Source organism: Colwellia polaris (assembly GCF_002104515.1).
Classification (GTDB): Bacteria; Pseudomonadota; Gammaproteobacteria; order Enterobacterales; family Alteromonadaceae; genus Cognaticolwellia; species Cognaticolwellia polaris.
The window spans coordinates 57,672-115,342 of the sequence record NZ_NBOE01000009.1 but is presented as its reverse complement, the minus strand read 5'-3'; the positions used below and the strand labels follow the sequence as shown (position 1 = coordinate 115,342).

Annotated in this window: 53 protein-coding genes and 5 tRNA genes (2 of these 58 cut by a window edge); 35 read left to right on the top strand and 23 right to left on the bottom strand. The window is 37.2% G+C overall.

The genetic code is table 11. The annotated features are described in order from the left end of the window. The 6 genes from rnd to rnm all read right to left on the bottom strand — a co-directional run. Positions 1-321, bottom strand: partial view of a ribonuclease D gene (gene rnd, locus B6A32_RS14165; RefSeq protein WP_233131428.1) — the start only. Its footprint begins 831 nt before the window's first position; only the first 321 of its 1,152 coding nucleotides appear in the window; it begins with the start codon at positions 319-321; its stop codon lies off the left edge, out of view. Positions 322-555: 234 nt separating this feature from the next. Further along, positions 556-1,419, bottom strand: a complete 864-nt coding sequence (gene rluB, locus B6A32_RS14160; protein WP_101685965.1) for a 23S rRNA pseudouridine(2605) synthase RluB — start codon at positions 1,417-1,419, stop codon at positions 556-558. Between the two features lie 150 nt (positions 1,420-1,569). Further along, a complete protein-coding gene (gene scpB, locus B6A32_RS14155) occupies positions 1,570-2,133 on the bottom strand; it encodes an SMC-Scp complex subunit ScpB (protein WP_085305192.1) in 564 nt (187 codons plus the stop codon). A 79-nt stretch (positions 2,134-2,212) separates the two neighbouring features. After that, a complete protein-coding gene (locus B6A32_RS14150) occupies positions 2,213-3,013 on the bottom strand; it encodes a segregation and condensation protein A (protein ID WP_233131429.1) in 801 nt (266 codons plus the stop codon). A 152-nt stretch (positions 3,014-3,165) separates the two neighbouring features. Next, complete coding sequence (locus B6A32_RS14145) at positions 3,166-3,786, bottom strand: L-threonylcarbamoyladenylate synthase (RefSeq protein ID WP_085305187.1); 621 nt, start codon at positions 3,784-3,786, stop codon at positions 3,166-3,168. 86 nt (positions 3,787-3,872) lie between these two features. After that, positions 3,873-4,763 carry an RNase RNM gene (gene rnm, locus B6A32_RS14140; RefSeq protein ID WP_085305185.1) on the bottom strand — a complete coding sequence of 297 codons (891 nt, stop codon included), beginning with the start codon at positions 4,761-4,763 and terminating at the stop codon, positions 3,873-3,875. Positions 4,764-5,121: 358 nt separating this feature from the next. On the opposite strand from rnm, the gene B6A32_RS14135 reads away from it, so the two are divergent. Genes B6A32_RS14135 through trpA form a run of 6 tightly spaced genes read left to right on the top strand, consistent with a single transcriptional unit; the run spans position 5,122 to position 12,146 of the window. After that, a complete protein-coding gene (locus B6A32_RS14135; protein ID WP_085305183.1) occupies positions 5,122-6,873 on the top strand; it encodes an anthranilate synthase component 1 in 1,752 nt (583 codons plus the stop codon). Next, positions 6,873-7,595: an aminodeoxychorismate/anthranilate synthase component II gene (locus B6A32_RS14130; RefSeq protein ID WP_085305181.1), complete on the top strand. Its 723-nt coding sequence runs from the start codon at positions 6,873-6,875 to the stop codon at positions 7,593-7,595. The genes B6A32_RS14135 and B6A32_RS14130 overlap by 1 nt, the downstream gene beginning before the upstream one ends. Continuing rightward, positions 7,582-8,682 carry an anthranilate phosphoribosyltransferase gene (trpD, locus tag B6A32_RS14125; RefSeq protein ID WP_085305179.1) on the top strand — a complete coding sequence of 367 codons (1,101 nt, stop codon included), beginning with the start codon at positions 7,582-7,584 and terminating at the stop codon, positions 8,680-8,682. Before B6A32_RS14130 ends, trpD begins: the two co-directional genes overlap by 14 nt. Continuing rightward, positions 8,682-10,070 (top strand): bifunctional indole-3-glycerol-phosphate synthase TrpC/phosphoribosylanthranilate isomerase TrpF, encoded by a 1,389-nt coding sequence (trpCF, locus tag B6A32_RS14120; RefSeq protein ID WP_085305176.1) that lies wholly within the window; start codon positions 8,682-8,684, stop codon positions 10,068-10,070. Before trpD ends, trpCF begins: the two co-directional genes overlap by 1 nt. A gap of 1 nt (position 10,071) precedes the next feature. After that, positions 10,072-11,319 carry a tryptophan synthase subunit beta gene (trpB, locus tag B6A32_RS14115; RefSeq protein WP_085305174.1) on the top strand — a complete coding sequence of 416 codons (1,248 nt, stop codon included), beginning with the start codon at positions 10,072-10,074 and terminating at the stop codon, positions 11,317-11,319. Further along, on the top strand, positions 11,319-12,146 hold the full coding sequence (gene trpA, locus B6A32_RS14110; protein ID WP_085305172.1) for a tryptophan synthase subunit alpha: 828 nt from the start codon (positions 11,319-11,321) through the stop codon (positions 12,144-12,146). Before trpB ends, trpA begins: the two co-directional genes overlap by 1 nt. A 563-nt stretch (positions 12,147-12,709) precedes the next feature. On the opposite strand, the gene glnS is transcribed toward trpA, so the two are convergent. After that, positions 12,710-14,392, bottom strand: a complete 1,683-nt coding sequence (glnS, locus tag B6A32_RS14105; RefSeq protein ID WP_085305169.1) for a glutamine--tRNA ligase — start codon at positions 14,390-14,392, stop codon at positions 12,710-12,712. Positions 14,393-14,669: 277 nt separating this feature from the next. Here glnS and B6A32_RS14100 point away from each other — a divergent pair, with 277 nt between their 5' ends. Both B6A32_RS14100 and B6A32_RS14095 read left to right on the top strand, forming a co-directional pair. After that, positions 14,670-15,632, top strand: coding sequence for an alpha/beta fold hydrolase (locus B6A32_RS14100; protein WP_085305167.1), 963 nt, complete (start codon positions 14,670-14,672; stop codon positions 15,630-15,632). 100 nt (positions 15,633-15,732) lie between these two features. After that, the gene (locus B6A32_RS14095) at positions 15,733-16,467 is read left to right on the top strand and encodes a substrate-binding periplasmic protein (RefSeq protein WP_158088496.1); all 735 of its coding nucleotides are present in this window, start codon (positions 15,733-15,735) and stop codon (positions 16,465-16,467) included. 123 nt (positions 16,468-16,590) lie between these two features. On the opposite strand, the gene B6A32_RS14090 is transcribed toward B6A32_RS14095, so the two are convergent. Next, on the bottom strand, positions 16,591-16,890 hold the full coding sequence (locus B6A32_RS14090; RefSeq protein ID WP_158088495.1) for a DUF3718 domain-containing protein: 300 nt from the start codon (positions 16,888-16,890) through the stop codon (positions 16,591-16,593). A gap of 223 nt (positions 16,891-17,113) precedes the next feature. Here B6A32_RS14090 and B6A32_RS14085 point away from each other — a divergent pair, with 223 nt between their 5' ends. Continuing rightward, positions 17,114-17,596 carry a VOC family protein gene (locus B6A32_RS14085; RefSeq protein WP_085305160.1) on the top strand — a complete coding sequence of 161 codons (483 nt, stop codon included), beginning with the start codon at positions 17,114-17,116 and terminating at the stop codon, positions 17,594-17,596. Between the two features lie 53 nt (positions 17,597-17,649). Here the strand turns inward: B6A32_RS14085 and B6A32_RS14080 are convergent, their stop codons facing one another. Next, positions 17,650-18,207, bottom strand: coding sequence for a DUF4136 domain-containing protein (locus B6A32_RS14080; protein WP_085305158.1), 558 nt, complete (start codon positions 18,205-18,207; stop codon positions 17,650-17,652). 464 nt (positions 18,208-18,671) lie between these two features. Between B6A32_RS14080 and B6A32_RS14075 the strand changes: the two genes are divergently transcribed. Both B6A32_RS14075 and ilvN read left to right on the top strand, forming a co-directional pair. Beyond that, entirely contained in the window at positions 18,672-20,396 is a 1,725-nt protein-coding gene (locus tag B6A32_RS14075; protein WP_085305156.1) for an acetolactate synthase 3 large subunit, read from the top strand. Then, positions 20,396-20,899, top strand: coding sequence for an acetolactate synthase small subunit (gene ilvN, locus B6A32_RS14070; RefSeq protein ID WP_085305154.1), 504 nt, complete (start codon positions 20,396-20,398; stop codon positions 20,897-20,899). Before B6A32_RS14075 ends, ilvN begins: the two co-directional genes overlap by 1 nt. 148 nt (positions 20,900-21,047) lie before the next feature. Here ilvN and B6A32_RS14065 read toward each other — a convergent pair whose 3' ends face one another. Genes B6A32_RS14065 through rlmKL form a run of 4 tightly spaced genes read right to left on the bottom strand, consistent with a single transcriptional unit; the run spans position 21,048 to position 27,121 of the window. After that, on the bottom strand, positions 21,048-22,820 hold the full coding sequence (locus B6A32_RS14065) for a DUF3466 family protein (protein ID WP_085305284.1): 1,773 nt from the start codon (positions 22,818-22,820) through the stop codon (positions 21,048-21,050). A 25-nt stretch (positions 22,821-22,845) separates the two neighbouring features. Further along, entirely contained in the window at positions 22,846-24,756 is a 1,911-nt protein-coding gene (uup, locus tag B6A32_RS14060) for an ATP-binding cassette ATPase Uup (protein ID WP_085305152.1), read from the bottom strand. Positions 24,757-24,759: 3 nt separating this feature from the next. Then, positions 24,760-24,990, bottom strand: coding sequence for a glutaredoxin family protein (locus tag B6A32_RS14055; RefSeq protein ID WP_085305150.1), 231 nt, complete (start codon positions 24,988-24,990; stop codon positions 24,760-24,762). A gap of 1 nt (position 24,991) precedes the next feature. Next, positions 24,992-27,121, bottom strand: a complete 2,130-nt coding sequence (gene rlmKL / locus B6A32_RS14050; RefSeq protein ID WP_085305148.1) for a bifunctional 23S rRNA (guanine(2069)-N(7))-methyltransferase RlmK/23S rRNA (guanine(2445)-N(2))-methyltransferase RlmL — start codon at positions 27,119-27,121, stop codon at positions 24,992-24,994. Positions 27,122-27,570: 449 nt separating this feature from the next. Here rlmKL and B6A32_RS14045 point away from each other — a divergent pair. From B6A32_RS14045 to B6A32_RS14000, 11 genes are all read left to right on the top strand, one after another. Then, positions 27,571-27,647: transfer RNA gene (locus B6A32_RS14045), tRNA-Met, on the top strand. Positions 27,648-27,854: 207 nt separating this feature from the next. Beyond that, positions 27,855-27,931, top strand: a tRNA-Met gene (locus B6A32_RS14040). A gap of 35 nt (positions 27,932-27,966) precedes the next feature. Then, a tRNA-Met gene (locus B6A32_RS14035) sits at positions 27,967-28,043 on the top strand. A 183-nt stretch (positions 28,044-28,226) separates the two neighbouring features. Beyond that, positions 28,227-28,303 (top strand) — tRNA-Met (locus tag B6A32_RS14030). 56 nt (positions 28,304-28,359) lie between these two features. Beyond that, positions 28,360-28,451 (top strand) — tRNA-OTHER (locus B6A32_RS19290). A gap of 292 nt (positions 28,452-28,743) precedes the next feature. Then, entirely contained in the window at positions 28,744-29,235 is a 492-nt protein-coding gene (gene moaC, locus B6A32_RS14025) for a cyclic pyranopterin monophosphate synthase MoaC (RefSeq protein WP_085305146.1), read from the top strand. Between the two features lie 10 nt (positions 29,236-29,245). Then, positions 29,246-29,494 carry a molybdopterin converting factor subunit 1 gene (moaD, locus tag B6A32_RS14020; protein WP_085305144.1) on the top strand — a complete coding sequence of 83 codons (249 nt, stop codon included), beginning with the start codon at positions 29,246-29,248 and terminating at the stop codon, positions 29,492-29,494. A gap of 1 nt (position 29,495) precedes the next feature. Next, on the top strand, positions 29,496-29,954 hold the full coding sequence (gene moaE, locus B6A32_RS14015; protein ID WP_085305142.1) for a molybdopterin synthase catalytic subunit MoaE: 459 nt from the start codon (positions 29,496-29,498) through the stop codon (positions 29,952-29,954). Between the two features lie 38 nt (positions 29,955-29,992). After that, on the top strand, positions 29,993-30,199 hold the full coding sequence (locus tag B6A32_RS14010; protein WP_085305140.1) for a DUF1653 domain-containing protein: 207 nt from the start codon (positions 29,993-29,995) through the stop codon (positions 30,197-30,199). A 175-nt stretch (positions 30,200-30,374) separates the two neighbouring features. Next, on the top strand, positions 30,375-30,830 hold the full coding sequence (locus tag B6A32_RS14005; protein ID WP_085305138.1) for a DUF6265 family protein: 456 nt from the start codon (positions 30,375-30,377) through the stop codon (positions 30,828-30,830). Between the two features lie 180 nt (positions 30,831-31,010). Further along, a complete protein-coding gene (locus B6A32_RS14000; RefSeq protein WP_085305136.1) occupies positions 31,011-31,943 on the top strand; it encodes a tetratricopeptide repeat protein in 933 nt (310 codons plus the stop codon). Here B6A32_RS14000 and B6A32_RS13995 read toward each other — a convergent pair. Both B6A32_RS13995 and B6A32_RS13990 read right to left on the bottom strand, forming a co-directional pair. Further along, positions 31,940-32,908 (bottom strand): NAD(P)H-quinone oxidoreductase, encoded by a 969-nt coding sequence (locus B6A32_RS13995; RefSeq protein ID WP_233131427.1) that lies wholly within the window; start codon positions 32,906-32,908, stop codon positions 31,940-31,942. The genes B6A32_RS14000 and B6A32_RS13995 overlap by 4 nt on opposite strands. 90 nt (positions 32,909-32,998) lie before the next feature. Then, the gene (locus B6A32_RS13990; protein WP_085305132.1) at positions 32,999-33,268 is read right to left on the bottom strand and encodes an acylphosphatase; all 270 of its coding nucleotides are present in this window, start codon (positions 33,266-33,268) and stop codon (positions 32,999-33,001) included. A 168-nt stretch (positions 33,269-33,436) separates the two neighbouring features. Here B6A32_RS13990 and B6A32_RS13985 point away from each other — a divergent pair, with 168 nt between their 5' ends. Beyond that, entirely contained in the window at positions 33,437-34,627 is a 1,191-nt protein-coding gene (locus B6A32_RS13985) for a class I SAM-dependent methyltransferase (protein ID WP_085305130.1), read from the top strand. Between the two features lie 65 nt (positions 34,628-34,692). On the opposite strand, the gene B6A32_RS13980 is transcribed toward B6A32_RS13985, so the two are convergent. The 4 genes from B6A32_RS13980 to B6A32_RS13965 form a co-directional block, all read right to left on the bottom strand. Next, positions 34,693-34,992 carry a PilZ domain-containing protein gene (locus B6A32_RS13980; RefSeq protein ID WP_085305128.1) on the bottom strand — a complete coding sequence of 100 codons (300 nt, stop codon included), beginning with the start codon at positions 34,990-34,992 and terminating at the stop codon, positions 34,693-34,695. A 78-nt stretch (positions 34,993-35,070) separates the two neighbouring features. Then, positions 35,071-39,030 (bottom strand): ATP-dependent RNA helicase HrpA, encoded by a 3,960-nt coding sequence (gene hrpA / locus B6A32_RS13975; RefSeq protein ID WP_085305126.1) that lies wholly within the window; start codon positions 39,028-39,030, stop codon positions 35,071-35,073. Positions 39,031-39,809: 779 nt separating this feature from the next. After that, on the bottom strand, positions 39,810-40,460 hold the full coding sequence (locus tag B6A32_RS13970) for a GNAT family N-acetyltransferase (protein WP_085305124.1): 651 nt from the start codon (positions 40,458-40,460) through the stop codon (positions 39,810-39,812). A gap of 236 nt (positions 40,461-40,696) precedes the next feature. Then, positions 40,697-41,590, bottom strand: a complete 894-nt coding sequence (locus tag B6A32_RS13965) for a choice-of-anchor H family protein (RefSeq protein ID WP_085305122.1) — start codon at positions 41,588-41,590, stop codon at positions 40,697-40,699. Between the two features lie 220 nt (positions 41,591-41,810). Here B6A32_RS13965 and B6A32_RS13960 point away from each other — a divergent pair, with 220 nt between their 5' ends. From B6A32_RS13960 to B6A32_RS13945, 4 genes are all read left to right on the top strand, one after another. After that, positions 41,811-42,122, top strand: coding sequence for a PepSY domain-containing protein (locus B6A32_RS13960; protein WP_085305120.1), 312 nt, complete (start codon positions 41,811-41,813; stop codon positions 42,120-42,122). Positions 42,123-42,125: 3 nt separating this feature from the next. Further along, a complete protein-coding gene (locus tag B6A32_RS13955) occupies positions 42,126-42,809 on the top strand; it encodes a response regulator transcription factor (protein WP_085305118.1) in 684 nt (227 codons plus the stop codon). Between the two features lie 120 nt (positions 42,810-42,929). Next, the gene (locus B6A32_RS13950; protein WP_085305282.1) at positions 42,930-44,246 is read left to right on the top strand and encodes an ATP-binding protein; all 1,317 of its coding nucleotides are present in this window, start codon (positions 42,930-42,932) and stop codon (positions 44,244-44,246) included. Between the two features lie 155 nt (positions 44,247-44,401). Continuing rightward, positions 44,402-45,853, top strand: coding sequence for a DUF3300 domain-containing protein (locus B6A32_RS13945; protein ID WP_158088494.1), 1,452 nt, complete (start codon positions 44,402-44,404; stop codon positions 45,851-45,853). Between the two features lie 84 nt (positions 45,854-45,937). Here the strand turns inward: B6A32_RS13945 and B6A32_RS13940 are convergent, their stop codons facing one another. After that, on the bottom strand, positions 45,938-46,294 hold the full coding sequence (locus tag B6A32_RS13940) for a DUF3192 domain-containing protein (protein WP_085305280.1): 357 nt from the start codon (positions 46,292-46,294) through the stop codon (positions 45,938-45,940). A gap of 171 nt (positions 46,295-46,465) precedes the next feature. Between B6A32_RS13940 and B6A32_RS13935 the strand changes: the two genes are divergently transcribed. Continuing rightward, positions 46,466-46,777, top strand: a complete 312-nt coding sequence (locus B6A32_RS13935) for a hypothetical protein (RefSeq protein ID WP_085305114.1) — start codon at positions 46,466-46,468, stop codon at positions 46,775-46,777. Positions 46,778-46,852: 75 nt separating this feature from the next. On the opposite strand, the gene syd is transcribed toward B6A32_RS13935, so the two are convergent. Continuing rightward, complete coding sequence (gene syd, locus B6A32_RS13930) at positions 46,853-47,434, bottom strand: SecY-interacting protein (RefSeq protein ID WP_085305112.1); 582 nt, start codon at positions 47,432-47,434, stop codon at positions 46,853-46,855. Between the two features lie 73 nt (positions 47,435-47,507). Here syd and queF point away from each other — a divergent pair, with 73 nt between their 5' ends. The 7 genes from queF to B6A32_RS13895 all read left to right on the top strand — a co-directional run bounded on the left by queF (position 47,508) and on the right by B6A32_RS13895 (position 56,089). Then, positions 47,508-48,359, top strand: a complete 852-nt coding sequence (queF, locus tag B6A32_RS13925; protein WP_085305110.1) for an NADPH-dependent 7-cyano-7-deazaguanine reductase QueF — start codon at positions 47,508-47,510, stop codon at positions 48,357-48,359. A gap of 433 nt (positions 48,360-48,792) precedes the next feature. Continuing rightward, positions 48,793-50,433, top strand: coding sequence for a GGDEF domain-containing protein (locus B6A32_RS13920; RefSeq protein ID WP_085305108.1), 1,641 nt, complete (start codon positions 48,793-48,795; stop codon positions 50,431-50,433). 20 nt (positions 50,434-50,453) lie between these two features. After that, positions 50,454-51,800, top strand: a complete 1,347-nt coding sequence (ppnN, locus tag B6A32_RS13915; protein WP_085305106.1) for a nucleotide 5'-monophosphate nucleosidase PpnN — start codon at positions 50,454-50,456, stop codon at positions 51,798-51,800. Positions 51,801-51,804: 4 nt separating this feature from the next. Next, positions 51,805-52,626 (top strand): flap endonuclease Xni, encoded by an 822-nt coding sequence (xni, locus tag B6A32_RS13910; protein WP_085305103.1) that lies wholly within the window; start codon positions 51,805-51,807, stop codon positions 52,624-52,626. A gap of 197 nt (positions 52,627-52,823) precedes the next feature. Continuing rightward, entirely contained in the window at positions 52,824-53,201 is a 378-nt protein-coding gene (locus B6A32_RS13905; protein ID WP_085305101.1) for a DUF3192 domain-containing protein, read from the top strand. Between the two features lie 421 nt (positions 53,202-53,622). Beyond that, positions 53,623-54,630 (top strand): isocitrate dehydrogenase, encoded by a 1,008-nt coding sequence (locus B6A32_RS13900; protein WP_085305099.1) that lies wholly within the window; start codon positions 53,623-53,625, stop codon positions 54,628-54,630. 616 nt (positions 54,631-55,246) lie between these two features. Beyond that, positions 55,247-56,089, top strand: coding sequence for a hypothetical protein (locus B6A32_RS13895; protein WP_143327911.1), 843 nt, complete (start codon positions 55,247-55,249; stop codon positions 56,087-56,089). 163 nt (positions 56,090-56,252) lie between these two features. On the opposite strand, the gene rlmM is transcribed toward B6A32_RS13895, so the two are convergent. Continuing rightward, entirely contained in the window at positions 56,253-57,338 is a 1,086-nt protein-coding gene (rlmM, locus tag B6A32_RS13890; protein ID WP_085305095.1) for a 23S rRNA (cytidine(2498)-2'-O)-methyltransferase RlmM, read from the bottom strand. Between the two features lie 5 nt (positions 57,339-57,343). Next, on the bottom strand, positions 57,344-57,671 hold the 3' portion of the coding sequence (locus tag B6A32_RS13885) for a DUF423 domain-containing protein (protein WP_085305093.1). 74 nt of this gene lie beyond the right edge of the window; only the last 328 of its 402 coding nucleotides appear in the window; its start codon lies off the right edge, out of view; the stop codon is at positions 57,344-57,346.

Here is a 57,671-nt window from a genome sequence, read left to right as displayed (position 1 = left end):
GCTATCAATAAGATTCGCAGGACGACAATTACCCGCCGTAAGAAAAACTTCTAAATCTTCAGAGCATGCATGTAACACTTTCTGAATTTTTGGGTTTTCTAATAATTGCCAAAATGGGCTTAAATTTGGTACGGCAACCGGATCAATTAACGCTAAGGTTTTACCGTCGTTTATCTGTATAAGACCTAACTTAGGGTAAAGTGTTCGCGTTCGAACAAATTCAGTATCGATAGCAAGAATACTGGCTTGGGCGTAGCGTTGACAAACTAGTTCTAATTGCTCGGGATCTTCGATATAAATTTTTTCAAGAGTTGCTTGCACGTAATGTCCTATATAAAACAAATAACTAATTTAATGGCGTTAACTAACCTAACTATTGCGACTAAACGCAGTAAAGTAATGCCTAGCTTGAAGCCGTTATAAATTCAAACTTAGGCGTAACCCTATATTATTTTTTAACCAATACCAAAATGTAATTTAAGCTTAATACAAATAAAAATGACAAGTTCGTTAAAAATAGGAACTTGTCATTACTTGTATGTAAATATTAATGGTTTATGGGCGTCTTCGTCTGGTTGCTTGTTGACTGCGATGTTGATGCTTTTTCACTGACCGACGAATTCTGCGACTTTTCGCGTTATCCATCGCTTTCTCGTCAACTTTAACCTTACTTTGTGTTTCTGGCGCTAAATCAACAAGCTTTCGATAATAGTTTACATCTTGTAAGTTTAATTCAGTCCAACCACCTAGCGGCAACTGGCGTTTCATCTCCATATCGCCGTAGCGTACACGAATTAAGCGACTTACCTGTACATCTTGGCTTTCCCACAGACGACGAACTTCGCGATTACGTCCTTCAGACAGCACCACATGGAACCAATGGTTACGACCTTCACCACCTTTGTAAGTGATTTTTTGAAACTTTGCCGGCCCATCTTCAAGCTTTACGCCATGACGCAATGTTTGCAACATAGCTTCATTAACTTCACCGAATATGCGCACGGCATACTCACGCTCAACTTGTTTAGAAGGGTGCATTAAACGATTAGCCAGTTCACCATCGGTGGTAAAAAGTAACATACCTGAGGTGTTAATATCTAAGCGCCCTACAGCAACCCAGCGACTACCTTCTAACTTAGGTAAACGATCAAAAACAGTTGGTCGGCCTTCAGGATCTTTACGTGTACACATTTCGCCTTCTGGCTTGTTGTACATCAAAACACGACATAAGTCGTCGGTTAAAGGTTTTAGCTTAATTTGGTGGCCATCAACACGAATAAGTTCGTTGCCTTCGACACGGTCGCCTAAATAAGCAGTTTTACCTTCAACGCTAACACGCCCTGCACTAATATAAGTTTCCATTTCTCGGCGTGAACCGGCACCCGCTCGTGCTAATACTTTTTGTAATTTTTCAGACATTGGTCTTAACTCTCTTACGTCAGTAACTTCACAGTGAATCCTAACTCATACTAAGTTAATAATTTGGCTTCACTTTTACGTCTCTGTCTCTTTAAGTTTAGGGTAAAATACCCTGTAGTTTTTTAGTTTAGCGTGTTTTTGCAAAAACAATTAACCGCTAAAATCTTCCATCGACATTAATGCCGGCAGTTGGTCGAGTGATGTTAGCGAAAAGTAGTCAAGAAACTCTTGCGTACTCGCATATAATACCGGTCGACCGGGCACTTCCTTTTGACCGACTGTTTTTATCCAATTTCTATCGCTTAGCGTTTTAATAATATTACTGCTAACCGCAACCCCACGTATATCTTCAATTTCACCACGGGTTATCGGTTGCTTGTAAGCAATTAACGCAAGCGTTTCTAAAATGGCACGAGAATATTTTGGTGCCTTTTCTTTGTATAAATGAGCTAAATCTTCACTAAGCTCGGCAGGTGTTTGAAAACGATAGCCAGAAGCGACTTTATTGAGTTCAACACCACGACCTTTATAGTCAGCCTGAATGGCGATAATGATATCACGAATACGCAGATTACTGACACGATATTCAATTAAAAAATCACGTTTAAGTAATTGTACCGATAACGGCTTCTCTGCAATAAATAATGCCGCTTCTACTAAACGTTTTAGTTTGGCGTCATCAATATCTTTGTGGCGTATTTTATCGGGGTTCATTGTTACAGTTTTAACCTTTTAACATGTAGTAATTTTTTATTTTTTTAACTTTTATAAACGTAAACTTATTTAAGCTTTTTTAAACCTGTTTAGGCAGACAAACCCGTATTTCGCCATAAACTTTTGTTTGCACACATTCAATTAATGACTCTTTAATAAGCTCTAATATAGCTAAAAATGTTACAACAACGCCTGACTTACCTTCTTTGATAGTAAATAAGTCACTAAAATCACAATAAGGTTGTTTTTTATCGGCATTTTTTAATTTTGCTAATATGTGCGCCATTCTTTCTCTGGTTGATAACGACTCTTTTTGAATATGATGATGCTCATACGCTTTAGTACGTTTTATTATGCCATGCAGTGCGCTAACAAGCTCAGCTAGATCTACCTGACTATTGAGAATTTTAGGGACAAAATTTTCGGCTAGCTCAACTTTTGCAATAAAATTATCGCGGTCTAATCGAGGTAATTCGTCAATGTTCTCAGCGGCTTTTTTAATCACTTCATATTCTTGCAGCTTTCTGACTAATTCCGCTCTCGGGTCGCCTTCGTCTTCTTCTACGGCTTGTTTAGGTAATAAGAGGCGCGATTTAATTTCCGCTAAAATTGATGCCATCACTAAATATTCAGCCGCTAACTCTAATTTAATATCTTTCATTAAATCAACATAAGCCATGTATTGCGTGGTAATAGGCGAAATAGGTAGGTCTAAAATATCAAATTTTTGTTTGCGAATTAAATACAATAAAAGATCGAGAGGCCCTTCGAACATTTCCAAAATAACTTCTAGTGCGTCAGGCGGAATAAATAAATCTTGTGGCTTTTCCACAATAGCTTCGCCGCGCAGTAAAGCAAAGGGTAATACTTGTTGAAGCATTACCCCTGAGTCAGTGCTATTCTCTGCTAGCGTAACTTTAGAAGAATTAGCCCTGTTTTCAGACATGGGCTTTCGTCAATATTTGCATACTTAGTTTCATAAAATATAGATAAGCTATTGTAACTATTTAGTCATTCGCCAAACACAAAGGATTATTGAAAAGGTGTTGGATCACCCTCGCCTACACGTATAATTTCTACGTCGTCGTTTGAAAAATCTATAACTGTGGTTGGGCGCTCGCCTAAATGCCCGCCATTTATGATCAAATCAACCTGGTGTTCTAAAATATCGCGAATATGCTCTGGGTCAAACTCTGCAGTTTCCGCCCCAGGCATAATTAACGTTGTCGACATAATGGGCTCACCAAGCTCGGCTAATAAAGCTTGAGCAATATTGTTATCAGGGACACGAATACCGATAGTTTTACGCTTTGGATTTAATAAGCGTTTTGGTACTTCTTTAGAGCCTTTAAAAATAAAGGTGTAAGGCCCAGGCGTGTTGTTTTTTAATAAACGAAAAGCACTATTATCGACGCGCGTATATTCAGACAGCTCAGACAAGTCACTACACATAAGTGTAAAGTTATGCTCTTTTGTAATATCTCGAATATTACAAATACGCTCCAAGGCTTTTTTGTCACCAATGTGGCAACCTAACGCATAACCAGAGTCGGTTGGGTAAACTATAACACCACCTTGACTAATAATAGCAGCCGCTTGTTTCATTAAGCGACCTTGCGGGTTATCTGGGTGAACATAAAAAAACTGGCTCATAAAAAACTCCAAGTAAATGTCAAGTTTGTCATCTTAATGTAATTATTCAAGAAGACCATTTTGGCAACAAAATTAAAACTAAAAGCTTAACGAATACCGTTAGTTTGCCAAAGTTGCCAAATAGGTTTTGCTTGCTCAGGCATAACTAAATTCCTGCCTAAATCGCTCCAACGGCTGGGCTGATGAAAGTCGGAGCCCATTGAGGCATATAAATCGTATTCTGAACAATAGTTTAGCATGATTTTGCGTTGTTCGTTATTCATCTGAGGTAAAACAACTTCTAAACCATCACCTTGTGCATCTTTAAAGTCAACAATCAAACGTCTTAACCATTTTGCTGTTAAGTCGTAACGAATTGGGTGAGCCATAACGGCGACACCGCCAGCAGCATGTATTGTAGCTACGGCTTCTTCAATACTACACCAATTAGGTTTAACATAAGCACGTTTGCCTTTGCCGATATATTTATCGAAGGCTGATTGCATTTTACTAACAACGCTACGTTGTAATAGCACTTTGGCAAAATGAGCACGCGTAATAGAACCCTCGCCTGCCATTGCTTTAGCATCGCTATAAACATCTTCAAAACCGCATTTTTCGAGTTTTTCACCCATGCTAGTTGCGCGATCTTCGCGGCGTTGTTGTTGTGCCGATATTAAACTTTGTAATTGCGCATGATCGGGATCAATATTTAAGCCGACAATATGAATTTCGAACCCTTGCCACTGGGTTGATATTTCAATGCCGTTAATCAAGGTTAATGGAATGTTTTGATCTAAAATAGTTTGTTTAGCAATATCAAGACCTTTAACGCTGTCGTGATCGGTAATGGCTAATACGTCAATTTGAAAGTTAACTGCCCGTTCTATCAGCTCTTTGGGCGTTAATGCACCGTCAGAGCAATTGGTATGGCTGTGCAGATCAACCCGTAAGTTTGAAAAATCTTTATCAATAGTAAAATCAGTGGTTGACATCATTACGTGAATCGGTTCTTCTATAGGGACTTAAAACTGCCTGACACAAATGCAAGTCGCTATTTAGGCAAGTGAATAAAACAATTTTACTGAGATAAAACAGATAATGATACAAGTAAAACAAACTATTTCTATGATTTGGTGGTGGCATAACTCTACATAAGTGGGTTGTGTTGTTTACTTGTATGTAAAAACGTCGAAAACCCGCACACTATTGCGGGTTTTTTGGTTTTAAAATTTTGAATAATCGAACAAGAGAATAAATATGTTACGCATTAAAGTTAAACGTTGGTTCTTATGGTGGCTTTTGCCTATTTACGCTGGATGACCGTTTTTAAATAGAATTTATGTAGGAATACCCATGAGCAATACCCAAGAAAATAGCACTAAAAATAACACCGAAAAAAAGCAGCCAGACACTGCACTAAATACTCAACAAATAGGTGCAGTCGTTACTATCACTGATACTTTACGTTATCAAAGTGACCCGCTTGCTGTTTTTCATACCCTCTGCGCAGATAAAGAAAACACCTTGTTACTTGAATCAGCAGAAGTCGATAAAAAGCATCAACTTAAAAGTTTACTGCTTAGCGATACCGCCGTTAAAATTGTCTGTAATGCCAATACGGTTAAGTTTAGCGCGTTAACGCCAAATGGTGAGAATGCACTGGCCTTCGCCAAACAAGCGTTAGCTGCACATGCTGAAATAACTGATGACGTAACTGATACCATAGCTAGTCCAAATAAAGCGTTTACTGCTACATTCCCAGATATTGTTGAGCAATTAGATGAACGTACTCGATTACTGGCTATTAATCCTTTCCAAAGTTTACGTTTATTTAGTCAATTAACTAACACAAGCCAACATCCGTTTGCGGTATTTTTAGGCGGCGCCTTTGCATTCGATATGATGTCGATGAGTGAAACATTACCTGACGTTGCTGATGGTGAGAATACTTGCCCTGACTTTGTTTACTATCTCGCTGAAACTTTGATTATTATTGACCATGAACAACAATCTAGTGAAGTAATAACCAACCAATTTACTGGCCCAGGTTATGCTGAAGCTAAAACAGCCGCACTGGCAAAAATTAACGCCATTAAAAACCGTTTAAGCGCCGATATAACCGCTTCATTCGAACCGAAAAAAGCAAGCTCAGATACTAAGACAACTTCAGAAGAAAAGACTCTATCGACTTTAACTTCTGATATTAGCGATGAAGCATTTTGTCAGATAGTTAATGATTTAAAAGAAAACATATTGGCCGGAGATATTTTTCAAGTAGTACCATCTCGCACCTTTAGCTTAGCGTGTTCAAATAACCTTAACGCTTATAAAGCTTTAAAGCAGAGTAACCCAAGCCCTTATATGTTTTATCTGCAAGACAGTGATTTTTGCATTTTCGGTGCTTCTCCAGAGTCAGCACTAAAATATCAACAAAGTAACCGACAAGTCGAAATTTACCCCATTGCAGGAACACGGCCTCGTGGTTTTAACGCTGATGGTACCTTATCGCCTGATTTAGATAGCCGGATAGAATTAGATTTACGCTTAGACAAAAAAGAATTGGCCGAACATATTATGTTGGTTGATTTAGCGCGTAATGACATTGCTCGAGTTAGCCAACCGGGTACTCGTCATGTGGCTGACTTATTAAAAGTTGACCGATATTCTCATGTTATGCACTTGGTTTCTCGTGTATGCGGCACGTTAGAGGTAGAGTTAGATGCCCTGCACGCTTATCAAGCCTGTATGAATATGGGCACGTTATCAGGTGCACCAAAAGTAAAAGCAACAACACTTATTCGCCAAGTTGAAGGTAAACGTCGTGGCAGTTATGGCGGCGCAGTGGGTTATTTAACTGGCAATGGTGATATGGATACCTGTATTGTTATCCGCTCTGCCTTCGTACAAAACAACCGAGCACAAATTCAAGCAGGTGCAGGGGTGGTATTTGACTCTGATCCACAATCTGAAGCCAACGAAACTCGACAAAAAGCCCAAGCCGTAATCAACGCTATTAAAGAAGCTGAAGGTAAAGTATTGGTGATTGCTCATCAGGAAAGTCAAGATATTAACCCGAGTAGCGATTTAGAAAAGGAGACGAAATAATGACATCAGCTAATGCTTTATCTAAAGACTTATCTCTACAAGCGCAAAACGCATTGCCCGAAATAGTTATGTTAGATAATCTTGACTCTTTTACCTACAATTTAGTTGATGAATTTCGTTGCTTAGGCTACCAACTAACCATTTACCGTAATACGCTCAGTGCTGAGTTTGTTTATAATAAACTTCGAGAAAAACAGCAGAATAACAAGGCAGGCGTTATTTTAGTGCTTTCTCCTGGACCAGGCGACCCAACGCATGCTGGGTGTTTAATGCCATTAATTACCTTGTGCGCAGGACAATTTCCTATTTTGGGCATTTGTTTAGGTCACCAAGCATTAATTCAACATTATGGGGGGGTAATTGCTCGCGCGCCTGAAGTTGTGCATGGAAAGTCATCGAATATTACCCATAACGAGCAAGGTGCTTTCACTAATATTGCGAGTCCTTTGCCTGTTGCGCGATATCATTCGCTTGTTGCTAGCTCAATGCCACAAGCATTAACTATGACCGCTTATGTAAACTTAAACACTGATAGCGAAGAAATAACCTTGCCTATGGCCATTGAGCACAGTAGCGATGCTGCTATTGGGTTTCAGTTTCACCCTGAATCGATATTAACCACATACGGCACCAATTTATTAGCGCAAAGCCTTAAACATTTATCCGCTTTAGCTAGTCAGACTATTTATAAAGATCAAGGGCATGCTCATGAACAGCACTGAAATTAATAGCAACAGTTCACCACAAACCCAGCCAGTGAAAAATGATGACATTACTCACAGCGCACTAAATACTCTGGTTGATGGCCACTCATTAACTCAACAACAAAGCCATGATGTTTTTGAACAAGTGATCAACGGTTTTGTTGCGCCAGAGCGCTTAGCAGCAATCCTTACCGCCTTAAAAATTAAAGGTGAAACGCCAGCTGAAATTGCTGGTGCTGCCATTGCAATTCGCGCTAATGCTACAGTATTTCCAGACCAAACAACCAGTGTCGCTGATTGTGTAGGTACCGGTGGTGACGGCGCAAATACCATTAATATTTCGACCACTGCGGCTATTTTAGCAGCCGCATGTGGCTTAAAAATGGCAAAGCATGGTAATAGAAGTGTTTCTAGTATGTCTGGCTCTGCTGACTTACTTGAGGCACTTGGAGTAAATTTAACTATGTCGCCTGAAGTAGCCAGTGAATGTTTAGCAAAAGCTAACATTTGCTTCTTATACGCTCCGGCCTACCACACCGGCTTTAAACATGCCGCGCCGGTTCGAAAAGCCATGGCAATTAGAACCTTATTTAATATTTTAGGACCGTTAGTTAACCCGGCAAAACCCGACATTATGTTGTTAGGCGTTTATATACCTGAATTAATTACCCCAATAGCAGAAGCCTTAATGCTAACCGGCGTAAAGCAAGCTTGGGTAGTACATGGCAGTGGTTTAGATGAAATCGCCTTACACGGTAAAACACTAGTGACTGAAATCAATAATGGCGAATTAATTCAGAAAGAAGTAACGCCAGAAGATTTTGGCTTAGATAGTTATACCTTAGAAGATATCAAAGGCGGAACGCCAGAAGAAAATGCCGAATTTATTAAAGCTATATTAGCCGGCAAGGGCCAAGCGGCTCATAACAGCGCGGTTATTATTAATTGTGCGGCGCTGTTATATCTTCATCGCGAGCAATTAAATGGCAAAGCCGATACTTTATTATTAGCGGCACAACATGCCAAAACGGTACTTGCTTCAGGCGTGGCAAGCAAAACCTTAGCAAATTTAGTACAAGTTTCACATTCGGGAGTATCAGTATAATGGCCAACATTCTTGAGCAAATCGTTGCTAATCGACGTATTGAGATAGAACAATTAAAACTCGCATTGCCATTAGCAAGCTTTATTGATGACTTAATACCGACCAAAAAAGACATGTATCAAGCATTAACACGTACCGCTGAAAAGCCTTACGCTGGTTTTATTTTAGAATGTAAAAAAGCATCACCTTCAAAAGGGTTGATCAGAGCTGACTTTAATGTTGCAGAGATAGCCGGTATTTATGATAACTACGCGGCGGCAATATCTGTACTGACTGAACATAAGTATTTTCAAGGCGATTTTGATTACCTCAAAACCGTGAGTAATTCAGTAAAATGCCCGGTATTAAATAAAGATTTCTTTTTTGATACCTACCAAGTTTATTTGGCCAGACATTATGGTGCCGACGCCATATTACTTATGCTAAGCGTACTCAACGACAATGAGTATAACGAATTAGCGGCGGTTGCTAACTCTTTAAATTTGGCCATTTTAACCGAAGTTTCCAACGAAGAAGAACGCGACCGTGCGATCAGTTTAAATGCCAAACTTATTGGCATTAATAATCGTAATTTACGTGATCTTTCAACCGATATTTCACGTACCTTTGATTTAGCACCGACATTACCCGATGATCGCATCGTTATTTCTGAATCAGGCATTTATAATAACGCGCAAGTTAGAGAGCTTGCGCCTGCTGTTGACGGATTTTTAGTTGGTAGTTCAGTCATGGCAGAGCCAGATATCGACTTAGCGTGTCGACAATTAATATTCGGTCACAATAAAGTGTGTGGTTTAACCAAGCCAGAACATGCTGAATTTGCCATTAAAGCAGGTGCAGAGTTTGGTGGACTTATTTTTGCTGAAAAATCACCACGCTGTGTTAATAAAGCGCAAGCTCAAACGATTATAAGTGATAACCCAAGTTTAAAGTATGTTGGCGTTTTTGTTGATCATTCGCAAGACACTGTGCTTGAAATTGCCCATGATTTACAACTATCAGCAGTTCAATTGCACGGTAAAGAAAGCCAAACATACATTGATAGTTTAAGAGAAAAACTGTCGCAGCATTGTCAAATATTTAAAGCGCTACCTGTTGAAGATAAGGTATTGGCTTTACCCAGTAATGTCGACCATATAGTGCTAGATGGTAAAAATGCAGGCAGTGGCCAAGCTTTTAGTTGGCAAGCGTTAGCTGAAAGTGAGCAAGACTTATCTCGTTGCTTTTTAGCTGGTGGTTTGCAATTAGACAATATAAACCAAGCTTGCGGGCAAATGAACAACCATGAATTATTTGGCTTAGATATCAACTCTGGCGTTGAATCTAGCCCAGGCATTAAATGTCGCGAAAAACTCAATGCAGTTTTCGCCCAAATACGGAATTATTAAGATGTTAAAATCTACAACTGAAAATCAAGCTAAGAAAACTTTACCCGCCTACTTTGGTAAGTTTGGTGGTATGTATGTTGGTGAATTGTTAGTACCTGCTTTAGAGCAGCTAGAGCAAGCGTTTATTGAATCTCAAACTGATGAAGCTTTTTTAACTGAGTTTAATAAATTACTGACCAGTTATGCTGGCCGACCAACGCCATTAACATTGTGTCGAAATATCGTTAAAAACCCATTAGCCAAAATTTATTTAAAGCGTGAAGATTTACTGCACGGTGGCGCGCATAAAACCAATCAGGTTTTAGGCCAAGCTTTACTGGCTAAACGCATGGGTAAAACTGAAATAATAGCAGAAACAGGTGCTGGTCAACACGGTGTTGCTACTGCTATTGCATGTTCATTATTGGGCTTGAAGTGTAAAGTTTATATGGGCGCCGTTGATTGTCAGCGTCAGCAACCTAACGTGTTTCGTATGCAACTAATGGGCGCAGAAGTTATTCCTGTTACCGCGGGTAGCGGTACACTTAAAGATGCGGTGAACGAGGCTTTACGTGACTGGTCAGCTAATTATGATAACGCACATTATTTATTAGGTACTGCCGCAGGTCCTCATCCTTTCCCGACGATTGTTCGTGAGTTTCAAAAAATGATCGGCGAAGAAGCTAAACAACAGTTACTCGCAGAAGAAGGTCGCTTACCTGACTATGTTATTGCTTGTGTTGGTGGCGGTTCAAATGCCATTGGTATGTTTAACGACTTTATTGGCGACGAAAGTGTAAAACTTATTGGTGTTGAAGCCGGTGGTAAAGGTATTGATACCATACATCACGGCGCAACATTAGTCGCAGGTACTAAAGGAATGTTGCACGGTAATTACACCTATATAATGCAAGATAATGTTGGCCAAATTGAAGAGTCTTACTCTGTATCAGCGGGTCTTGATTACCCAGCCGTTGGTCCTCAACATGCGCAATTAAAAGATTCGGGTAGAGCGCAATATGTGCCAATTAACGACGATGAAGCATTAGAAGCGTTTCAATTACTTGCCCGTAATGAAGGGATAATTCCTGCGTTAGAGTCATCTCACGCGTTAGCACATGCGTTAAAAATGGCAGATAAAGTTACTGAAGAAACTATCTTTTTAGTGAATTTATCCGGCAGAGGAGATAAAGATTTAGCGCATGTAAACGCGATTATATCGCCAGAAACTGCAGAGAAAAGTGATGTTAAGCACAGAGGAGAAGCATAATGAGCCAAGTAACTAATATAAAAACTCGTTATGACCAGGCGTTTGAGAAATTGGCAGCAAAAAAAGAAGGGGCATTTATTCCTTTTGTGATCATCGGCGATCCAAACCCTGAGCAGTCTTTTGAAGTAATTAAAGCTTTAATTGATGCAGGTGCAGATGCCTTAGAGTTAGGCATTCCATTTTCAGATCCTAGTGCTGATGGCGTAACTATTCAAATGGCGGCACTGCGCGCACTCAAAGCCAATACTAATACTGATATTTGCTTAGATATTTTAGCTCGAATTCGTGCTTATGCTCCTGACATGCCCATTGGCTTATTACTTTACGGTAACTTAGTCTTTGCTCGCGGTATTGATAATTTTTATCGTGATGTAGCGACTGCAGGTGTTGATTCAGTGCTTATTGCAGATTTGCCTATTCGTGAGAGTGAAGCTTTTAGAAAAGCGGCAGAGGCTAATGGCGTAGCGCCTATCTTTATCGCCCCGCCTAATGCCAGTGAAACAACCTTACAAAAAGTCGCTGATTATGGTTCGGGTTATACTTATGTTTTAAGCCGCGTTGGTGTTACCGGTACTGAGACTGAAGCTGAAATGACCGGCCATAAGCTAATTGATATATTAGACAAATATCAAGCAGCACCTTCTGTTATTGGTTTTGGTATTTCAAAGCCAGCACAAGTTACGGCCGCATTAGCTACCGGAGCAAAAGGCGCTATTAGTGGCTCTGCAGTAGTTAAGATTATTGAAAACAATCTTGATGACAATGACAATATGTTGCGTGAATTAACCGAGTTTGTTAGCGCGATGAAACTGGCTACTAAGCTTTAACAAGCAAGACAAGTAATACAAGTCATAGCTGTCAGCTGTCAGTTTTGAGCTGTCAGTTAAGAAAAAATAGCTGTCAGCTTTAAGTTTTGAGCTGTCAGTTAAAGACAAAATAGCTGTCAGCTTTAAGTTTTGAGCTGTCAGTTAAAGAAAAAATAGCTGTCAGCTTTAAGTTTTGAGCTGTCAGTTAAGAAAAAATAGCTGTCAGCTTTAAGTTTTGAGCTGTCAGTTAAGAAAAGATAGCTGTCAGCTTTAAGTTTTGAGCTGTCAGTTAAGAAAAAATAGCTGTCAGTTTTAAGTTTTGAGCTGTCAGTTAAGAAAAGATAGCTGTCAGCTTTAAGTTTTGAGCTGTCAGTTAAGAAAAAATAGCTGTCAGTTTTAAGTTTTGAGCTGTCAGTTTTAAGTTTTGTGCTATCAGTAAATGAATAATAGCTTTTAGTTCAAAGAAATAGTTTATAAAAAAAGCTCATAAGATAATACTTATGAGCTTTTTTATTGCGGCTTAGTTAATTAACAGCTTATAACTAATCACGCATCGCTTTTCATAAATGACTTTCATGAAATGCCTAGGCTGATTTCTTTTCCCAGGTATCACGTAAACCCACTGTGCGGTTAAATACTAACTTGCCAGCGGCGGTGTCTTCTGCAGATATTTTGTTATCTAAACAAAAATAACCTTGACGTTCAAACTGAAAAGCTTGTTCTGGTTTTGCGTTGGCTAAGTAAGGTTCAACTTTCGCATGACTAATAATAGTTAATGAGTCAGGGTTAATTACCGAATGAAAGTCTTCTGCTGCGCCAGGGTTTGGCACAGTGAATAAACGCTCATATAAGCGAACTTCAGCACCAAGACTTTGTTCAGCACTCACCCAGTGAATTACACCTTTAGGTTTAGTGCCATCAGTAGGGTTTTTGCCTAATGTTTCAGGATCATACTGACAATAAACCGTAGTAACATTACCATCTGCATCTTTATCACAACGTGTCGCCGTTACCACATAAGCACCACGTAGGCGAACAGCTTTATCTAATACTAAGCGTTTATACTTTTTATTCGCTTCTTCACGAAAGTCTTCTGCTTCAATGTAAAGCTCTTTTGAAAAAGGCACAATACGTGAGCCTTGGCTTTCATCACTTGGGTGATTTTTAACATCAAGGTTTTCAACGTTATCGCTAGGATAGTTTTCAATCACTAATTTAATCGGGTCTAACACGGCCATGGCGCGCGGTGCGTTATCATTTAGGTCTTCGCGAATACAAGCTTCTAACACGCTCATTTCCACGGTATTATCCATTTTAGTTACACCAATACGTTTAGTGAACTCGCGTAATGAAGCGGGGGTAAAACCTTTACGACGAAAGCCTGCAATTGTCGGCATACGTGGGTCGTCCCAACCATTAACCAGCTTGTCTTCAACTAGGCTGCTTAATTTACGTTTGCTCATAACCGTATATTCTAAGTTTAAGCGCGAGAACTCATACTGATGCGGAGAGGTTTCAATTGAAATGTTTTCGATAACCCAATCATATAAACGACGATTATCCTGAAATTCTAAAGTACATAATGAATGTGTTACGCCTTCAATCGCATCAGAAATACAGTGAGTAAAATCATACATTGGATAAATGCACCATTTATCACCGGTTTGATGATGATGAGCAAACTTAACACGATAAATAATCGGGTCACGCATACACATAAAGCTCGACGCCATATCGATTTTAGCGCGCAGAGCACACTCACCTTCTTTAAAGTCACCTGCTTTCATTTTTGCAAATAATGCCAGGTTTTCTTCTACAGAAGTATCTCGATAAGGGCTATTTTTACCTGGCTGTTTTAAAGTGCCACGATACTCACGAGTTTCTTCAGCATTTAAAAAACAAACGTAGGCTAAACCTTTTTCAATCAACTCAACGGCATAACCGTATAGGCGGTCAAAGTAGTCCGAAGAGTAATGAATATCACCGGCCCACTCGAAACCTAACCATTTTACGTCAGCTTGAATAGAATTTACGTAATCAATATCTTCTTTTTCAGGGTTAGTATCATCAAAACGTAAATTACATAAACCCTGATAATCTTGGGCAATACCAAAATTTAAGCAAATAGATTTAGCATGACCGATATGTAAAAAACCATTCGGCTCAGGCGGAAAACGCGTTTGTATTTGGTTATGCTTGCCACTAGCTAAATCAGCATCAATAATTTGACGAATAAAATTGGTAGGACGGTTTTCTACTTCCGACATCCACAAAGCCCCTAAAATAATAAAAATGTAAAAATATAATTAGAGATATTATATCAATAGAATTAACTCAAGCGCACCTAAAGAATATAAATTCTGTCATTAAAGCGACATTTAATTCAATTTATTGTATTCAAATGCAAATTGCATTTATTAGTTGCCCTAATACCAAGTAAGGTTTCATCTTATTAAAATACTTTGAGATATCAAAATAACCATTCACATCAGACCAGTATATTGATATGTTATTTATACTTTCCCATTTACTTGAACAATTAAAATGTCTCAATGTTCATCTTCTAATGTAAATACCCATATGAATAATAACAGTGCTAATGCCAACATACTCTCGCTGGATAATTTAAAGCAATGGCAACAAAAATCTAAAAGCGGCAATACAATCAACGGCTACTATCGCGCTGGTGCTAAAAACGCTAAACGCATTCACTTTTTGCATGGTACTGGGTTTTCTGCCATGACCTTAGCGGCAATGGCATCTCAATTACCTGCTGATTGGTCGTTATGGTTAACTGATGTGCCGGGACACGGTAACTCTACACAGCCTTCAACCCGCATGCCTGATTGGCAAAAAATGGCTAATAGTGTTGCAGATGCTATATATCAGCAGGCAAATGTTAAAGAAAATGGTCCATTGATCGGTGTTGGGCACTCCATGGGCGGTGTTCTAACCTTATTTGCTGCAGTTAAATACCCTGATTTATTTAGCGAAGTTATTTTACTTGATCCTGTTTTATTCCAAAATGAAATGATAATCGCTCAGCAACTTATGCGCTTTACCGGTGCTTGGAAACGAAGTGCTTTAGTAAAGTCAGTGGCAAATCGTACCCATATATGGCCAAACTTAGTGGCGATGAACGAGAATATTGCCAGCAAGCCTTTTTATAAAAAATGGCATCCTCAAGTTATTAGCGATTACTGTAAATATTCTTCAACCGCTGGCATAGATAATACAGTTCAGCTAAGTTGTAAGCCTAGCTGGGAAGCTTCTATTTTTGGTTCCTATCCAAGGGGGCTTTGGCGGGCAATCTATAAAGTGAATATACCGGTAGACATATTAATCGCTAATAATAGTTATTTTTTTATACCTAAAGCGGTAAAAAGAGCAGCAAAACTCAATAAAAATATTCAATGGCAAACCTTTGGTAACAACCATTGTTTTCCCATGGAAGAGCCAATTGAAACAGCCAAGAAGCTTACTGATGTTATTAGCGCTAGAAATTGATATCATACACCTAGCTGAACGATAGTTGCTCTTTAAAGGATCTATACAATTATAGTTATTTCATGTTGTAGAATATAAATATTATTTGTTGAGAATCCTGTTGTTAAAATTTATCCCTAGCCTATTAACCTTGTTTTTTATATCGAGTATTCAAGCTAAAGAACTAACCTTAGAGGTGGTAAGTGAACATTGGCCACCTTTTATTATTCAAAACTTTGATAATAAAAATGAAACTTCAGCGCAAAAAATTTCAGGTATAGTAACCGAAAAAATCCACCATATTTTAAGCACATCTGAAATTAATTACACGATTAAAACTTACCCTTGGGCTCGAAGTTATTATTTAGCATTGAACAAGCCTAACGTACTTATTTATTCCATCTATAAAACTGAACAACGAACGCCCTTTTTCGAATGGTTCTGCCCTGTTCATCAAAAAACACCGATAAATATTTATAAACTAAAAAGCAACAAAAGTGATATTTCTTCGCTATCAACGCTAGGTAACAGTATTATCGGTGTGCTAAGAAGTGATAACAGCCATAGCTATATGTTAAAACATGACTTTCTCGAAGGCGAAAATTTGATAGTTTCTTCTAGCGAAGAAAATAACATTAGAAATTTGCTTAATCAAAGAATTGACGCGGTAATTCAGTCTAAAGAGAGTTTAATTTATCGATTACAAAATACTGGCTTTACTATCGATGATTTTGAAGCGGGCTTTGAATTACACCAAAACAATAACACAGCACATTGTATGGCCTTGAGTAAAAGCTCGTCGCCTGAAATGATTGCTGCCGTAAAACACGCTTTTACTTTATGGTTAAATAAATAATACCAATTTAACTGTTCGACTTTTCATGAACATTCTCTGGCTAATTACTAGCGCTAGAAGATTAAAATATCGCAGCAGTTCAGCCCTTACTGGCTTACTATTTTACGCGTGCTTTATGGTATATCACCTTTTAGTACGTGCTATTGCAGCCTCTGTTAAGGGGGCTGATAATCCAGATAAATTCTCTATTTCTTTTTCGACAACACTTCTAGGTAACTTCTTTATCAAAAGTTCACCGACTTCAATGGCATTATTTTTCGCAGCAAAGACTAAAATATTGCTCTTATCACAGCTAACATCTTTAAATACAGCTCTTAACTTTAATCGCTTTGATTTGAGTAACTTCCTTAATCTTCCTTTGTCATCAACAGCGATATATTCACAAATATTTTGTGCGAGATTAACAGCATAACTTTTCGGCACAAAAAGACTTATATTTATCAGTAGTATAAAAATAAACAGTTGGCAAAATAGCTTCATAGATACACGCTTAATTAAGAATTCATGATTTAATAAGCTTAGCCTGAATTCTCAAAAAAGTTTGCCAAACGAATTTATTATAGATTTATTCATTTAGCATGAATGCCTTTTCGCCCCTTACCGGTCAATACACATAAGCAATCAACCTTAATTTAACGAGAAATTTATGTTCCTTCGCATACCTTTAATCAATATATTATTTTTTTCATTATTGTCATTTACAATTAACGCAAACAACTATGATGACAAGGTAATGACTTCAGGATTGAATCATTTGGGCTTAACGGTTAAAGACTTAACTGCATCAAAAGATTTCTTTATTGACACCTTAGGGTGGAAGGTAGCAGGTGGGTATCCTGATTACCCATCAGTTTTTGTTACCGATGGCAAAATTTTTGTCACTTTATGGCAAACTAAAAATAAAGATAAGGTTGTCTCCTTTGATAGAGCAAATAATGTTGGCTTACATCATTTGGCTCTCACAGTTAATAGCGAAAATACCCTCAATGAATTACATCAACGTTTTCTATTATTACCCAATATCGTTATTGAGTTCCCACCTGAACTCAATGGCGATGGTCCAACAATACATATGATTATCCGTGAACCTAGTGGTAATCGTATTGAATTTGCTTATACTCCAAAATAAAAAAAAGCGCAGCTAAGCTGCGCTTTCTAAATTATATTATGGTTAACATTGCGTTAGAACTGAGCTACAACTTGTTCAACAACCATTTTTATAGCTTTGCTCGGGTTATCTTGCTCTGAGGCTTTAATGCGTTTTACAGCCCAACCATGCCATACCGGCTGATGACTTTTAACATCGTAAACATCTATGGCTAGCTTGCCTTCAGTATAGTTACGCACATGCGTATCAGAACCAATGCCTATACCACCATAATAACGGTGACCCCATAAGAAACTGGTGCGATACATCATAGGTAAAGCATCAACTTTTACTTTATCTCTACTGCCCATAGTGTATGAAATAGTAAAGTCGGCTGTCTCTGCATCATTGACTAATGTATAACCTTTCGCAATAAAGGCTTGTTCAATTGCATTATCAATTCTAACTTTCATCACGGGGTTTGCATCAATAGACTCAGCTAAAACCTTGTTTTCATCTAACCATGCAAATGTTTTATAATGCGATGTTGATATCTCACTATTACGGTCAAAATTAACTCTAGCGTTTTGTGTTGATGCACAACCAGCAATGACTAAAAGTGTTAACACTATGATTAGTTTATTTTTTAACATAAATCCTTCCTATCAACTTCCGGTACTTAACTTACCGTACAGGTTATCATAAATACTAAGTTAAGCCGCTTAAAAATTTAATACCATTTATTTATAAAACTTTTTGCTAGTTATATGACCGCTGACATAAGTAATTTATGACAATATTTTTTATATATTTTAATTTAGCTATAACAAAGGTTAAAAATTTATATGTATATTTAGTAATTTACCATTGACACTTTTCGTTAAAAACTTTAAAACTATAAGCCTTACTTTTAAACAATATTTTATATTTATGAATTTCGTTAACACACTGACTTCTCTTCTCGTGCTCGTCTTGGTCTTAAGATCCAAGCGTGGTTGATATTGTGTGTGAAAAATAAAGTAAACAGATTACAACAATAAACCCTCGCTCTGAAAAGAACGGGGGTTTTTTTATTGCTATTTATACTCATTAAACTTAATTATTAAAGGGATTACATATGACAAAAGAGCTATTTTCAGGGGCTGAACTGGTAGTAAAAGCCCTGTCAGCACTTAAGGTTAAATATCTATTCGGATACCCCGGCGGTACGGTATTAGACATTTATGATGCGCTGTTTAGACAAAATGACGTTGAACATATTCTAGTGCGTCATGAACAAGCTGCAACACATATGGCAGATGGTTTTGCTCGGTCAACGGGTGAAGTAGGCGTTGTACTGGCTACATCGGGGCCTGGCGCTACTAACTGTATAACCGGTATAGCAACTGCATATATGGACTCAATTCCTATGGTAGTGCTATCTGGGCAAGTACCTACAGGTTTAATTGGAGACGACGCCTTTCAGGAAACAGATATTGTTGGTTGTTCGCGCCCAATCGTAAAACATAGTTTTAATTGTCGTAATGTTGTTGATATTCCTAATACGATCGCGAAAGCTTTTTATATCGCTAGTACTGGACGACCTGGCCCTGTAGTTATCGAGCTACCAAAAGATATTTTAATGCCTCAGTATACCGCTGAATATGTATTTAACGCTGACGTTAAAATGCGCTCTTATAATCCAACCGTTACTGGGCATCATCGGCAAATCAAAAAAGCGGTACAAGCAATAACAAAAGCAAAAAAACTTGTTGTTTATTCTGGCGGTGGCGTAATTATCGCTAACGCAGCCGAATTGTTAACTGAACTTGTAGAGAAACTAAATGCCCCTGTTACTAATACCTTAATGGGATTAGGCGGAGTATCAGGTACACATGATAATTTTATCGGCATGCTAGGTATGCATGGCAGCTTAGAGGCAAATAAAGCCATGGCAAATGCTGATGTAATATTAGCTTTAGGCGCAAGGTTTGACGACAGAGTTACAAACAATGTTAAAAAGTTTTGTCCTGACGCGACTATAGTTCATGTTGATATTGATCCCACCTCGATCTCTAAAACCATTAATGCCCATATTCCGGTAGTTGGTTTAGTCGATATTGTTATTAAACAATTACTTGTTGAACTTGAAGATAAACAATTTACTGTTAACAAAGCAGAAAACCAATTATGGTGGCAGCAAATCGAGCAATGGCGCGCGGTTAACAGCGTAAGTTATGATCAAACAGGCGATAAAATTAAACCTCAGCGTGTTATTGAATCAATGTATAAAGCGACAAACGGAGAAGCTTATGTCTGCTCTGACGTGGGACAACACCAAATGTTTGCTGCCCAGTACTACCCTTTTGCTAAGCCTCGCCAATGGATTAATTCTGGTGGCCTAGGCACTATGGGCTTTGGTTTGCCCGCTGCTATGGGCGTTAAGCTAGCTTTTCCAGGCAGCCATGTAATTTGTATTACGGGCGACGGTTCAATTCAAATGAACATACAAGAGCTATCAACTTGTCTGCAATATAACTTACCCGTTGTTATTATCTCACTAAACAATCGCTCTTTAGGCATGGTACGCCAATGGCAAGACATGGTATACGGCGGACGACACTCTTCTTCATACATGGAATCTTTGCCTGATTTTGTCAAACTTGCTGAATCTTACGGTCATGTTGGCATGCAAATAAATAACCTTGAAGAGTTAGATGAGAAAATTAAACAAGCTTTCGCGATAAAAAACCGTTTAGTTTTTGTTGATGTACTCGTAGATGAAAGTGAGCATGTATATCCGATGCAAATTCGCACCGGTGCTATTGATGAAATGTGGATTAAAAAAGGAGTTAAAGCATAATGCGCAGAATATTAGCCATTTTACTAGAAAACGAGGCAGGCTCACTTTCTCGCATTGTTGGATTATTTTCACAAAGAGCCTTTAATATTGAAAGCCTAACAGTTGCACCAACTGAAGACGACACCTTATCTCGTATAACCATTGTTACTAAAGGTAATGATAAAATACTCGAACAAATTGTTAAGCAAGTCAATAAACTCATCGACGTGATTAAAATTACTGACTTGACCGAACGCAGTCATGTGGAGCGCGAATTACTCTTAATTAAAGTGTTAGCGATGAATGAAAAGTCGCGCAGCGAAGTAATGCGAATTACTGATATTTTTAGAGGCTCGGTTATAGATATAGGTAAACAAGTTTATACCATTCAATTAACCGGCAACGCCGATAAAATCAATGCTTTTATTACTACTCTAGCTAACGAAACCGAAATAATTGAGTCAGTTAGATCGGGATGTGTGGGTATTGCTCGCGGCGAAAAAGCGCTAAGGATCAAACAATAAAACCTTGAGCACAACCAATAAATAATACCAAGTTGGTTAATTAGGCACTCTATTTTTTGTCTACAGCAAACAGTAAAAAGCCAGCTAAATGCTGGCTTTTTTTCAAACTAAATTAAAAATAAATTAAAGCTAAATGCGTTAAACAGTTTTACTTTATTATTTTAGAAAATCTACGGCGTAAACCAACAAGTGCGAGTAAGAAAATACTGCTTAAACCTAAGCCTGCACCTTGTCGCTCAACTTTCTCTTCAACCGCACTACAGTCTTCAACTTCACCTGCTATTGGCTCTAGAGTTACAGCACGAACAACATCTTCAAATAATTGTTCACCTTTGTCATCAAGCATTAAAACACCTTTTGAATCTCGACGAGGTACTCTAATTAATGCCGTGGCTGAAATTTCATCATCATCATTAATAGCACGTGCTTCAATAATAGTGTAATCAGTTTCACAGGTTAAAAAATCATTTAAGTCGGTAAAGGTTTTGCTGATAGTATCGTAGATAAAGCCATGTGTTCTTCTTGATGTACCGTTACTATCATTATGAGTTTCAATTTCACCTTCACCAACAATTTTACCACTTGCGTTAATAGAGCGAGCGGTACTCGAACTACCTGTAAAAAAGTCTGTAGGTAGAATCATTTCCATTGATTCAGGGTTAGTATCTACATGATAAAATTTAGTACGTAAGTTACCATTTACAAAAGTAGATACATGCCCTACTGCTATGCCTGCATCGTTAATATCGTAGGCACGCGAATCAAAATATTTACCGTGATCTTCAGTAAAATCAGTAACTATGCCATTTTTATAAACAACCGCATATAAGCTTCTAGCTTCATTAGCGCTTGGGCTTGTCTCATCTTCATCAACCCAACCATGTGCATAACCAACCGCTACACCTTGGTTATTTATCGCTTGAGCATAATTAACATATTCACGATCATCATCAACATGCGGAGTAACTAATTGCCCTAATACCTCAGAGCTTATAATACCTTGCTCGTCAATCGTCCATTTGATCGCTTCTGTATTATAAACTTGTTGAATAACTTGTTGAACACAAGCTTTAAAAGGTAAGTCATCAAGTACATCAGGATCAGCACAACCACCGGTTTCATCAGCAAAAAAATCTAGGGCATTTTGATCAATACTCGTACTAGCGTAACCAACAGCAAAATGATTTTCACTGATATCTAAAATAGCAGACTCTCCGCCAAAGCGCTGTTCTTCAGGTAAGTCGGTTTCACTCGGCGGAATAATTTCAATAATACTCGCTCCGCCATCTGAAGAGAAAAAGCCACGAGTGGTAAATTCACGCAACCAATGTGTTACTTCCTCATCATCACTTTTAGTAAAATCTAGCGGTAAATAAGGTGCAGATGCATTGCCATATACCCAACCCTCATTGGTTATACCACTGATATATTCTTTTGTTGAGCGGGTATAAATATCGGTGCCTTCAAACTTTTCATCAAAAACATTGAATAACTCTGTATCACCATTAAAATTAGTCATGGCATAAATATCGCCGACTTGTTGATAAAGAGAGTCGTCTGCTCTTGATTGCAAAAACCTTATCACCCAAGACAGATCATTAGCCGTTGGGTTACCTGCTCGAAGTGCGGTTTCATCTTCAATATCTTCTAAGTCATGAACACTTTCGTGACTATTGTCAGCTAAGAGTACAATGAAGTCATAGTCATCTTCGTCTAAGTACTGAAACTGAACGGGGAAATTATAAATATCGGTGCCTGATATCGCAGCTTCACCATTATTATTCTCTTGTTGTGAATAAGTGTATTTTAATGAAGAAACATCACCTTTATCGATGACTTGGTATGTTGCTGCATTAACGGCGGATAGTCCTAATGCACTAGTAATACCTAATGCTAAAATTGATTTTACAAATTTGTTCATGTAACTACTAAACTCACTTTCGTTATTAATCATCTAATTCTTGCCATCTAGCGAAGGCAACTTCGAGTTTGGACTCACTAATAGCCAACTCGTTCAATATTTTATTACTTTGCTCTTGGCTTTGACTAAAGAAATCTGCTTGATTCACCTTTGCTTGTAATTCTGTAATCAAATTTTCAAGCGTATCAATTTGCCCAGGCAATTCTTCTAACTCTCTTTTTTCTTTAAAAGATTGTTTCTTCTTCGCTGGAACTGCTGGTTTTTGCTCAGTCTTCACCGGCTTTTCATTAGCCTTTGCTTTAATAACTGGCTTTGCCATTGCTTGGCGCTGTTGATCTTTATGTTCGAGATAACTATCAACATCATCATAACCACCCACTATTTGTGAAATATGGCCTGTGCCATCAAAATATAAACAACTACTAACACAATTGTTCACAAAGTCACGGTCATGGCTGACTAAAATAACGGTTCCTGCGTAATTTGCAACGACTTCTTCTAATAACTCTAATGTTTCTATGTCCAAATCGTTGGTTGGCTCATCGAGAATCAGTAAGTTACTTGGACGTAAAAATAACCGAGCGAGTAATAAACGGTTTTTCTCACCACCCGATAATGCGCGTACAGGTGTGCGGGCACGCTTGGGACTGAATAGAAAATCTTGTAGATAGCCCAATACATGGCGTGGTTTTCCATTCACCATGACTTCTTGTTTACCTTCACCTACAATTTCTTGCACTGTTTTCTTTAAATCTAATGCATCGCGATGTTGATCAAAATAAGCAACTTCTAAATTAACACCTGAGCGCATTTTTCCGCTGGTTGCTTCAAGGTTACCCATGATCATTTTAATCAAAGTCGACTTACCAGTACCATTAGCACCAATAAAAGCAATGCGATCGTTGCGGGTAATCAATAAATCTAAGTTTTTAATGATAACTTTGTCATCAAAAGCAATACTAATATCTTCGGCTTCAAAAACGAGTTTGCCAGAGCGATCACCTTGAGTAATGTTCATGGTGCTTTGATTACGCACATCTCGGCGAGCTTGACGTTCGTTTCTAAGTTTTTCAAGCGCTCTAACTCTGCCTTCATTTCGGGTGCGTCGTGCTTTAACGCCTTGTCTTATCCAAGCTTCTTCTTCCGCTAGTTTTTTATCAAACAATGAGTTTTGTTGTGCTTCAACTTGCAAGTCATGGGCTTTTTGCTCAATGTATAGATCGTAATTGCCCGGGTAACTTTTCAAAATACCTCGGTCAAGATCGATAATACGGGTAGATACACCACGAATGAACGCCCTGTCATGACTAATAAACAGTATGGTGCCTGCAAAATCTTTTAAGAAAGTTTCTAACCATAAAACACTTTTAATATCTAAATGGTTGGTAGGCTCGTCTAGTAACAAAATATCAGGGGCCGTTACTAGTGCTTTTGCCAAGGCTAACTTACGTAACCAACCACCAGAAAGATCGCAAATTTTATCATCTGGCTTTAATGCCAGTGTTGTCATCACTTGTTCGATGCGCTGTTCGTCTTGCCATGCGTTTGCCACTTCAAGTTGCTCTTGAATTTTTGACATTTTGGTAAGGTTTATTTCAGATGGATCTTCAGTAACCTCATGAATAATGGCATGGTAGCGTTTAATTAAGTCTGCGTTTTCTTTCACACCCTGTGCAATATAATCAAACACACTAATATCTGAAGACTCTGGTGGATCTTGCTCCAACATTGCCACTTGCATCGTGCTCGATTTAAGGACCTGACCATCGTCTAAAATTTGAAAACCCATTAATACTTTCATTAATGTTGATTTTCCAGCGCCATTTCTACCAACCAAACAAATTCTTTCGCCTGTTTGTATACTTAAGTCCGCTTTATCTAGGACTTTGTCTTCACCAAAGGCTAATTCACCTTGGGAAATACGAATTAATTCCATAAACTACAATAACTCCAAAATTTGTTTCTGTTCAAATGGCCAAAATAATTTTTCTTGATCTGATAATCGCTCGAGTACAGGAATACTGATACGGTATAACTCAAGTAACTTCTCATCATCAAGAATGTCTACCACACTAATATCAGCTGCAGGCATTACAGCCAAACATAAGGCTAAAGCGTCTTCACATAAGTGACAGCCTTCGCTGCCATAAAGTTTAAATTTTACTGACATCTTAATTAACCTTGCGGGTGATCAACCAACTATTATGGATATGTTTGTTACGCTGAAAATCTTTATCGCGCGTTTTATCACTCAACTCTTGCACGTTTAAGCCTAATGCGGCTACCGCGTCAAAATCCATTTTAAAGTTGCGTTTATTATTGGTAAATATTAACTCGCCGCCATCAGCTAGTGAGGCTATGCCATCAGTTATTAAGTTAATGTGATCACGTTGCACGTCAAAACTTTCGCCCATTCGCTTTGAATTAGAAAAAGTTGGCGGGTCAATAAACACTACATCAAATTTTTGTTCGTTCTTTTTCAGCCATTGTAAGCAGTCTGCTTGCACAAAGTCGTATTTATGGCCACTGAGGTTATTCAAAACAAAATTGTCTTGCGCCCAACTTAAATAAGTATTCGACATATCAACCGTTGTTACACTGCTAGCACCATGTAAGGCAGCTTGTAATGAAACCGAGCCAGTATAAGCAAATAAGTTAAGCAATGATTTGCCTGCTGATTTTTTAGCAACAATTTGACGGGTTTTACGGTGATCTAAAAATAGCCCGGTATCTAGGTAATCCCAAAGGTTAACTTTTAATTTAGCACCATATTCGTGCACCACCATAGATTTTTTAGTTTGCTCAACACGCTGGTATTGATCTTTACCTTTTTGCTTTGCTCGAGTTTTAATAATAACTTTATCAGTAGCAACGCCGAGTACTTTAGGCGCAAAATAAACCACCTCTTGTAATCGTTTGGCTACTTTTTCAGGCTCAATAATAGCCGGAGCAGTGTATTCATGTATAACGAGATGATCGCCATAAACATCAACGGCAACATTATACTCGGGAATATCAGCATCGTATAAACGGTAACATTCAATATTTTCCTGTTTAAGCCAATTCTTTAAATTCTTTTTGTTTTTCAGCAAACGATTACCAAAATCTGATTTTTTTTGTTCAAATTCTGCATTAACATTGCTGCTAGACACTTGTTTATCATCGAGATTATAAAGTGCAAATTGACAGTCTAACGGGCCGTTCTTAAACTTATAACGTTTTAACGTCACCATTTTCATCATGGCTAGCAATTCAACATTTGCGGTTAAAACGGCTATACGCCAATTAACAAATTGTGCTTTAAATGTTTGGCCTAATAAAGCAAAGCTTTCTACAAGCTCAGGCAGATCACCTATTCGCTCACCATAAGGTGGATTAAATAAAATCGTTCCTTTGGGCCCAAAAGCATTTTTCATGTCGTTGGCATTTTTACACGAAAATTCGATAAAACGTTGCACGCCAGCATTTTTAGCATTTTGTTGCGCGGTTTTTAATACTCGGCTAACAAGGTCAATACCAAAAACTTTCGTTTTAAGCTGTGTTAGCCCAATATGTGATTGTTCAATGGCGGCAGACTTAGCCGCTTTCCATGCCTCTGGCTGGTGCCCTAACCAAGAATCAAAGCCCCATTGTGTTCTATCTATACCTGGCGCATAACCTGCGGCCATTAATACAGCTTCAATTACGATAGTACCTGAGCCACACATAGGATCTACTAAAGGCTTAGTGGTATCTTCTAACCAACCGGAACGCGTGATAATTGCAGCCGCTAAATGTTCTTTCAACGGTGCAGCGCCAGAATGCTCACGATAGCCACGCTTAAACAAGCTACGTCCTGAAAAATCTAAATAAATAGCGACTTTTTGTTTTAATAAGCGTGCTTGAAAACTTACTTGCGGTGATGACTTATCTACAGAAGGACGTTCTTCATTTAAATCGCGAAAATGATCGACAACGGCATCTTTAACGGTTAAAGCGCCAAATTGGCTGTTTCTGATTTCATCACTGGTACCGACAAAATCAATGGCAAAGGTACTATCAACAGAGAATTGTTCAGACCAATTTATCGATTTAGCAACGCCATAAAGCTCATCTTTATTTGTTGCATCACCTTCAGCCAACTTTAAAAGGATTCGAGTTGATAAGCGAGAATGTAAGCAAACATGGTAAGCATGTTCGATAGTAGAATTAAAATAAACGCCTTCGGGCTTCTGAACAACTTGTTCGGCTTTTAAATCTTTAAGTTCTTGCGCCAGTAATATTTCGATACCGGGTGAAGTTAATGCTAAAAATTGCTGCATAGAGGTTTTCCAATCTAATTTATGCCGCGATTATAAACAAAGACACGTTCTACTTATAGGCATTTTACAAATTAGCAGTAACTATCTAAGAACTTATGCCTGTTTTATTTAAATTTCAGTTAAATTTATGCCAATTGGATGAATTCCGACTCATTAAAGTGCAAAAAAACAGCAAGTAAAAAATAAATCAGATTAATAGCTAAAATAAACTTAAAACAGGTTGCAAATCAGATGATGTATCCTTATTATACGCCTCGCTTTCAGGTAGCAAGCAATTGCAGCTAAAAAGTATTCTTTAAGTTAGAATCAAAATAAACTAATCGGACGCGGGATGGAGCAGTCTAAAAGTTCAACCTCGTCGGGCTACTTTTTATAACTAGCCGAAGGTCGTAGCTTCAAATCCTACTTCCAAAAATTCTTAAGTTTAGAATCAAAACAAACTAATCGGACGCGGGATGGAGCAGTCTGGTAGCTCGTCGGGCTCATAACCCGAAGGTCGTTGGTTCAAATCCAGCTCCCGCAACCAATTCTTTTAGAATGAATTGAAACTTCTAAGGCTTCCTACTTTTTTGTAGGTCATTCGGACGCGGGATGGAGCAGCCTAAAAGTTCAACCTCGTCGGGCTGCTTTTTATAACTAGCCGAAGGTCGTAGATTAAAATCCTACTTCTACAACCAATTCTTAAGTTTGAATTAAAACAACTTGGCTTGTCTATTAAATTAGACCATTCGGACGCGGGATGGAGCAGCCTGGTAGCTCGTCGGGCTCATAACCCGAAGGTCGTAGGTTCAAATCCTGCTCCCGCAACCAATTCTTAAGTTTAGAATCAAAACAAACTAATCGGACGCGGGATGGAGCAGTCTGGTAGCTCGTCGGGCTCATAACCCGAAGGTCGTTGGTTCAAATCCAGCTCCCGCAACCAATTCTTAAGTTTGAATTAAAACAACTTGGCTTGTCTATTAAATTAGACCATTCGGACGCGGGATGGAGCAGCCTAAAAGTTCAACCTCGTCGGGCTGCTTTTTATAACTAGCCGAAGGTCGTAGATTCAAATCCTACTTCCACAACCAATTCTTAAGTTTAGAATTAAAACAAACTAATCGGACGCGGGATGGAGCAGTCTGGTAGCTCGTCGGGCTCATAACCCGAAGGTCGTTGGTTCAAATCCAGCTCCCGCAACCAATTCTTAAGTTTGAATTAAAACAACTTGGCTTGTCTATTAATTTAGACCATTCGGACGCGGGATGGAGCAGCCTAAAAGTTCAACCTCGTCGGGCTGCTTATTATAACTAGCCGAAGGTCGTAGGTTCAAATCCTGCTCCCGCAACCAACTTTCTTATCAGTAAATTCTATCTAATTCCTCATTATATATTTCTGTAATTATATACTTCAAGGTATTAATTTTGATTACCCCCTCTTCATTATCAGTCAAACTTGTATAATCTCATTAAAATACTCCCAAACTTAATTTTACAAATTTCGCAACATTACTTTCAAATAAAGAATTCAACCTAATACTGCATTTAAATCCTTAAATACTCTCTAAGTACGCGTGAAGATAATGTAATATATGTGGTGTGTTTTCAAAGAAATGAATAACCAACTATAAAGAGATTATTTTGATGAATAACGAATTTACTCATATTAATGCTGATGGCGATGCCCACATGGTAGACGTTACCGAAAAAAAAGTGACTGAGCGCACTGCAATTGCTCAAGCTTATATTGAAATGTCAGCGCAAACTTTAGCTATGATTGTTGAAGGTAAACACCACAAAGGTGATGTTTTTGCTACCGCACGAATCGCAGGTATCATGGCGGCTAAAAAAACCAGTGAGCTTATTCCACTTTGTCATCCGTTAATGCTAACAAAAATTGAAGTAGATATAGTTGCAGAGCCTAACCATAATCGCGTTAGAATCACCGCATTGTGTAAACTTTCCGGTAAAACAGGCGTAGAGATGGAAGCATTAACTGCAGCATCAACAGCAGCACTCACCATTTATGATATGTGCAAAGCCGTCCAAAAAGATATGATAATTAGCAATATTCATTTATGTGAAAAGCAAGGTGGAAAATCAGGCAGTTACTTTCACAACACTGAAACTATTTAAAGGCATAACCATGATTAACGTTCTATTTTTTGCGCGCCTGCGCGAACAATTATCAACTGACAGTATAGAAATTTCTCCCATCGAAAATATGACCACAGATCATATTCGACAACAACTTGCTGAGAAAAATGAAACATGGGCTAAGTTAATGCAAGCAGACAGTTTACTCGTTGCGGTTAATCAGCAAATTACAGACTGGTCACATAGCGTAGTATCAGGTGATGAAGTCGCTTTTTTTCCTCCTGTTACCGGTGGCTAAGATGATTTTCGTACAACATAACGACTTTAGCGTCGCTGATGAATATCAAAAACTTTGTACAGACAACCAAGATGGTGCCATTGTAACTTTTATCGGCAAAGTGCGAGATTTCAATGAAGGCCTTGGCGTTCATGGGCTTTCACTAGAGCATTACCCTGGTATGACTGAAAAGGTATTAAGCAACTTAGAAGCTCAAGCGCGCGAGCATTGGCCATTAAATAAGGTCACGATTATTCACCGAGTGGGCGACTTAACACTTGGAGAGCAAATTGTTTTTATTGGCGTAACTAGCCCGCATCGCAAAGCAGCCTTCGCAGCTTGTGAATTTTTGATCGACTTTTTAAAAACAAAAGCACCATTTTGGAAAAAAGAACTGACTACACAAGGTGCTAAATGGTTAGACGCTAAAGCAAGTGATGACGAATCGTCAGAGCAATGGTCAGAAAAGCTCACTAAATAATCAACATTTAAACTAAAACTAAAACTAACGAGATATTCATGTTAAAAACCGGACGTTATCAACATTTCAAAGGTAATTTTTACCAAGTACTGCATATAGCAACTCACAGTGAAACAGAAGAATCTATGGTTGTTTATCAGCCTGAGTACGGTGAACGTGGTATTTGGGTTAGACCTCTTGCTATGTTTGATGAAACCATTGAAAGAGATGGAAAAACTATCAAGCGTTTCGCCTATGTTGGTTAAGTTAAACTGGCTAAAAGGGAGTCGATTTTCATTCCCTTTATTCAACGATTAACTCCCTATTTTAAGTGTACATACCTCTATTTGTTGCTACTTTTCATATTTACAATGCAGCAAAAATTAAACTGGCATTTTTTTAGTGCATAATACCTTAACTTTTTAAAGTCGAGGATATGCCATGACTAAGTTTACTCTAGCTACACTACTGCTCATTAGCGTTCAAGCTAATGCCAATAACTGTCGTTCACTTAAGGATTTTGATTGGTTACAAGGCAAGTGGCAAACACAAAAAGACCAAACGTTAACTACAGAAACTTGGCATAAATTAAGTGAAAACACTTTTGAAGGCGCAGGAACAACACCAAATAGCACTGAAAGCTTAAGGTTACTAGCAATGTCAGGCGAAATTTTTTATCTTGCAAAAGTTGCACATAACCCTAGCCCTATTGCCTTTAAGTTGGTCCAATGCAAAGATAAATCCTATATCTTTGAAAACAAGTTACATGACTTTCCAAACAAAATTGAATATCGAAAAATCAGCAAAACCGCTCTACAAATACTCGTTAGTGGTAAAGACGAGAAGTCATTCTCAATTCAGTTACATCGTCAAGCCAATGAGAATGGCTCAAAGTAGTGTTAATTATTTATTTATGAAAAATGTAGTCAAAAAATAGCATTAGTTTTCAACAGTTGATATTGATTACGAAGGTGTTAGCATTGTTTATTTCATCATCTAAAAATAAAAGTTATAGAGCGAGTTGATGGTTCTCCCATTAAGTAGCATTATGCTAATCAAGGTTTATAAGGACATGAAATGGTTAAAGCAAGTGCGAATAAAAGTAATGATTATCAGCCGATAAAAACACTCAAGCTGTCAACTTTATTACAATCATTGAAACAGCGAGCAGTATTAAGAAAGTCATTTATAATCCCGGTATTACTATTTTTAGCCTATTATAGCTACCATTCCATTTATAAAAGTAATCAAGAAAAACAACAAACCTTTGAAATCATCGCCTCGCCAAAAGTTAATGATATTTATTTTTTAGATTTTCGCCTTTTAAGTCATGATCTCAGACCGAATGAAAAGTACCGCCTTGCCAAAGTAGTTGATATAACCGGTGATATTATTACCTTAACCTATGGCGGTTTTTACTATCCAAATCAACACGCAGTCATTAATAGCCTTTACTATGGTCAATTAACCTATAAAAATTATTTCGAAGCGAAACGCTATGATTTTAAACACCAACAGATTCTACAAAAACTAGATGACGGTGTTATATATCAAGCCATGCGCCCAATACGCGATAAGCTTTTCGGACAACGTATTAGTCCTGAGCCAAGAAAAATACGCAGCAGCATATACATACAAGGGCGCAGAGAAAACTTAACCGGTGAGGCTTTTCTTAAGGAAAAATTCAGTGAAACTAACTTGCAACAAGCATTTGAGTTATTTACTCAATCAGCAAATTACGACTTTGCTGATGGGCAGGTAAATTTAGCAGAAATGTATATTAACGGGCAATTCGTTGAAAAAGATTTAGGCAAGGCACTATATTGGCTAAATCAAGCATCATTACAAAGCCATAAACCTGCTATTTTAAAATATGAAATAATCTGTAAACAAGTTGCCAGTTGCCAAATATATGACTTTTTCCAAAATTTAGTCGCAGCAGGAGTTGATGTAAAAGTTCGAAAATTAGAAACTAAGGTTATGACTGATAACCTTAGTCAAAAGCGCTAATCTACGGTTAAAACTAGTTTACCGATATTAGCATTACTCAGCATAGTATGGTGAGCGATGTCGACTTCTTGCCAGTTAAAGTTTTTGTAAATAACGGGGTTTAGCGAGCCTGATTCAAAGCAATGATAAAAATTTTCAGTAAAGTCTTTTATTAATTGGCTTTTATATTTATCACTTCTACTGCGTAAAGTCGTCGCATGCATGTTTACGCGTTTTAATAACATTTTTGCCACATCTACACTTTCAGCATACCTTCCACCTAGCATCGAAAGCATAACAATATGGCCATCTAATGCACATACATTAATGTTTTTATTAACATATTCGCCTGCAACAACATCTAAAATAACATCATAACTTCGGCCAGCTTTTTTCGACCATTCAACGAAGTCTGTTTCTTGATAATTTATCACTTCATCTGCACCTAATGCCTTGCAAGCTAAGCATTTTTCTTCACTACCAACAGTAACGGTAACATGGCAATTAATATATTTGGCGAGTTGAATCGCTGCTGTTCCTACTCCACTTGCGCCAGCATGGATTAATACGTTAGTTTTTGGTTGTAAGTTAGCAATAGTAAATAAACACTGGTAGGCCGTTAAGAACACTTCTGCGATTGAAGCGCCATCCACATAATTTAAATTGTGAGGTAACTTTATTAAATGCTCTGTTTTTACTTTAACGTATTGTGCGTAAGCGCCGCCAGGCACTATAGCCAAAACCTTATCACCTTGTTGCCAATTTTGAGCTGATTTACCCAAGGCAAAAAGCTCACCACAAGCCTCAATACCTAATATTGAAGATTCACCTGGCGGTGCGGGGTAATTACCTTGCCTTTGCAAAATATCCGCGCGATTAACACCAATAGCGCTAACTTTAATTAGGCATTCATCGTCATTTATTGTTGGTATTTCAGTTTCTTCAAAGCTTAATTCTTGCTCTTTATTAAATGCTATATAACGCAATATCTTTCCTATTTCTTAATTAACTAATTGACTAGTCATGAAGTTGCTTTTTTAAAGACGTTAATCGGTATTAATACTAACAGTCTACCCTTAATTAACCGAAAAAAAATGATGTTCTTGCCAGGGTACTTTTTGCACTTCAACATTGCTAACTTCTGCCTCTGCCGGCCCATGCTCAAGCCACTTAATCATTTTTTTAATATTTAGCTCTTCACCACACATTAACACTTCAACATCACCATTGGTTAAATTACGTGCATAGCCACTCACACCATACTCTATAGCAACTTGTTGACTAGAGACCCGAAAGTATATCCCTTGTACTTTTCCACTCACATGCGCCATATAACTTACCTTCATATTATTAGTCCTTAAACAAACTGATTGTTGTTGTTATTTTGATTTTCCATTCCTTTGATATTTATAAAATATCAAAGGAATTAAAAATAGTTAACATAGGGCATTGCACCTATGTGCTGCATTGACTAAACTCGCGCCATTATTATCGTTAATTATAAGTATAGGCATATGTCAGCAAGAATTTATTTAAAAGTTGCTCGTGAGAAATCATTACGCCGGAAACATCCTTGGATTTTTTCGCAAGCAATCAACAAAATTAAAGGTAACCCTTTACTTGGTGATACGGTCGATATCTTTGATAACAAAGGGAATTGGCTTGCAAAAGGCGCATATTCTCCCGAATCTCAAATAAGAATTCGTGTCTGGAGCTTTAATATTGACGAAGAAATTGATAGTAATTTTTTTCGTAATAAATTGTTAAGCGCTCAAAAAAGACGCGATTGGTTTATAGAAAGTGGTGGCTTAACAGGCTATCGACTTATAGCAGGTGAATCTGACGGATTGCCTGGTGTTACCATTGATAAGTACGACAACTTTATTGTTTGCCAACTACTGAGCGCCGGTGCAGACTTTCATCGTTACACGTTAGTAGAGTGTCTTAAAGAACTTTACCCAGGCTGTTATATTTATGAACGCTCAGATGTAGATGTTCGTAAGAAAGAAGGCTTAGAGCCCGTAACAGGTTGGTTAACAGAGCCGCAAGACTCTACCGAATGTATTATTGAAGAACATGGAATAAAAATTCATGTTGATGTTGCTCAAGGTCACAAAACAGGCTTTTATTTAGATCAGCGCGATTCTAGAGTTGCCGCCGGTAAGTATGCTAAAGGTAATAGCGTATTAAACTGTTTCTCTTATACTGGCACTTTTGCCCTGCACTGCGCAGCAGCTGGTGCTAAAGAAGTTATCAATGTTGACGTTTCAGAATCAGCATTAGATCTTGCAAAGAAAAATGCAGAGCTTAATAAACTAGAAAATAAGAACATTTCATTCATAAAAGCTGATGTTTTTAAATTATTGCGCCAATACCGTGAAGAAAAACGCACCTTTGATATGATTATTCTTGATCCGCCGAAGTTTGTTGAATCGAAAGCTCAACTAACGGGTGCTTGTCGAGGCTATAAAGATATAAACATGTTAGCAATGCAGTTACTCAAGCCCAATGGAACATTATTAACTTTCTCTTGCTCTGGTTTAATGGAATCGAGTTTGTTTCAAAAAGTTGTGGCGGATGCAGCACTAGATGCGAAAAGAAATGTTTATTTTGTTTATAGATTACACCAAGCGGCTGATCACCCAGTGTCGTCAAACTACCCAGAAGGTTACTACCTTAAAGGCCTTGTTTGCCAAGTGGAATAACGTAAAAATATTGTTGTAGCTAGTGTCTTATCTAGCTACAACTCAACGTTGTTATTTATAAATATTTAATCAATTTCTGTAATATTAACGCCGATTAAATAACAATTCGCACTTTCTTCAGTAACCCTTACCACTTTGCCTTTGGCATCTAATGGTTGCACTGCATTACTAGCAGACTGAACACTAATGCGCACCGCTGTATTCATCTCTAATGGGTGCTCCATTTCAATGGCGATTCCCGTTGCACTTAGGTCACGACAAGTGGCTAATACTTTACTATTAGCTTCATCATCTATAATGGTTACTGTTACTTCACTGTTTAGCATCATGCGATAAAAGTTGCGCTTATCATCGTAATTAACCATTACTACTCCAATGTATTTTATAGGTTGTATTATTTATACTAATCGTAACCATTACTGTCAAATCATTGTGTATTGAATTTAAGCATTTTCTTTTAAGTAATTTAACACCCGTTTTGCTGAAATGGGAAAAGGTGTTTTTAAATTTTGGGCAAAAAGCGAAACACGTAACTCCTCAATCATCCAATAACCTTGCTGTAATGCTTTGTTTAAAGGCTGTCCTTTAGGTTGTTGAGCAACAATACTGTCTAGTGCCTTTTGCACTTTTTCAACTTCTAACATTTTAAGTCGATCTTGATTAGGGTCAATTTGTAATTTTTCTAAACGGCGCAACATGGCTGTTAAATATCGTGCAATATCATCTAAACGCTGATATCCCGCTTTTGTAATAAAGCCTTTAAACACTATGCTTTCTAGTTGATTTTTAATATCCCCTTGCGATTGCACTACGTTTAACGACATTTTACCTTTCATTTTTTTTCTTACATCATGCGCTAAACTTAGCACCCGTTCTACTTTTATAGCCGCGCTTAATACACAGTCGGCTATTTCGGCACGAACATGCTCTTTGCAAGCGCTAAATTCAGTTTCAACTCTGGGTAACTCACCGTAATCGTTTACTAAAAATTGACAGCCAGCCACGATGCAGTCATCTAATAGCTCATTTATCGAACCAAAAGGGTTAAAATATAAACCTAATTTAGCTTTATTAGGCAGTTTTTCCTGCAGGTATTTTAAAGGCGAAGGTATGTTCAACAGAATAAGTCGGCTAACGCCGTCAAGCATGGCTTGTTCAGCTAAGCTTTCATGCTCAAAAAGCTCAATAGCAACTGATTTATTTTTATCTACCAAAGCAGGGAAAGCTTTGATGGTAATATTAGCGACTTTCTTTTCGTAACTTTTTGGTAAGTTTTTAAAGTCCCATTGAGCGATATCGTTGCGCTCAATCCCCTTATCGGCAACTTTTTTAATCGACGCCTGCACTTTACCTTGTAAGCCATCTTTTAATAAATCTAAGTTACGCCCTTGGTTTATTAACTTACCGTTTTCATTCACAACTTTAAAATTCATTAATAAATGAGGGACTAGTTCAGAGCCTTGCCAAGCATCTTCAGGCAATCGAACCCCGGTCATTCTTAATAATTGTTTTTCTAACGCAGCGGTTAGTGTAATACCTGAGTTTGTTATTGCAGCTAAACACGCCTCAGCATAGTTTGGAGCAGGTACAAAGTTGCGTCTTAATGCCTTAGGTAAGCTTCTAATAAGTGCTGTAATTAATTCCAGGCGCAAGGCTGGAATTAACCAATCAAATCCTGTGTTTTCTACTTGGTTCAATATGCCAACGGGAATAATCACACTGATACCATCATCAACGTCACCGGGGCTAAAGTGGTAACTTAACGGTAATGTTAAACTTCCTTGTTGCCATGTTTCAGGGTATTCGTTTGCGGATAATTTAACCGCACTTTCTTTTAATAAAAACGCTTTAGTAAAGTTTAGAAGTTTCGCATTAGATTGTTTTTGCTTTTTCCACCAAGCTAAAAAGCTGCGTTGACAAATGGCGGTTTCAGGAAGTTTTTCATCATAAAAATCAACTAACTGCTGCTCTTCAATTAAGAAGTCTTTACGACGAGCTTTTTGCTCTAGTAATTCAACTTCGTTAACGAGTTTTCTATTCTCTTTTAAGAACGATTCTTTGAGTGTGCTATCGCCATTAACGAGTGCTTCGCGAATAAAAATTTCTCGACAAGTTGTAGGCTCAATTCGATTGAAATTAATACTGCGCTTAGCGACAATAATTAAACCGTATAAGCTAACTTGTTCGAAGGCCATAACCGCGCCCTGCTTTTTCTCCCAATGCGGTTCACTGTAGTTACGTTTAACTATATGTGGCGCTAAGGGCTCAAGCCATAATGGGTCTATTTTAGCGGCCATACGCGCAAATAAACGGCTTGTTTCAACTAACTCTGCCGCCATTAACCATTTGGGAGATTTTTTAGCCAGTGCTGAGCCTGGAAAAATAAAGAACTTGCTACCACGAGCACCCTTGTACTCTCGATTTTCATCTTGTTGGCCGATATGGCTAAGCAAACCCGATAATATTGCTTGATGCACAATATCAACATTAGCATTGCTGTTATTCTTTTCAGCTTCTTCAGATAGGTCTAATTCGATACGACTCATCGGAATTTTTAATTCACGCAACGAATGCGTTAATTGGCTGTAAATATCTTGCCACTCTCGAATACGGACATACGATAGAAATTCTTTCTGGCACATTCGGCGAAATTGGTTATTTGTCAGTAGTTTTTGTTGCTGTTGGGCATAGTCCCATAACTTTAATAAGCTAATAAAATCAGACTGCTTATTTTTAAAACGGCCATGCTTTTCATCTGCTGCTTGTTGTTTTTCATGAGGTCGTTCACGCGGATCTTGAATACTTAACGCACTAACAATAATAAATATTTGCTCGATACAACCTAAGTCTGCCGCAGTTAAAATCATTTTAGCTAAACGCGGATCAATCGGGAATTTAGACAACGACCGACCCATTGGCGTTAATTTAACGCGTGCTGAGTTCGCATTAATTGCCGCTAATTCTTCTAATAACTTAACACCGTCATTAATATTACGATTGTCTGGTGCTTGTACAAACGGGAAGTCGGTAATCTCACCAAGATCTAAAGCCAGCATTTGTAATATAACCGTGGCTAAATTAGTACGCAGTATTTCAGGGTCGGTAAACTCGGGACGGTTTAAAAAGTCGTCTTCAGCGTATAAACGAATACATACACCTGAAGAAACACGACCACAACGCCCTGCCCGTTGATTAGCACTGGCTTGGGATATAGCTTCTATTGGCAAGCGTTGTACTTTCGTGCGGTAACTATATCGAGATATTCTGGCCGTACCTGGGTCAATAACATATTTAATGCCCGGTACCGTTAAACTCGTTTCTGCCACGTTGGTCGCTAAAACTATGTTTCGACCACTATGGGGTTTAAATATTAAGTTTTGCTCAGCAACGGTTAAACGAGAATATAGCGGTAGAATATTGGTATGGCGCAAATTAGCTTTTTCTAATGCCCGCGCAGTGTCTCGAATTTCACGTTCACCATTGAGAAATACTAAGATATCACCGTCACTTTCACCTGCTCTACTTTCTGAGCTTAGCTCTTCAACAGCATTTAAAATACCGCTAGTAACATCGGCGTCACTGTCAGAGTCTTCATTTAATTCATTCAACGGACGATAGCGCATTTCTACTGGAAATGTTCTGCCAGAGACTTCAATAATTGGTGCAGGAGCACCATTAGCGCTAGCAAAATGATGTGCAAATTTTTCTGGGTCTATAGTAGCCGAGGTTATAATTACTTTTAGATCTGGACGTTTAGGCAATATTTGGCGTAAATAACCGAGAATAAAATCGATATTTAAACTACGCTCATGCGCTTCATCAATAATTAATGTGTCGTATTGGCGTAGCAAACGGTCTTTTTGCATTTCAGCCAGTAAAATACCGTCAGTCATTAATTTGATATAACTTTGCTCACCCACTTGGTCATTAAAACGCACTTTATACCCTACGGCATCACCTAACTTGGTATTAAGCTCATCGGAAATACGGTTTGCTACGGTTCTTGCTGCAATGCGTCGTGGTTGGGTATGACCTATTATGCCGTCAATTCCACGCCCCAGTTGTAAACATATTTTAGGGATCTGAGTTGTTTTACCTGAGCCAGTTTCACCGGCAATTATCACGACTTGATTTTCTGTAATAGCTTTAGCGATTACATCTACATTTTGTGAAACAGGTAAGCCTTCTGGATAACTTATTTTCGGTAAGTGTGTTAAACGAAGTTTCTTATTAGCTATTGATTGCTCAATTGTTTTAGCTATTTGTTGTAACGCTTTTTCTTGCTTATTTTGATCAGATATTTTTTTTATACCTAATAAGCGGTTCCTAATTCGCGCTTTGTCAGATAATTTAACTTGTTCTAGCAGATCAAAAAGTGACTTTAAGGTAATATTTTTATTCATTTTTTTAGTAGCAGTAGACGTTACGGGAATGGCTGTAGACAAAAGAAGCTCAATACAGATAATAAAAAGCTATATTAACAGTTACTAACTACCTTGAGAAGTTTGAAAATTTGGTGTTCTAAGTTGATTGCGATTATATCTGGGTTATCATCAAGAATATAAAGAATATTTCACTGAATTTTAAGCAAAAAAAAGCGGTTCGTTGAACCGCTTTTCTATAACTAGCTTATATGCATCCTGCATAAATATATAATGATCCCGCTTCATCCATAAAGAGCTTTTCCTTAGCGTTTCCTAGCAAATCATTTGCTGTCCATATTATCCTTAAAAGTAACTGTCCTAGTTACATCAATTGTCTGTTCTTATCATCCTGATAACAATTCCTTGACAATTTATCCATCTATCCTTGTGAGACATCCTATCTCTTTGCTAATCTAAGCATCCTATCGGTTATCCCTGCCGTTGTTTGCAATCCCTTTGTCTTCCTGACAGTGAATATATTAGACTAAGCACTAATTTAAAAAAGTAACTTGTATATAAATAAACGCACCTTCTTTTTTCTGCCATCCAAAATTTAAAATTAAATAAGCAAAAACAATACCTTAAAAACTAACGGAGAGTTTAACATCACATAGAAAACTTTATATCCTACAGCAATGTAAGATATATCTCACATGAGTAAGGAACATTTGGCGGGAAAATAAAACATCAATCAACGGGCGATTTATCGCTCTAAATCTAGAGATGATTAAAGCGATATATACGGTGAGTTACTAAACTTAACAGTCAGGAGTTTCGCGATAATAAACCATTAAAGAGCCTGAAACATTACCTACTTCTACTTCCTCTATAAACTGGTAATTAACATCATTAAAGAAGTTTTTATATTTTTTACTGGTGGCATATACCGCAACACCTTCACTTTCAGTATGCTCACTAAGTATAGTATTTACCGCTGCCATTAAGTAATGACCAAAGCCATGATGTTGATGTAAGGGGTGAATGGCGATAAAAGATAGCATGTGAAATTTTTTCAAAGGCACCGCAGCTAAAACAATTTTCTCTTTTTCAATCATTTGTTTCGTACTGAAGTATCCGGCGCCAAGTAACATTTTTAAGCGCCAATGCCAAAAACGTTCAGAGGTTACACCTTCTTCAGGGTTATTTAAACATGCAACCCCAACAATAGTTTCACCTAAATATAAACCAATCATAGGTTGTTTGGCTTGCCAAAAAGCGTTTAGTTCTTCACGAATAGCTGCTCGTAAACGTTGCTCGTAATCACTTTTATCTGATGAAAATATTTCAAGAAATACAGGGTCATCATGATACGCTTGGTAAAGTAATGATGCTGCTAACTTTAAGTCTTCAGCAGAAAGGTAAGCGGCTTTTATATCAACTTGATTACTATTTATGGCATCTGATGACATCTAAAATTCCTCATAAATGATGAAAATTGTTATTATTTTTATTTCTTCACCATATCAGGATATAAGAAATAAGGTCAAATTTTATCAATTTTTCTCAAAATAATATCAGGCAGCCAACCTTAGTAATTAATCAGCATAGAACTTATTCATACCAAATCGGTAACTTACGTGTTTTACTTTTTATCTGTAAAAGTGAAGAGTTAATAAATCAACTTGGTATGATCTTATTAAAGCTATTACTGAGCAAAAACGCGACGAAAGCAAAGTGCCACGACAATAAAAGCTAACAGTACAGCGCTACCTCCGCCATGCTCACTATAATACTCAACTTCTATATATTCAGGATCAAAATCACTACTTTCTAATGGCAAGGCATAAAGTTCATTACTATCATTTGAGCTGTATGTTGCTACTACATCACTATAACCAGCTTCATATAAGTCAATTAATACATCATAATTATTAGGTCTGTAGCCTGACGCTAATTGAGTAATAACTTCAAACTCATCATCTGACGCATCACCCGTTATTACGAAGTCATCAGTAGAGAAATATAAAACCCAAGGACCGCCATTCTCACTTAAATATAAATCGGCATAAACAACAGCTTGGTCATTAATTATTGGAGACAATATATCGGCATCGAAAGTCACGCTAAAGGTCTGGAAATACCCGTCTTCATCAATATCTTCGATAAGTTGGCTGTAAGCATTATAAATAGAGAAGCTGTAATATAGCGCTGAGTTGCGCTCTATATCAGTTTGCTCCGAATGCTTTATTGCATTTTTTGATGATAATGCATTCATTTCCTGTTTGCGCGCAAGAGCGACATCCGCTCGCTTCATACCTTTATAAGTTAAAGTTTTAAATCGGTTGCTGTTAATGGCTTTAGTGACTTCATGCTTTTTCTCTTGCGCGGTAAGGTTATTTTTTATCCCTCCAAAAGAATGACTAGCTAGTTCAGCGTTCATTGATAATTCAGCAAAGGACATTGGGCTTAATAGTAAAAATAGTGCAGCAAGATTGGCTGCTAAAGCTTTACCCAAGATTCTGTTCAAACTTACTTTATCACTGCTATAAGTTGCATTATTGAATTTACTGAATATTTTTTTGAAAATGTGATTAAACATAAGAATAGCCTCTATTTATAGTATGGCTTTCATTAAACCTCAGTGAATCTGAACTGAAGCTGAACACTAAAACAAACTACAGATCTATTCTCTTCTTTAATCATGGCGATATTCATGTTCATAGACCGTTCAGTTTAGCTGCTTTAAAATAACACTTACTTGGATTACCGCATTCAATATTTTACACTGTCTGATAACGTAGTTTTAAGAAGGTACTTAAATGAAAAAACACTTATTTGTTCTAAGCGTAATAGCTTCATTATTAGCATCCCCTGTTTTTGCTAAAATTAATGCCGTACCTCATAGTATGACGATACAGCAGGTTAATTATGATCAACCAAACAATGGCAAAGCAATTAGCGCTCAGCAAGCGGCTCGCATTGTAAAAGGTAAATTCGGCGGTAAAGTTTTAAAAGTAAACAGCAGTGGATCTAAAAAGAAACCTAGCTATCGAGTTAAATTACTTAAAGATAACGGTCATGTAATTTCTGTTACGGTGGACGGGCAGTCTGGCCGTGTTTCAGGATATTAACTCATGAGAATATTACTTATAGAAGACGATGAAACCCTGCAACTACATGTAAAAGAACATTTAATAACTGCAAACTACAGTGTTGACGTGGCTAATGATGGTGAGTCAGGCTTATTTCAAGGACAAGAGTTTCCATACGATGCCGCTATTATCGATTTAGGTTTACCTAAGTTAGACGGCGTTAGCGTTATAAAGTCTTTACGTGAACAAGGCTTTGTTTATCCTATATTAATCCTTACCGCGCGTGGCAGTTGGCAAGATAAAGTCTCAGGACTAGATGCCGGAGCAGACGACTACTTAACGAAACCATTTCATATTGAAGAGTTATTAGCACGGCTAAATGCGCTAATACGTCGCAGCACAGGACAAGCTAGCCCTTTAATTGAAAATGGTCCTTTTACAATTAACACTGCAAGTATGCAAGTTAGCGTAGACAAAAATGTAATATCTTTAAGCAGTTATGAGTACAAACTATTTGAATATCTGATGCATCATTTAGGGGAAGTAAAATCAAAAACACAACTAACCGAGCATATTTATGATCAAGACTTTGATTTGGACTCTAATGTTATTGAAGTGTTTATTCGCCGATTAAGAAAAAAACTTGATCCCGACAATCAATATCAGTTTATCGAAACATTACGTGGCCAAGGCTATCTTTTAAAAGACTTATCTCACTTAAATTAATTTTTTCACTGGTGTATTTCCTTCTCTAAAATATAAAAAGAAAGGCAGGCTAAGTTGTTTAATTCGCTAAAAAAATCATTTAACTCACTAAAAACAAGAGTGCTATTTAGCGCCTTGTTAATGATTTTTATTTTATTACCCATTGTCGGGTTAATTATAAGTAATGCTTATGAAAAACATATGGTGGCTAGTTTAGAAAATGAGCTTTCAGCCTATTCTTATTCTATTTTAGCGATAATCGAAGTCGAAAATAATACCCTCGTAATGCCCGAGCAATTATTAGAAAACCAATTTAACGTAAGCCAATCAGGCTTATATGCCGTACTCACTTCTAACTCAACATTACTGACACAAAATTCACCACTAAATGGAGCACAAGTAACAGGAAAACTTTGGAGTTCACAATCTTTACTTGCACCATGGCAGCCGGAAAACTTTAAACAGCCATTACTCGGACAAAGCCTTTTTTACGAAGCCGAAATTGACAACGACACACACTTTTTCTACAGCTTAAGTGTTAGTTTTGGTAGTGAATCACAACCTTTTCCAATGACTTTGCATATAATAAAGCAACAAAACAGCTTAACCCAGATGATGACAGAGTTTCATCATCAACTTTTATTAGGCTTAGCTGGCTTAATGCTAGTGCTATTGATAATTCAATATCTTTGGTCAGTATGGACCTTACAACCCTTAGAGAACTTAAGAAATGAACTGAGTGATGTTGAACAAGGCAATAGCCAACGTCTTACGCGGAGTTATCCAACTGAATTAACACAAGTTACCGAACAATTAAATCTGTTATTAAGTGCCGAGCAACAACAGCGACTACGATACAGAAATGCCCTTTCTGATCTTGCTCACAGCTTAAAAACTCCCTTAGCCGTAATGCAAACTCAAAAAGAGTTGTCAGCATTAACGCATGAGCAGCTCAATATTATTAACGTCATAATAGAGCATCAACTTCGCAAAGCACAAAGTGCTGGGCAATCGTCTTGGCATCTGGGTACAGCGGCAGCACCCGCAGCGCAAAAATTAATTAATAGTCTCAGTAAAATATATCAAGAAAAATCACTCATTTTCACGGTCAACATTCCATCTAACATTAATTTTAAAGGCGATGAGGCCGATCTTTTAGAGATACTTGGAAACCTACTTGATAATGCTTGTAAAGCCGCACATGAAAAAATACAACTTGAAATAAAACTTAGTAGCAATAACTTAACTATGGTTATTGAAGATGACGGCAGAGGCATAGCACCAGCACTTAGAGACGATATATTACAACGTGGAACTCGTGCTGATACTTACCAGCACGGCCATGGTATTGGCTTAGCCATAGTAAGAGATTTAGTAAAAAGTTACCAAGGTACCATGCTGATAGCATCATCTGAACAGCTTAAAGGGGCAAAATTTACGTTAAACTTCCCGCTATAGGTAATTTAATTTTAGGCTTTGCTCGTTTGTTCAGCTAACGTTCAGTTTACAGGGAGTAATATTGTATGCATAACTTAAAAAGTCTCCTTAATGGCTTGCTAAAACTCGCTATTTTACCCAGGGGCTTTCATCAATAGATGTTTAGGAGAAGTAACATGCAAAAAGCTAAACTTAGCAAGTCACTGAACTGTTTACTTATATCACTATCAAGCGCCTTGCTCTTTTCAGCACCAAGCGTAGCGAATAACACGGCTAGCCCGGTACTAACAAATGTTGAGCAAACGCTTACAGAAAACGTAAACCGTTTTACTGAAGCCGAAATTGAACAAATGCTTGCTCCAATTGCATTATATCCAGACGCTTTACTTAGCCACATTCTAATTGCTTCAACTTATCCTATAGAAGTTGTGGACGCTGAGCGTTGGTTAAGTAAAAACTCACAATTAAGCCCTGAAAATATTGCAGATGCGGCAGAGAGTAAAGATTGGGATGCTAGCGTTAAAGCGCTTCTACCTTTTCATAATATTCTTAAAAAATTAAGTGAAGATTTACGCTGGATGAGCAACTTAGGCGATGCTTTTCTACAAGATGAAGCGCAAGTACTAGTTAGTGTGCAAGCATTACGTCAACAAGCAGACCAAGCCGGCAACCTGAAAAACATGAATAACGTTAATGTGGTTCGTGAAACTAAAACAATTATTATTGAATCAAGCCAGCCCGATGTAATTTATGTACCTTATTATGATACTAGGCTTGTTTACGGAGATTGGCGTTGGAGACATTACCCACCAATATATTGGCATCAACCCGTTCATTATGTATCGCATCATGGTCATTATTACTGGCATAACCCTGTTCACCTGAGCGTTGGTCTATTTTTTGGAGCTGTGCATTGGCACAATCGACATGTAGTGGTTAACCATCATAAATCTCGCTATTACAAACGTCATAGTAAGAAAAAAGTTTCAACAAGTTATCAGGCAAAGCGTTGGCAACATAATCCACGCCATAGGAAAGGTGTGGCTTATCGTAGTACGAAATTACAGAAAAAATATCGTAGCCTAACGCCAAGTGTGCAACATCACAAAGCCGTGCGAGCCAATCAAAAACATTTGTTTAATAAAAATAAACATATTACTAAACAAGTTAATAACAAATATAAGCCTGAATATAACACTGGTAGAAGTGACAAAATCAAACAAAAACTACAGGTAAACCGTGCGATTAAAGTAGACAAAAAAAATGCGTCAATTAAACATCAACCTTATGCAGGAAAAAATTGGCACAAATCTAAAGTTGATAGCAAACAGGTTAAAAAAGTAAGAAAAGTAGAGTCTGCTAAGTCATCAAAGAAGTATTATGCTAGCAAACATCAAGCAGTAAAAAGTAGCCATAAGCAAGTTAAAAGTCGACAAAGTGAAAAGGTAATAAGTCATCGTAAAAGTTCAGAGAAAAATTACGCTAAACCGATCTCAACAACGAAGAAAACTTATCAACCAAGACACAGTGCAAAAAGTGAAAAAACTATCAGCAAGCGCTCTTTTGAAAATAAACAAAGAAGTCGCAATAACAGTTCACATCGAAGTAAAAGTAAACGAGAAAATTAACCTTCAATGGTAAGTAAAAAAGGGCGATATCAATAAACGATATCGCCCTTTCTATAAAGTAAATTAGCTAATTTTCTGGTTAAATTAAAGCCCTTGCTCTATTGCCGTTAAATTGTTGTCTACAAAAACTAACTTGGTACATTCATCTTTAGTAGTTAAGCCATCTTTGTGTAAACGTTGAGTGCGGTAATAAACTACTTTTATTGTTTTTCCATCATCCAAATAAGACTCATTAAAATCAGCAACGCCCATGACACGGGAAACATCAGAAAATGTCGTGTTTAGTTGCAGATCAGCAATTTTTTTTCTATTTTTAAACTCTCTATCATCAAAGTCTCCCGACATAGAATGACCATCTTCGCCACCAACAGCGATAACACAACCCGTTAAGCTCATCGATAGTGGTGCGATTATAAGTAATGCTAATAACGATTTTTTCATTTGTTCTTCTCTCATCAAAAGTAATAGTGTTAAAAACTTATTTGCAAATGCCAAACCACTTCTATAACTAATTGATAAAAATAGAGTTTAATAATAAAACTCAAAACAAAGCAAGACACAGTTAGTAATATTCGCTAAAATATTGTCTCTTTAACACATGAGTTAAGCTTAATGACTATATTTGATGAAATTTCCATCATAGCTAACAAACTTGCCAATGAAGGGAAAGTGCCTAGTGTCGCATTGATAAAAGGACACCTTAGCCAACCCACTCCTTTACCTAAAATTATTGCCGCTTTAAAAAACTGGCATCACGATCCTGATTTTATAAAAACTACGGATAAAAATGAAGAAGCTAATCCAAACATTGAAAGTGGTCGTGATCATAAAGAACTTAACAAACTTATCGCTGAGGCTATAGCACCATTACAACAAGAAATAGCTGAACTAAAAATACAGGTAAAAGCTTTAATTAATAAATAAGCTAAGTAAGATGACTAAAAAAGGAAAGATATGCATTGTTTTAAATTCAATAACAATGCTATTTTCAGCCATTAATTAGTTATCTTCCATAGCTTGTGGTGGGATCCTTGGCGTAAGCTGTGTCACAAATTCCATCAAATTTTCAGCTATTTTTTTATGAGGCTCACAACCGACTTTTTCCACCCATATTTCACCGGTGTCATTATCTAAAGAGATAATATGATCATCGTCATCTGTGGTAGCAAAAAAAATGGTTAGCTTTTGTTTTAGTTTAGTTTTCATTAAAATATGACCGATAATATTTTCTTGTAAACGCGCGAAATCTTTAGCGCTCCAAGCAAACAACAAAGACAAGTCGCCCTCTGCGCAACTTGCGTCTAAGCTATCACTAAACATAGTAGTAAAGTACTGTTTAATATCTTCATGAAGGGTAATTTCCAATGCTGTTTCAACATTTTCAAAGGTTAAGTTTTCATTAACTTTGATTGGACACCACAATGAAAACTCTTCTTCTTTAATCCCTTGTTCACACGGCGACGGCCAGTCTTCAACCATGTGTGTTATAGGTAAATGTGTAAACCTATTTTCATAAGCTTGTAAGTAATCTTGTGAAAAATGCCACACAAGTTCTTTAAGCGAGTAATTTGATATTTTCATCTAACGACTAATTCCTATAAAATAAAGAAAATTTTATCAGTATTGTAACAACCAGAGAAGAAAATACTCAACAATGAGCACTTATACAAACGCAAAAGAACTCAATAAATTAACCCTTGGTAAAGTAACCGATTATTGTAGCCAATATTCTCCTGCATTACTCCAAGCTGTTCCAAGAAGTCTGAATAGAGATAGTTTAGGTTTAACAGCAGAGAATATTCCTTTTAATGGAGAAGATGTTTGGTATGGTTACGAGCTTTCTTGGTTAAATGATAAAGGCAAACCTGTTGTTGCTGTTGCTGAGTTTACTTTTCCTTGTACTAGCCCAAACATTGTTGAATCAAAATCATTTAAACTTTATTTAAATAGTTTTAATCAAACTAAGTTTTCATCATGGCAGTCTGTAGAATCGGCCTTAATTGAAGATTTGTCGGCTACCGCTGGCGCTAATGCAAAAGTAAAACTCTTTAGCGTTAATAACTGCCCTGCTCTGCAAATACCTGTCGAAAATGCGGTTTGCATAGACGACCTTGATATTGAAATAAATCAATATCAATTAGCCCCTGAGCTATTAGAAAATGCATTAAAGGAGAACGCAGAAGAAGTAACAGAATATTTAGTTTGTCATTTATTAAAATCAAATTGTTTGATCACCAATCAGCCTGACTGGGCAAGTATTTATATTACCTATAGTGGCAAACAAATTTGTCATGCTGCGTTATTAAAATACTTAATTTCGTTTCGACAACATAATGAATTTCATGAACAATGTGTTGAGCGTATATTTTGTGATATTCAACTTTATTGTCAGGTTGAAAGCCTTACTGTATTTGCTCGATATACGCGCAGAGGCGGTTTAGATATAAACCCTTTTCGTTCAACAGAAAAAAAAAACGCACCTTCTTTAAGAACGTTAAGACAATAAACTCAACAAGAAACTGAATGAGTGTTGCTTATTTAACCTGAACTCTGGATAATGAGTGCTTGATACTCAAGTGAATCAAAAGCTTAGGTGGTAAAGTAAATGCTATAGCAAGGTAAACATCACGAATTTACACCATCAATGCTTCATTTTATGCAATTTCCAAGGCAAAACGTTTATGAATAGCGGGCTATTTATCGACGTTTTAACGCAGGTAATGGCTTAAAAGGGAGGATTGAGCAAGTACTGCTTATCCAGTGTTCAGGTTATTTAGACTAACACTCATTAGTTACCTACAAATACTGGCTTTTTATACTGGAATGTTTATTATTAATATATACTGAAAATTAAGCTTTATATTTCTTGTTAAAGCTATATTTTAATTAGCATTAACTTTGCTACTTTTCCATGATGTTGCATTTTAGGGAAGATTAATATGAGCGAAAACTCAGTCGCAGATAAAAATATCAAAGACTTAAAATCACGACTTAAATCTGCTATAAACGCTCGCACTGAATTAGAAAACGAATATAGTGCACAATCAGCCCTACTCACCGGTTTTATTGGTAAACTATCTCAGGCCTGTAAAGGCACAGACATTCTGCTAGATAACAAATTAGCTAAATTAAGAACGACTTTAAAAACAGCGACGAGTTTCACCGAACTCGAAAATGATATAAAAGTTATTTCGACACTACTGCGACAGCACTCTTTAAAAAACGATAAAAGTAGAATAGAAATACATGAGCAACTTAATAGTTCGGGTACTGGCCTTCAAAAACTGAAAAGTTTCCCAAAAGAAAGTCGTCGTCAGCTACAAACATTAATAACTAAGGCTGAAGAAAGTCACGCCTCACTCATTCAATACATTCCATTAATGAGTGAGTTTATCGCTTTCTATGAGAGCATCATAGTTGGGCAAATTAGATTAACGCCTGAACAGCCGAAATCTGCTCACACCAGTAAACACGTCACAATAGATAAAATTAATGCTGTTGAAAGTGAAATTACAACAGAAAATAATAATGCTGAGCAAGAAAAAGCGCCAAAAGAATTATTAGGCCGCTTTAATTCAATTTTAAATACCTTAATTATTTCTAAAAAGCACAACGCTAATATCAATAAAATAAAATTGAGCTTGCACGGTCAAATTTCGAATCAAAATTTAATGACTGAATGTCTTAATGTGTTTGATTTTATGATTGAAGACTTAGAGCAGGAGCGCAGTCGAGCTAAAGTCTTTTTATCAACACTTAGCGATACACTCACTTCTGTTCAAGTTTCAGTAACCGCAACGATTGCAACATCAACTGAATCGAATGAGCAACATGCTAAAATAAATCAAGAACTGACTGAAACAATCAAAGAAGTTAGTATCGGCATTAACGATGCAGGTTCATTATATGAAATAAAAGTTGATGTGAATGATAAAATTCAGCACATAGCTAAAACGTTACAAACCAAAGCTGAATTAGAAGATAGCCAAAATATAGCATTGAATGAACAACTTAAAAGCATGTCAGCAAAGGTTGAAAAACTAGAGCAGCAAAGTAAAGTTTTTGAAAAACGTATACAAGAAGTTCAAGCTAAAAGCTTTCAAGATGCTTTAACTAAATTAGCTAATAGAGCATCATTTGATGAGTTTTTTGCAAAAGAATTGGTTCGATTTCACCACAAACAATTTGACCTCGCTATTGCTGTTATTGACTTAGATGATTTTAAACGTATTAATGATACTTTCGGCCATACTGCGGGCGATAAATCCTTACAAGTTATTGCTGAAACTCTTACAAAAGTCATGGGTATAGATGTTTTTATCTGCCGCTATGGTGGTGAAGAGTTTGTTTTAATCTTTAAAAATGTTGATAAAATCACGGTAATGAATCGTCTCAATATGTTACGTAAGAAAGTAGCGAGTTTACCTTTCACTTTCAAAGGAACTCGGGTCAATATCACGCTATCAATTGGTGTCACTTTAGTTCAAAGAGAAGATATTGTGCACTCCGCTTTCGAACGCGCTGATACCGCCCTATACCGAGCAAAAAATGAAGGTAAAAACAAAGTTGTTTACGGGTAAAATAACGAGGAAGTAGAATTATGCACACTCAAATTAATCCCGTAGGTAAAATGAATTTACTGTCGCAAGCAGAAGTTGATCACTTACAACAATCAGCAACAAGTGAACTCTACAATCTTTTTCGTAATTGTTCGCTTGCAGTGCTTAATGCTGGCAGTCATACCGATAACGCTGAAGATATATACCAACAATTTCAAGATTTTCAAATACAAGTATTACGCCGTGAGCGTGGGGTTAAATTAGCTTTAGATAACCCGCCAAAGCACGCCTTTGTAGATGGTGTAATTATTAAAGGTATTCAAGAACACCTTTCTGTGGTCCTGCGCGATATTTTGTTTATTGGCGACTGTTACACCGCTAACACTAAAGCAACCGATAACCCAACAAATATAATTTTTGATATGTTGCGTAATGCAAATGCCATTATTCCTGATAGCTCTCCTAATTTAATTACTTGTTGGGGTGGTCATTCAATTAACAGTACTGAATATAAATACACCAAAAAAGTAGGTTATCAACTTGGCTTACGCGGTTTTAATATTTGTACAGGTTGTGGGCCAGGTGCAATGAAAGGCCCAATGAAAGGTGCAACATTTGGCCACGCAAAACAACGAATTACGACTGGCCGTTATTTAGGCTTAACTGAGCCTAGTATTATTGCTGCTGAGCCACCAAACCCTATCGTAAATGAATTGGTGATTATGCCTGATATTGAAAAACGCCTTGAAGCTTTTGTGCGTATGTCTCATGGTATTATTATTTTTCCTGGCGGCGCAGGTACAGCAGAAGAATTGCTTTATATCTTGGGTATTATGCTGCACCCCAAAAATAAATCTCAGAAGCTACCTATTATTTTAACGGGTCCAATAGAGAGTGCTGAATATTTTCAGCAGCTTGACACATTTATTGCTGCTACTTTAGGCGAGTCTGCCCAACAACTTTATAAAATTATTATTGACGACCCCGAACAAGTAGCCAAAACCCTAAAAGCAACGACTGAAGATGTAGTTGCACAAAGAAAACTTACGGGCGACTCTTATCATTTTAATTGGTCATTGGTTATCGAAGCTGAATTTCAACAACCCTTTGAACCAAATCATGAAAATATGTCTTCATTAAACCTTCATTTTGAGCAAAGTATTGAGTCTTTGGCTGCTCATTTGCGCCGGGCTTTTTCTGGTATAGTAGCAGGAAATGTTAAAGCAAGTGGTATTAAGGCAATACGTGAAAAAGGTCCTTTTGAAATCAGTGGTGACAATAAAATAATGGCGTTAATGGATACACTTTTAAACTCTTTCGTTGAGCAACAAAGAATGAAGCTTCCTGGCAGCAAATACATACCTTGTTATACTGTTATTGAAGGTTAATTTGATGAGTGTACATTTAGTTTTAATAGATGCGTTAAATTTGATCCGAAGAATTTACGCCGTACAAGAACGACCTTTTTTGTTAAACAATGAATTAGCAGAAAATACCAAGCAGCAAGTTTTATTTAACACCGAAAAAGCATGTGAGCAGGCCTTAAGAAACATAGTAGAACAACTTCAACCTACGCACGCACTGGCTGTTTTTGACTCACAAGCTCCATGTTGGCGGTATGATATTTACCCGGACTATAAAAAAGGCCGAAAAAAAATGCCCGAGCATTTGGCTGATAAGTTAGCGGATATTCAAGACCGTTTTATGAAACACTTTGTTGACTCATTAGTGTCAGAAACTGATGAAGCAGACGACTTAATTGCCACTTTAGCGATTAAAGTGGCATTACGCGGCCAAAATGTAACCATTGTATCTACTGATAAGTGCTTTTTATCCCTGCTGAATCCTAATATTAAGGTATATGACTATTTTAATCGACGATATTTAGACGAGTCATATGTACTAAACAAGTTTAGCGTAAAACCAAATAAGCTAATGGACCTATGGACATTAACGGGAGATAACACCAATAAAATACCAGGCGTTGCGGGTATTGGGCAAGTAACAGCTTCTGAACTTCTTAATAAATATGGCTCTGTTAAAAGCTTAGTTAACGCAACAGATTTAAAGAAAAATATCAGCGAGAAACTTTCACAACATAATGAACAAATATCTCTTAGCCGTAAGTTGCTAACCTTAAAAATAGATATACCACTAGGTTTTAATTTAAAAGATATTAGACTTCCTGGCCAAAATGCACTTGCCAGTACTTAACAATCTGGTAACATCACAACCTGCTGTTGTGTATTGGATTCTCCGCAATTTAACAATATAAACTCTGGTTTAAAACTAAAGACCAATTAAATAGATTAAACAAAAGTAAATTCATTAAACACTCATAATGTTATATCGATTTAATCGGATAACTCAACAACATTAAATACGGTTTGAAATAGTTTCAAGGAATATAAGTGAATAAAAAAGTTATTGCTAGGATCTTAATGGCACTCATAGCATACGGTATATTTGTAGCGCTGGTTGTGAACTTTTATGACGACAGCCCAGCTAAAATGCAATGGGAAGATAGAGAAGCATATAACAGACAATTTATAGCTAAACTTGAATTAAAACAATTCAATTTTAACAGTGCTATCGAGCAATTAGGTAGCCCTGATATCACTGAAGCTAAATTAATAGATGAAACAAGTTATCAGGTAAGCTTTTACCGAACACAGCATGTAAAATCTGACGGTATCACTACTCAAGATGAATGCACCGCATTATTGTTTACTAATGGCATTTTAACCGCTATTGGCAAAACGGCTTACGAACAATTCAAAACACTTTAATCTAGATTAAAAAATTACTCATATACAAAGCTTTAATTTATAAGCTTTCTTTAAGTGCCTACCTGTGTCTTAAAGCATGTGCATTAAAGCATGTGTAACTTAACTTTAGATGAATAAATTTATTACGATACGTTTTGTGTTTGCCACTATTTTAATCAATGCACGCTTATGCCCGGTACTTGTTCAACACAAAAGCAAATTAAGACTAAAGTTTAAGATTAAAATTTACTAACTGCTCGGATTAGTTGCTATAATTACTTGTTCATCATAACTAACTTAACTATACATACATTAGTTAACTATGGTGTACCCATATAATTGGCGTCGCATAAAATATACCCGATTATAATTGCTTTATATTTACCAAAAGCGCGCTCTTCACATCAATTAACAACTGTAATATTCAAAAGGTAGTTTAAAAATGGCAAAACAAATCATAACAGTGATCCCAGGCGACGGAATTGGCCCTGATATTATAGATGCAACAATCAAAGTGCTTGATAAAGCCGGTTGTAATTTTGAGTATGAATATGCTGACGCCGGCCTAACAGCATTAGAAAACCATGGTGATCTAGTGCCAGAATCTACATTGGCTCTGATCGAAAAAAATAAAATAGCGCTTAAAGGCCCATTAACAACACCTGTTGGTGATGGTTTTACCTCTATCAACGTTACATTACGTAAACATTTTCAACTCTATGCCAATGTGCGCCCTGTATTGTCATTTAAAGGTACTAAAGCCCGTTATGAAAATATTGATATCATTACTATCCGAGAAAATACAGAAGGTATGTACTCAGGCCTAGGACAAACACTTTCAGATGATGGTAACTATGCTGAAGCAAGAAGCTTAGTGACACGTGAAGGCGCTGAGCGCATTGTAACTTTTGCCTACGAAACCGCGATTAAAGAAGGTCGTAAAAAAGTAACGGCTGTTCATAAAGCAAATATCTTAAAATCTACTTCAGGCTTATTCCTTAAAGTTGCTCGTGAAGTAGCCGCTCGTTACCCACAAATTGAATCATCAGAAATGATTGTTGATAACTGTTGTATGCAGTTAGTTATGAACCCAGAGCAGTTTGATGTTATCGTAACGACTAACCTCTTTGGTGATATATTATCAGATTTATGTGCTGGTTTAGTTGGTGGCTTAGGTATGGCGCCTGGTGCTAATATCGGTAAAGATTGTGCAATATTTGAAGCCGTACATGGTAGTGCACCTGATATTGCAGGTAAAAACTTGGCTAACCCAACTTCTGTAATTTTAGCGGCAATTCAAATGCTTGAGTACTTGGGCATGGCTGAAAAAGCTGACAATATTCGTCGGGCAATAACAGAAGTTATAGAATCTGGCGACCGAACTACACGAGATCTAGGTGGTACACATGGCACTTCAGATTTTACTCAAGCAGTTTTAGAGCGCTTGTAAACTAACCGTTAGTTTTGTAGACCCCTTTAAAACCAAGTCTTATGACTTGGTTTTTTATGCAAAATTTTCTACACGTTAGATTCGTTTAAGAAGAGTGAATATCAGTAAACAACAATCGCTTAAAACTTTCAACTTCACTTTAAATATCAGTTTCAACATCATTTTCAACATCACTTTCAATCCCCTCCCTGAATTCGCATTTATTAAAACCACCACTATACTATGTAACCTGAACTCTGGATAAGCAGCACTTGCTCAATGTTCCCTTTTAATCCATTTTCTGCGTTAAAACGTCGATAAATAGCGCGCTATTCATAAACGCTTTGCCTTGGAAATGGCATAAAATGAAGCATTGATGATATCTATTCGTGATGTTCACCTGGCTATAGCATTTACTTTATTACCTAAGCTTTTGGTTTACTTGAGTTTCAAGCACTCATTATCCAGAGTTCAGGTTATGTAAAGCTTTATAGCCTATGTTTTCTCATTAGTACTATATAAGCTTAAAACAACTAAAACTGAGCTGCTCCAAGGATGAAAGTAGTTATAGTAATGCAGTTAATTACTCGTTTATCGATTAAAACGCATATTTCTTGGCGCCAAAATATTTTATAAAATGAAACAAAAGGACTTTGTTATGACCCGATTAAATTTAAAACTTCTTGTCTTACTACTTATGTTTTTACATGTAGGTAATAGCCAAGCGTCATTAATAAGTTATGACTTATTAGCACCTGACACATCAACAAATATCAATTATACCAATAACTTCAGTAATGCTTTTAGTAGCAATCAAGATGGTTTTCAAATATACCAACAAGCTGTAGATCTCAATATCCCCCTGGCGTTATTAGATCAAAGCACGGTTAATGCTTCTGATAATTTAGGCATAGTAAAAAGCGCTAACAATAAACCATTTTTTGGTATTGTCGATACTGTCAACTCAGATAACCCAACTAATGATGCTATAGCAAGTTGGAAAATAAATATTGTCAATTTATCAGCTATTACATTTTTAACTGATATAGCTGCAATGGGAGATTTTGAGAGCAATGATAGATTCGAATGGCGCTATAGTATAGACAATAATCCATTCATTAGTTTATTCCAAGGTGTAACAAATGAAAGTACTTTTCAGGATTACAATTTAGACCTTGGTAATTCAATAACGCTTAACGATCCATTAACGGTTAATTCTATACGCTTAAATAATGAATTTTCGACATTCACTTCATCCATTTTAGCAACAGGGAGTTTATTAACCCTTGAGCTAAACGCTAAAACAAATGGAGGTAGAGAAGTACTGGCTTTTCAAAATGTCGCAATACAAGCTCAAACCATGGCTGTTTCGGTAAGCGAACCTAAAACAGGAGTTATCTTTATACTTGCTTTGCTTTTTCTGTTTGCAAAAGGTTTTTCATCACAACAGTTACATGCTCAGAGAATTAAGCTTTTTTAAGCTAAAAGGCACAACAGAGGTTTTTGCCTTCGCGTTATACTTAAATTAAATATTTAAAAGATAAGTCAATAAATCAAGTTATTAAGGATATGATTCATAAATAAAAACGCCCTAAACTATAAAATAGTTTAGGGCGTTTTGGTATCTGTTAACAATCGATTATTTATAAATCAGTAGGTGGAGCAGAAAGCAACCTTGCATGAACCGTAACTTCTTCACGATCATAATATAAATGTTTTGCGAACAGTTCATATTTAACATTGTATTGAGCAAAGGCATCTTTAATCGTTTGCAAATCTTCATTAACTTGTTGATAACGACCTTTCATAGGCAGTTTCAAGTTAAACATGGCTTCTTGGCAATAGCCTTTTAATAGCCACTCACTCATCAGCTTTGCAACACGTTGAGGCTTTTCAATCATGTCACACACTAACCAATAAACGTTTTTCTTTTGTGGTAAGTATTTAAAGCCGTCCATTGTGCGATGCTTTACTTGACCCGTTTCCATTAATGACTCTGCCATAGGGCCGTTATCAATTGATGTAACCATCATGCCACGACGTACTAATTGATAAGTCCAACCACCAGGTGCAGCACCTAAATCAACCGCATTCATGCCAGATGTTAAACGAATATCCCATTCATCTTTTGGAATGAAGTATAGAAAGGCTTCGTCTAGTTTTAACGTTGAGCGACTTGGTGCAGCGTTAGGAAATTTTAAACGTGGAATACCCATAACATGCGGTGAAGTATTACGCGCTAAAGAAAAGCCGAAGATGACTTCTTTGCCTGATAAAAACAACGCATGCAGAACAGCGCCATCTTTATTACCCTTTTCAGTCAGTATTTTTTCTTTTCTTAATGCTTGTCGCAATGGAACCGCTAACTTACGACAGAATTTAGACAGTTCTTTACCGTCGTTAGTATCTGGGGTTTCCATCCGTAAATCAGCATACTGCCATTCTTTGCCTAAAGCTTCTACAATGGCTTCAACGCGATTATAATCTGGCAAGTCAATTTTATCAGTCACCGTAACGAACCACTGGCGAGCAAAAATAAGCCTACGTAATGGAATTTTCTCCATTAAGGCTTCGCCTTCTTCAGGGTTATTAAGATGAAAATAAACCACGCCTTGGTTCTTACTCAGTTCTAAGTAACCGTAGACTTCATTCCATGAAGCTTTTTCTTGAATTTCTGCGCCACATTCTTTTTCAAATCCGGGGCGACAATAGAGCACTATTGCAGTCATATTGATTAATTACCTAACTTTTGGTCAAACATTTTAGTACCTGCAAATCCGACCAATAGCCATGCAAGTGCAAATGACAGGCCGCCAAATGGCGCCAGTTTTCCAATACTCAACACTTCGAATATAGTTTTGATATACAAACTGCCACTAAAAAAAACGATACCGAATGCAAATAAACCACCTGCAATCAATAATATAACCATAGAATGAAGCTTGTATAAGATAATGGTTAAGCATAACGCCAATGTGTGAAAAAACTGATACGTTAAAGCTGTCATGAGTCGTTCTTGTGACACTACAGGTAGAGATTGTCCACCATGAGCTAACCAAGCG

What these genes read in the sequence shown, in the direction of transcription:
- moaC (WP_085305146.1), top strand. Translation starts at nt 28,744, where the DNA reads ATGAATAACGAATTTACTCATATTAATGCTGATGGCGATGCCCACATG.
- uup (WP_085305152.1), bottom strand. Translation starts at nt 24,756, where the DNA reads ATGGAATTAATTCGTATTTCCCAAGGTGAATTAGCCTTTGGTGAAGAC.
- B6A32_RS14000 (WP_085305136.1), top strand. Translation starts at nt 31,011, where the DNA reads ATGGTTAAAGCAAGTGCGAATAAAAGTAATGATTATCAGCCGATAAAA.
- rnm (WP_085305185.1), bottom strand. Translation starts at nt 4,763, where the DNA reads ATGATGTCAACCACTGATTTTACTATTGATAAAGATTTTTCAAACTTA.
- B6A32_RS13960 (WP_085305120.1), top strand. Translation starts at nt 41,811, where the DNA reads ATGAAAAAACACTTATTTGTTCTAAGCGTAATAGCTTCATTATTAGCA.
- trpA (WP_085305172.1), top strand. Translation starts at nt 11,319, where the DNA reads ATGAGCCAAGTAACTAATATAAAAACTCGTTATGACCAGGCGTTTGAG.
- moaE (WP_085305142.1), top strand. Translation starts at nt 29,496, where the DNA reads ATGATTTTCGTACAACATAACGACTTTAGCGTCGCTGATGAATATCAA.
- B6A32_RS13955 (WP_085305118.1), top strand. Translation starts at nt 42,126, where the DNA reads ATGAGAATATTACTTATAGAAGACGATGAAACCCTGCAACTACATGTA.
- trpB (WP_085305174.1), top strand. Translation starts at nt 10,072, where the DNA reads ATGTTAAAATCTACAACTGAAAATCAAGCTAAGAAAACTTTACCCGCC.
- B6A32_RS13970 (WP_085305124.1), bottom strand. Translation starts at nt 40,460, where the DNA reads ATGTCATCAGATGCCATAAATAGTAATCAAGTTGATATAAAAGCCGCT.
- B6A32_RS13950 (WP_085305282.1), top strand. Translation starts at nt 42,930, where the DNA reads ATGATTTTTATTTTATTACCCATTGTCGGGTTAATTATAAGTAATGCT.
- B6A32_RS14055 (WP_085305150.1), bottom strand. Translation starts at nt 24,990, where the DNA reads ATGTCAGTAAAATTTAAACTTTATGGCAGCGAAGGCTGTCACTTATGT.
- B6A32_RS13935 (WP_085305114.1), top strand. Translation starts at nt 46,466, where the DNA reads ATGACTATATTTGATGAAATTTCCATCATAGCTAACAAACTTGCCAAT.
- rlmM (WP_085305095.1), bottom strand. Translation starts at nt 57,338, where the DNA reads ATGACTGCAATAGTGCTCTATTGTCGCCCCGGATTTGAAAAAGAATGT.
- glnS (WP_085305169.1), bottom strand. Translation starts at nt 14,392, where the DNA reads ATGTCGGAAGTAGAAAACCGTCCTACCAATTTTATTCGTCAAATTATT.
- B6A32_RS13980 (WP_085305128.1), bottom strand. Translation starts at nt 34,992, where the DNA reads ATGGTTAATTACGATGATAAGCGCAACTTTTATCGCATGATGCTAAAC.
- hrpA (WP_085305126.1), bottom strand. Translation starts at nt 39,030, where the DNA reads ATGAATAAAAATATTACCTTAAAGTCACTTTTTGATCTGCTAGAACAA.
- B6A32_RS14130 (WP_085305181.1), top strand. Translation starts at nt 6,873, where the DNA reads ATGACATCAGCTAATGCTTTATCTAAAGACTTATCTCTACAAGCGCAA.
- rluB (WP_101685965.1), bottom strand. Translation starts at nt 1,419, where the DNA reads ATGTCTGAAAAATTACAAAAAGTATTAGCACGAGCGGGTGCCGGTTCA.
- trpD (WP_085305179.1), top strand. Translation starts at nt 7,582, where the DNA reads ATGAACAGCACTGAAATTAATAGCAACAGTTCACCACAAACCCAGCCA.
- xni (WP_085305103.1), top strand. Translation starts at nt 51,805, where the DNA reads ATGAGTGTACATTTAGTTTTAATAGATGCGTTAAATTTGATCCGAAGA.
- queF (WP_085305110.1), top strand. Translation starts at nt 47,508, where the DNA reads ATGAGCACTTATACAAACGCAAAAGAACTCAATAAATTAACCCTTGGT.
- B6A32_RS14075 (WP_085305156.1), top strand. Translation starts at nt 18,672, where the DNA reads ATGACAAAAGAGCTATTTTCAGGGGCTGAACTGGTAGTAAAAGCCCTG.
- syd (WP_085305112.1), bottom strand. Translation starts at nt 47,434, where the DNA reads ATGAAAATATCAAATTACTCGCTTAAAGAACTTGTGTGGCATTTTTCA.
- B6A32_RS14150 (WP_233131429.1), bottom strand. Translation starts at nt 3,013, where the DNA reads ATGCTTCAACAAGTATTACCCTTTGCTTTACTGCGCGGCGAAGCTATT.
- B6A32_RS13940 (WP_085305280.1), bottom strand. Translation starts at nt 46,294, where the DNA reads ATGAAAAAATCGTTATTAGCATTACTTATAATCGCACCACTATCGATG.
- B6A32_RS14145 (WP_085305187.1), bottom strand. Translation starts at nt 3,786, where the DNA reads ATGAGCCAGTTTTTTTATGTTCACCCAGATAACCCGCAAGGTCGCTTA.
- B6A32_RS14065 (WP_085305284.1), bottom strand. Translation starts at nt 22,820, where the DNA reads ATGAACAAATTTGTAAAATCAATTTTAGCATTAGGTATTACTAGTGCA.
- B6A32_RS13900 (WP_085305099.1), top strand. Translation starts at nt 53,623, where the DNA reads ATGGCAAAACAAATCATAACAGTGATCCCAGGCGACGGAATTGGCCCT.
- B6A32_RS14010 (WP_085305140.1), top strand. Translation starts at nt 29,993, where the DNA reads ATGTTAAAAACCGGACGTTATCAACATTTCAAAGGTAATTTTTACCAA.
- B6A32_RS14100 (WP_085305167.1), top strand. Translation starts at nt 14,670, where the DNA reads ATGTCTCAATGTTCATCTTCTAATGTAAATACCCATATGAATAATAAC.
- moaD (WP_085305144.1), top strand. Translation starts at nt 29,246, where the DNA reads ATGATTAACGTTCTATTTTTTGCGCGCCTGCGCGAACAATTATCAACT.
- B6A32_RS14135 (WP_085305183.1), top strand. Translation starts at nt 5,122, where the DNA reads ATGAGCAATACCCAAGAAAATAGCACTAAAAATAACACCGAAAAAAAG.
- B6A32_RS13985 (WP_085305130.1), top strand. Translation starts at nt 33,437, where the DNA reads ATGTCAGCAAGAATTTATTTAAAAGTTGCTCGTGAGAAATCATTACGC.
- B6A32_RS14005 (WP_085305138.1), top strand. Translation starts at nt 30,375, where the DNA reads ATGACTAAGTTTACTCTAGCTACACTACTGCTCATTAGCGTTCAAGCT.
- B6A32_RS13965 (WP_085305122.1), bottom strand. Translation starts at nt 41,590, where the DNA reads ATGTTTAATCACATTTTCAAAAAAATATTCAGTAAATTCAATAATGCA.
- trpCF (WP_085305176.1), top strand. Translation starts at nt 8,682, where the DNA reads ATGGCCAACATTCTTGAGCAAATCGTTGCTAATCGACGTATTGAGATA.
- ilvN (WP_085305154.1), top strand. Translation starts at nt 20,396, where the DNA reads ATGCGCAGAATATTAGCCATTTTACTAGAAAACGAGGCAGGCTCACTT.
- B6A32_RS14085 (WP_085305160.1), top strand. Translation starts at nt 17,114, where the DNA reads ATGTTCCTTCGCATACCTTTAATCAATATATTATTTTTTTCATTATTG.
- B6A32_RS13945 (WP_158088494.1), top strand. Translation starts at nt 44,402, where the DNA reads ATGCAAAAAGCTAAACTTAGCAAGTCACTGAACTGTTTACTTATATCA.
- B6A32_RS13990 (WP_085305132.1), bottom strand. Translation starts at nt 33,268, where the DNA reads ATGAAGGTAAGTTATATGGCGCATGTGAGTGGAAAAGTACAAGGGATA.
- scpB (WP_085305192.1), bottom strand. Translation starts at nt 2,133, where the DNA reads ATGAACCCCGATAAAATACGCCACAAAGATATTGATGACGCCAAACTA.
- B6A32_RS14080 (WP_085305158.1), bottom strand. Translation starts at nt 18,207, where the DNA reads ATGTTAAAAAATAAACTAATCATAGTGTTAACACTTTTAGTCATTGCT.
- ppnN (WP_085305106.1), top strand. Translation starts at nt 50,454, where the DNA reads ATGCACACTCAAATTAATCCCGTAGGTAAAATGAATTTACTGTCGCAA.
- B6A32_RS13895 (WP_143327911.1), top strand. Translation starts at nt 55,247, where the DNA reads ATGAAACAAAAGGACTTTGTTATGACCCGATTAAATTTAAAACTTCTT.
- B6A32_RS13920 (WP_085305108.1), top strand. Translation starts at nt 48,793, where the DNA reads ATGAGCGAAAACTCAGTCGCAGATAAAAATATCAAAGACTTAAAATCA.
- rlmKL (WP_085305148.1), bottom strand. Translation starts at nt 27,121, where the DNA reads ATGCAGCAATTTTTAGCATTAACTTCACCCGGTATCGAAATATTACTG.